Source organism: Thermococcus sp. GR5 (genome assembly GCF_012027535.1).
In the GTDB taxonomy this organism is placed as follows: Archaea; Methanobacteriota_B; Thermococci; order Thermococcales; family Thermococcaceae; genus Thermococcus; species Thermococcus onnurineus.
Genome location: NZ_SNUN01000006.1, coordinates 53,962 through 106,866 on the forward strand (window position 1 = coordinate 53,962; position 52,905 = coordinate 106,866).

Consider the following 52,905-nt stretch of genomic DNA (forward strand, 5'->3'; position numbering starts at 1 on the left):
AATCAAAACCGGCAGGCGGCACGGGCGGGACGTGGTTCTTCTGGTAATAGACGCCGAATGCCTCCGAAAGAAAGGCCTGAAGGTTTACAAAGCCGGGAAGAACGTCAGGATAGTCGAGAAAGTCCCACCGGAGTGCATCACTCTGGCAGTCTAAGCGCGAAGAGGAAAGCTACTCCGAGAGGCACGAGCGTGCTTGTGAAGTTCAGCTCAAAGCTTATGGCGGAGAGATAGCCTCCGAGTAATGGACCTACGACCCAGCCGAGGCTCATCATAGCGTTGAGCAGGCCCATAGCCTGACCCCTCTCCGTCGCCCTGACCTTCGTGGCAACATAGGTCGAGGAGGCGTTTAGGGTCAGTGACCACTTGACGCCCGAAAGGAGGGCCACGACGATCATCAGGTAGAGATTCTTCGCGAAAGCGTAGCCTAGGAAAGCGATGGCGTAGCCGGCTATCGCCAGCAGGTAGAATTTCTTGGCGCCGTAGCGGTCAATCAGCTTCCCGAGGTAGTATCCGCTCACCGCCGCCGCTAAAGAGTCTATTCCAAAAAGTATCCCGACCCACTCGCTCCCAAAGACCTCCTCAAAGTAAACCGAGACCACTGAATAGACCTGACCGGAAGCTATCATTACGAGCAGAACTGTAAAGTAGAAAAGGCCCAGATGGCCCCTCATGAGCCGCTTGAATGCCGCACCCTGGAAGGTTGCCTTCTCGCTTTCCCGCCCTTCCTGGACGAGTATAAGCTTTCTTGGAGCCCTTTTCGGCCTCGGCCTCTCCCTGAGGAGGAGAACTATCGCAGAGGAAAGGACGAGGAGAGCCCCTGCTATGAGGAAGATTCCCCTAATTCCAATGTATTTTATGAGGAAGCCGCCGATGAAGTTGCCCAGCATGTAGCCCGCGTTCTCAATCGAACCGAAGAGCCCGTAGGCTGAACCCACACGGGTCGAGAGCTCCGCTATCAGCGCCGAATGGGCAGGCATAATGGCTGAGCCGAGTGCCCCCTGAAACGTCCTCAGGGTAAGCAGGGCTAACGGAGTTGAAACGACCGCCATGAGGGCATAGAAGGTCCCCGTAGAGAACAGGCCGAAGGATATGAAGGCCTTCCTGTTCCTAGTCCTATCGGAGAGATAGCCAAAGGGATACTGGAAGACTGTCGAGGTCAGGTTGAAGGCGACGCTTAAAAGCCCGACCATCAGCATGCCGCCGCCGAGGAGCTTCATGTAGACGCTGAGATATGGAAACGCCATGCCAAAGGCCGCGTTGGCGATGAACATACTCACCGCTAGCAGGACCACGTTCCTGCGCTTGATCCTTATTCTGCGAATCTTCCCTGCCTTCTCGCGCCTCCCTTGCGTTACGACGAGCTCCCTTCTGCTCATCGCTCGCGCCTATGGGAAGCCTCTTATAAAACTTCCTCCAAGGTGATTTTAGGCTGAGGATTTATTATGGCGCTGAAGCATCTCGATGGTTCTCTCTTCAGAACACGACCTTTGAGAGAACTTGGGAAAAGTGCCAATGTTTATGGAGAGATAAAAGATACAAGAGAGACACCCTAAACCCTCCTCACAGCAACACCATCGGTCGGGAGGACAAGATAGTAGTCGGCCTCCCAGTTGAAGGTACGCTGGTACTCCTCTAAGACTGTCCTAGCAATGCTCAGTGCCCTGTCACTATCGACTATCGCTATGGCCGAACCGCCGAAACCTGTTCCCGTGAGCTTCGCGCCGTAGGCGCCGAGCTGGAGGGATCTACGAACGAAGAAGTCCAACTCTTCACAGCTTACATCATAGCTCCTCGCAAGATCCCAGTGAGAAGCTGTGATAAGCTCTCCCAATGTGTCTACATCCCCCTCCCTGAGTGCATCTCTTGCCTCTAGAACGCGCCGGTTTTCTCTAACGATGTAGCCAAAGAGGCGCCTGTAGAGGGAGGGGATGTTTCTCAGCTCTGCCTCCTCAACCTCCTTGGAAGTTCTCTTACCGAGAAGCCCTAAGGTTTCTTCTGCAACCTTCCTACGCTCCGCGTAGGCTGAGTTGGCCAGCTCCCTCTTGACACCGGTATAGAAGACGATCGCCTGAATGTCCCTCGGGAATTTTATGTATTCGTGCCTCAGCGTATCAGTATCAAGGAAAATGACGTGCCCCCTCTTTCCATGGGTCATGGTGAACTGGTCGAGTATTCCACAGGGGACACCCACAAACTCGTTTTCGGCCTTCTGAGCCAGGAGGGCCATTTCTATGGGGAGTAATCTCAGTTTATATGCCTCGTTGAGAAACGCCAGAACGGCAAGCTCAAGACTCGCTGAAGAACCCAAACCCGAGCCTATAGGCAGGTCTCCATTCAGAATTCCCTTCATGCCGCCTACTTCATGCCCTTCTTCCCGGAGAACCCAGAAGATTCCCTTTATGTAGTCCGCCCAGTCCCCACTCCTTCTGATGTCATCGAGCGAGAACTCCTTGACCTCACGGAATATCTGCGAGTAAACCCAGATCTGCTCGTCCTCCCTGGCATGCAGAACCGTGTGGATGTTTATTGCCATCGGCATGGCGTAGCCAAGGGCGTAGTCAGTGTGCTCACCGATAAGATTCACCCGACCGGGAGAATCAACGCGATACATGATTTCACCCACGAAAATTCGGCGAGAAGATATTTAAGGATAGCGAAGGAAAAAGAAAGGACTTCACCCCATCTGGAGGGCTTGGCCCCTGAGCTCACCACGCTCAAATCTGTATGGGTCATACCACTCGACTGGAAGGCTCGTTCTACCCTTGGTTATCAAATCGGCGACCATCTCCGCAACGGCCGGGGCCATCATGAAGCCGTGGCCGGAAAAGCCGGCGGCAATGTAGTAGTCGTTCAGCTCCCCGATTTTTCCTATGGCAGGGTTGCTATCAGGCGTTTTAGCATAGTAGCCCGCCCATGTTCTGAGTATAAGAAGCTCCCTCAGGGCCGGGATTATCCTGGTGAAGTAGTAGCTCACCTCGCGCATGAACTCATAGGTCGGATTGAGGTCGTAGGTCGGCCCCAGCTCGTAGCCGACGCCTCCAACAACGCCGCCGTGGCTGGTCTGGGTCAGATAAGCGTGGCCGTACTTGAAGGAAATGACCATCGGCTTTATCGCGCCCTTCCTTATTGGCTGCGTTATCACCGCCTGATGTTTGTAAGGCTCTATCGGAATAGGAGTCTTTATTCCGGCCATTGCGTTGATTAGCTTGGCCCACGCGTTGGTGGCGTTAACGACGATGCCCGTCTTGATAACTCCCCTGTTGGTCTTGAGACCCTTTATCTCACCGTTCTCGATGATAAAATCCTTGGCCTCCGTGTACTCAACCAGCTTAGCCCCAAAGCGCTCGGCGTTGAGGGCGAATGCAGCGGTCGAGTAGAAGGGATCGGCCTTTCCATCAGTGGGGTTCCACGATGCCGCTATGACCTCACTTATGTCAAGGAGCGGGACTATCTCCTTCGCCTCTTCTGGAGTTATGAGCCTCGTCGGGACGCCGAAGCGGTTCTGGATGGCTATGTTCCTCTTGAACTCCTCGACCTCATCATCGTCGTAGAGCAAGAATAGATAACCTGTCTGCTCGAAGGAGAAGCCGTACTCTTCACTATAGTGCTTCCAGAGCTCGACGGAGCGCTTCATGACCTGAACGTTGGCCTCGTCGTTGAACTGCTGCCTTATGCCAGTTCCACAACGGAAGGTCGAGCCTGAGCCTACGAAGCGCTTCTCTATGACGGTGACCTCCTCACCGCGTTTAGCTAGCTCGTGGGCAAGGGTCACACCTATTATTCCCCCGCCGATGATAACGATTTCGCTTCTTTCGGGAAGTTCTTTCGTCGGCATAAGCCATCATCCCCCAGCGGCGGTAACCTTCATCTTCACGTTCTTGAGCGGCGGTCTCGCTACCGGCAGGTCAATTTTCGCCATGTCTAGGTTGGCCCTCTGGGAAACCACCACCGCGCCGTTAAAGAGGCAGAAGCGACCTTGGCAGAAGCCCATGGCCAGGTGGGTGAGACGCTTGATTATTTGAAGGTCTGTTATACCACTTCTCACCACATCGTCGACCTTCTTCAGCGAGACGTCGCAGCCACATATCTGGACGTCCTCCAGACTAAAGGCGTCGAACTCTATCTTGTGGATGGTGATAGCCTCAGGCTCGTACTCCCTCAGCTTCTTCTCATAAACACACGGCTGGGCTTCGTAGCCGAACTCTCCAAGGATGTATGCCCCAACGAGTCTGCCTTCAAGGTAGTTGGCATAGTGGGGCTTTATGCTGACGGCGCTTCCAGCGACGTAGATGCCGTCCCTTATTCTGTGCTGGGAGTCGAGAACTGGCATGTAGTAGCCTCTCTTGAAGCGAAGCTTTCCGCCGGCCTGGGTTATCGGGTTTATGTCCGGCCTTCTGCCATCAGAAACTATCACAGCGTCAACCTCGTAAACGTTGCCGTTCATATCTATCAGCTTTTCAACCTTTTCCGTTCCTTCAACGCGCTTCGGGTTTGGGACGACGATGTACTCGATACCCCATCTCTCAAGCTCAGGAACGATGTCCTCCGGCCTGCTCCCGACGACTGCGACTTTTTTGCCGGGAGCGACACCCCAGACGTTCATGACCTCAAGGGCAAAGTCGCGCCTGAAAACGCCCGGAATGTCGTTGTTCTCAAAGAGGAGAATATTGTCAACTGCTCCAACGGCCAAAACAACGCGTCTCGCCATGAGTTCTATAAGCTGATCTCCCTTAACGATGGGAACCAGGAAGTACTCCCCCTTGTCGAAGATTCCCAACGCTATCGTTTTCCTGAAAACGCGAACGTTGTCGTTGAACTGGGCAACGAGTGACTTTATAACCTCCTTTGGTTCACCATCAAAACCTTCCTGTGGGAGGCCCTTGAGCCACATGTCTCCGCCGAGCCAGCCGCGCTCCTCAATGAGGGCGACCGTCAGATGCTCCTGAAGCTCAAGTGCTGCCCCTATTCCGGCGGGGCCAGCACCTATAACGGCCACATCCACGACCTGTCTCGTTACGGGTTTGCTCTCATCTACTTCAACAGTCTCCTGAAAATCACCGTAGTTCTGACGCTCTATCCTCATGCCATCCTTTACAACCGTTTTTCTGCCGTTGATGTTCTTCACGCCGTTGACGACCATCGGAACGGGGCCGAACGTAAAGGCCCCTCTCTTTCTACCCTCGGTGCTCGTGGTGAGCCAGTAGATGCCGTTAGCCAGAAGGGCAACAGTGAGCTTTTCACCCTCATAGGCCTCGAGGGATTTCCCCTCAAAGTAAATCGTGATTCTCTTAGAAGGGTCTTTTTCCGTCAGGTCGAGCGGTCTCATGCTCCCACCTCTGGATTTTCTAAAAGCAGGCGTTCTAAGATGATCACCAATGCTTATAAACGTTAGGCTGACCAAAAATGGTTTACAACATTTGGTTAAATTACACCGGAATCCGCCGATGGGAGCAATTATCCTCCACCCGCCTCAGACCATTAAAAACATCCCGATGACTAAAGGAATGACATATAAACAACACACAAGAAAGAAACGAGCTAACATTATCGTGCGTGAATCTCCACTATGTCCCCATCCTCCAGCACGTGGTCGGCCCCAACCCTCTGGCCCGGGAACTTGACGCTCTTACCCCAGACACGGGCATATCGGAAGTTCTTGGCAAAGTCCTTGTGAATTCTTTCCGCCAGATCCATGACCGTTGAGCCCTTCTTGAGCGGCACCGGGGGATAGGCCGGCTCTTCCCCGGGACTCTTCGTGAAGACCCTTATTATTCCAGCCAGCTCGTACAGCTCGTCCTTGAGCTTGTCGAGGTTTATCTTCCTCCTCGCGGAGATTGGGATGATTTTGAATCTGTCTCCGTAAGCCTGGACGAGCCTCTCGTAGTTCTCTTTGCTTCCAGGGGCGTCGCCCTTGTTAGCAATGATTATAGCCCTCCTCCAGACGAGGCTCTCGTCTAAAGCGTCGGCGAACTCCTCCAGAGTCACGGGCTCCTTAACGGTTATCTCAGCTGAGTGAATCCTCTCCTCGCGGAGCATCTTCATGACTTCACTTATGTCGCCCTTTATGTTCTCCTGACCGTTGATGATTATTCCACCGCTCGCTGTCCTCTTTATCTCGACCCTTGGACGGCGCTTGTTGAGCTTTATTCCCGCCCTCTCGAACTCCCTCAGGAGGATTTCCATCTGCTTTACGGGATCCTGAGAGAGGTCAACGACGATGGCTATAGCATCGGCGTTCCTTATAACACTCAGGAGCTGGGGTCCCATGCCCTTTCCGAGGGCGGCACCCTCGACGAGGCCGGGCACCTCAACGAGCTGTATCTGAACATCCTTGTGATGCATCATTCCAGGGATAGGTTCGACTGTTGTGAAGGCATAATCAGCCACGTCGATATCAACGTTTGTCAGCGCCTTCATGAGGGAGGACTTTCCTACATTCGGAAGGCCAGCCAAGACTATCTGAGCAGCACCCTCCTTCCTCACGCTGAAGGAGTAGCCGCCACCCTTCTTCTGAACCTGCCTCTGCTTTTCAAGCTCCTTCCTCAGCTCAGCCAGCTTTCGCTTTATCTGGAGCCTGAGCTTCTCCGTTCCCTTGTGCTTGGGAACGGTGGAGTACATTTTCTCGAGGGCCCGAATCTTCTCTGGAATCGTCTTGGCGTTCCGGTATTCCTCCTCAGCTGCTAGGTACTCCGCTGTTACGTTGGTTGGCATGGCTGACCCTCCAGAAGCCTCTGGATTAAAGAGCGGATGGCGTTTTATAAAAGTATGGTTCTCTAAAATCGCCAAGTTTATATAATCATCCGAAAATTTTTTAGGGGTGGTGATGCTCATGCGAATGGGTTTGGACGAAATAGACAAAAAGATTCTCGCCATACTCCAAAAGAACAGCAGAACGCCCCTGCGGGAGATCTCCAAGGAGGTCAATCTGGCCGAATCGACCGTTTACGAGAGGATAAAGAAGCTGAAAGAGAAAGGCATCATAAAGAAATTCACCGTCATTCTCGACCCCGATTCTCTCGGCTTCAGGATTCTCGCGTTTATACTCATAAAGTCCAAGGCCGGCAAGTATTCCCACGTCGCCCAGGAGCTTACGCAGTACCCGGAGATAGTCGAAATCTATGAAACCACCGGCGACTACGACATGCTCGTGAAGATAAGGACAAGTGGAAGCGAGGAGCTCAACGAGTTCCTCGACACCATCGGTGAAATCGAGGGCGTTGAGGCGACCCATACCATGGTCGTGCTCAAGGTCCACAAAGAGACGACGGAACTTCCGCTATAATGCCCGTTTTTGTCCACAAAAGCTTATAAGTGTCCCATTTCTATTTCTCTCTGAGCGTTAATATGGGGGTGTTCCTATGAAGGTACTGTTTCTGAGCGCGGATGGTTTCGAGGATCTGGAGCTGATATACCCGCTCCATAGGATAAAAGAGGAAGGCCACGAGGTTTATGTCGCCAGCTTTCAGAGGGGCAAGATAACCGGAAAGCACGGGTACAGTGTTAACGTTGATCTGACTTTTGAGGAGGTTGACCCCAACGAGTTCGATGCCCTCGTTCTTCCAGGTGGGAGGGCCCCGGAGATAGTCAGGCTTAACGAGAAGGCAGTTATGATAACCAGAAGGATGTTCGAGGACGACAAGCCGGTCGCGAGCATATGCCATGGGCCGCAGATACTCATCTCCGCCAAAGTCCTTAAAGGCAGGAGGGGAACCAGCACGATAACCATCAGGGACGACGTGATAAACGCAGGGGCAGAATGGATCGATGCAGAGGTCGTCGTCGACGGCAACTGGGTCAGCTCAAGGCACCCAGGCGACCTGTACGCCTGGATGAGGGAGTTTGTGAAGCTCCTCCACTGAGCTCCAACTTTTCTTGTTAACTTCTCTCCGGCATAAGCCTTATACAGAAAAGTGATGAGATCTTTCACAGGTGTAAGCAATGAAAAGGCAAGGCAGGACTCTCGGTGCACTCCTAGCATTAATCCTCGTGGCAGTTCTTGTGGGTGCGGCGGTGACGTTAGCCTTAGCGCTCCACGGCGACATTGAGATCATCAGAGGTATAATCCCAAAAAAGACCGCCGGAGTACTCGTTGAGTTTGGAAAGTTCAGTGCGTCCTCTCTTGTTGTCAGGGGCACCGTGGGAGATGTATACGTGGTCAAGGCGAACGTGAGCGGCATAGTGGTCAAGAGCAACCTTCCAATAAACGTTAGCTTTGAAAACGGCGTCCTCGAAGTGTACTGCCCGATTAAAGAGGGCATTATCGGCAAAAGGAACATCTGCAACGACTACAAGAACGGCACCGTTGTGGTAGAAGTTGGTGGAGAGCTCGAGTACCTGGGCATAAGAGACGCCGTCGGGGAGTTTCTGGTCTCGGCAGGAGTCAAGAGAATAACCGTAAGGCACGTCGTTGGCGATTTCGACGGCCAGAGCTGGGCGGGGTACACGATCGAGAACTCGGTTGGAGATATAACGCTCCACGCCAGCGATCACGTGAGCATCAACAATGTGGTTGGCGATATCATAGTAATCGTCCCGCCGGACTTTGGTGTGGCCCTAAACGCCGAAGATGTTGTGGGAGACGTTAAGAGCACAACGAGCGGGAACAACGGCACGATAGTCGTTTCGATTTCCAATGTGGTCGGTGATGTGAGCATCAAGGGGTGACTTTTTAAGCCCCTTCCCCTTCTTACAACTGGTGAGGAGAAGTGGTGAAGAAACTGATGCGCTCAAAGGAGAACAGGGTCTTTCTCGGGGTTATTGGAGGGATAGCCGAGCACCTTGAAGTAGACCCGACGCTCCTCAGGATTATCTTTGTTGTCCTGCTGGTATTCAACCCCTTCGCGATGGTTCTGCTCTACTTCCTGCTTGCCCTTGTCCTGCCAGAGGAGGGGGACGAGGAGAAGCCCATCGAGGAGAGGCTCAACGAGCTGGCGGACGAGACTGGAAAGAGGATCAACGAGATCTTCTCAGGGAACGATAATACTAAAGCCCTCGCGGTAATACTGATAGTAATCGGCGCGGCCCTTATAGCAAAGCCCCTCTTCCCATTGATAATCGACCCTGTTGGAGGAACGACGCTCCTCGCCGCTACGCTCCTTGTGATAGGCATAATACTGCTGACGAAGGGTGATTAAGATGAGAACGCTCGGAATAATCTTCGTTTTCCTTGGGTTCGTCCTCCTGCTGAAGCAGTTCAATCCAGCTTTCATAGCCTGGCTCCAGCCCTACGCGGGGGCCATAAAGGATGCCTTCTGGGGCGTTACGCTGATAGCCTTCGGCCTCTACATGCTGACAAAGAGAACCGCGAGGAGGATTGTGCTGATCCTCTACCTCATCTATCTGCTCCTCTATCTGGTGGTCTGAATGGAGCGGTGGAGGATCATAAAGGCCTTCACCCTCGGCCCGCTCATTGAAGCCACTATCCCGAAGCCTGGCAACGTAAACCGCTTTAGGGACTTCGAGGATCTGACCTTTTACCACTTCCTCTTCGCTGAAACTGCCGTTATAGACATCTACTACGAGGCCGTTAAGGTCGGCGAGCTTCTTCGGAAAGGAGCCCTCCTACCGAGTGAGGCAGGAATCGGCGAGCTGATTAGGAGGGCGGTTCAGAACTCGAGGGAAGCACAGAACGCCAATCCCAACTTTGGCATAATAACCCTATCCATTCCGCTGATGATTGCCCTATCAATGGGCAGGAACATGCTCGATGCCAGGGAGAAGGTGAAGCTCCTCATCGAGGAATCCATCGTGAGAGATACCATGGAGCTATACCGTGCGATAAGGATAGCCAACCCGAAAGGCATCCCCAGTGGCGTTAAGTACGATGTCTACAGCGACGATTCCTTCAGGGAGCTCTTCCAGGATGGAATAAACCTAGCAAGGCTCGCTGAGATAAGCTGCGAGAGGGAGCTGATATTCTGCGAGTGGCTTAACCAGTACGAGCTGAGTTACAATACCTTCGCGAGGCTTTACGAGCTCGTCAGGAGGAGACCGCTTGAGGAAGCAGTACAAACGGCTTTTCTGGAGCTTTTGGCGAGCAACCTCGACACGCTCATCATCAGAAAAGCTGGCATAGAAGAGGCAAAGCTCGTCCAGAGAAAGGCGGGGGAAGTCCTGGAAGGTAAGCTTACGCTCGAGGAGTTTGACTCATTTATGAGGGAAAAGAAGGACTTAAGGAACCCCGGAAGCCTGGCAGACGTAATGGCAGTAGCGTTGAGTCTCCTTATCTTAAGGGGCTACCGTTTCACTCCAGAACTCTGAACCGCTTTGCCCCGCCGAGACCAAAGCCCAGAACCTTACTGTCAACAACAACCGCGTCCTTTCCGAGTTCATCGAGGATGCGGAGCTTTAATCCTGAAAGCTCGAGGACTTCCTCCTCACCGCCGAACTCCTCGTTCACCTGCCCTTTTATGAATTCGTAAGCTTCGAAGCCGACGAGAACAACATCGGGCTCGTAGCCGTCGAGCTTTAGCTCGTTGGCCTTCTCCTCAATCAGGCTTAGAACCCTGATCAAATCTCCTCTCATACAACCACCGAAAAAAGTTGGAGAAGGAGCTTAAAAGTCTTCCTCAGAGGCCGAAGGCGCCTTTTATGCCGTTTATTATCATCTGAACGGCCATGGACGTTAGTATGAGACCCATCATCCTCGTCATGACCTTGATTCCGACCCTCCCGAGTTTGGTTTTGATCTTGTTAGCCGAGCACAGGACGAGCCATACCGTGAGACCTATTGCCATTATGCTGGCTATGACCGTCACTTTCTCCGGAAGACTAATGCTCTTGGCGGTGTAAATCATCACCGTCGTTATCGCACCCGGACCGGAGATCAGCGGGATGGCAAGGGGGATTATCGCAACCTCCTCAAGGGTCACCACTTCCTCGTCGAACTCCTCTGTTTCTTCCCGGCTTATCTTGATTGAAGAGAGTCTTCCTGAGAGCATGTCCATGGCCATTCGGAAGAGAAGAATGCCGCCGGCTATGGCGAAGGCATCTATACTAGAGCCGAAGAACCGAAATATCCACTGGCCGATGAGGGCAAAGGTTACGAGCGTTACCACTACCGTTATGGTAGTTTTCCTTGCTATCTCTCTTCTCTCGCTCCATGAAAGGTCGTGAGTGACGCCTAGGAAGACTGGCACCGCTCCAACGGGATTCGTTATCGCAAAGAGGCCACCGTAGAGTATGACAAAGTGCTTGAGGAGCTCTATCACTTTACCACCCTCGGCGGCTGAAAGAAAAGAGGTTAAAAAGCTAACTCTTGATAATCTCGAAAGAGTACGTAAGCTCCGCCCCACTGAGCTTTATGTGGGCCGAGGCGGAGCAGTATTTGTCCTGACTCAGCTCTATCGCGCGTTTGGCTTTCTCCTCACTCACGTCACCGTAAATTTTGTAATGGATGTGAACCTTCTTGTATATTCTCGGGTGCTCCTCCCTTCTTTCACCGCCGATTTCGACTTCCAGGCCCTCAATCGGCTCGCGCATCTTCTGGAGTATCATAACCACATCATAGGCGGTGCAGCCAGCAACGCTCAGAAGGAGAAGCTTCATGGGGCTTATGCCACCCTCACCGAGGATAACGGAGCAGCTATTGTTCTTTATCCTTCCGATGAACTGATAGTCCTTGAACCACTCCACCCGGCCTTTAACTTCGTCCCCCATATTTTTCACCCGTAAAAGTAAACACAATTTCTTTTAAGGCCTTTTCGTAGGCACAAACATGTATATACGGCCCTTTGACCCATGGAAGGCAAAGCTCTGTACATGTCCCTTTAAGTACACGCTGAACGTCTACACCGGCTGCGATCATGCCTGCGTTTACTGCTACATAACGAGCTACATCCCCCATGCCTTTCGTGTGAGGATAAAGGAGGGACTTTTACCGAAGCTTGAGAAAGAACTGAGAAAGTTCAACAGGAGGTACATCATAGCACTCTCCTACTCCTCAGACCCCTATCCAACCATAGAGCGTGAGCTCAGAATAACGAGGAAGGTTCTCGAGCTTTTCAAGAGATACGACGTCCGCTGTTTGCTCCTCACGAAATCGGACGTCTTCGAGCGTGACCTCGATATCCTGAAGGAGATCAAGTGCGCCGTTGGGATAACCGTGACCACCGTAGACGAGAAAAAGGCAAAGCTCCTGGAGCCGAACGCACCCGCACCTAAAGACAGGATTAGAGCCCTCAAAAAGGCTAAGAGTGAGGGAATCCCAGTTTACGCGCGCATAGACCCTATAACCCCGTTTTACACATGGGAGGACTTCGACAAGACCCTTGATGCGCTGAGCTTCGTTGATCACATAACCGTTTCGACGCTCAAGCTGAGGACAGATTCAAAGAGAAGGATGTTTGCGAAGTTTCCGGAGCTCATGGAAAAGCTGTGGCCGCTCTATGAAAAAGGTGAGCGGATAGGAAGATATTACTACCTTCCAAGGGAGCTTAGAATGAAGATCCTTCAAGAGGCGGAGAGAAAAATAACCGAAAAGGGCATTACGTTTGGCTCGTGTCGGGAAGGTTATCGGTCGTATCCGAGCTGCAACGGTTCTCATCTAGTTCCTCTCTGACCTCTGCCTCTATCTCCAGCCTTTCCATCTCCCGCTTTTTGGCACGGTATTCTGCAGCAGCCAGTACAAAAGCCTCGAAAAGCCGCCCCATTTCGGGCAAATGCTCCGCCTGCCACTGGACGCCAATCACAAAGCTCTCCTCTGCCTCAATCGCCTCGATGAGGCCGTCGACGGCGTAGGCAACGGGCTTTATTCCCTCACCAACCCTCTTGATGGCCTGGTGATGGAAGCTGTTGACGCGCAGATAAACCTCGTTGGTGCCCTCTATGCTGAGCTCGTCCTTGAGAATCTCATAGAGCTTCGAGCTCATCTTTATCCTTACTCCGTGAACACGCTGGGTCGGACCGATAATGTTCAGATCCCAGTCATGCTTGATGGCTTTAGGAATCTCCGTTAGATCTTGATACAGAGTTCCACCCAGGGCAACGTTTATAACTTGCATTCCACGTCCGATGCCAAGAATCGGCACACCCTTTTCAATAGCTTTTTTTACGAGGCATATCTCAAATTCGTCCCTTTCAACATCCACATACTTGATGGAACTTGATGGATCCTCACCGTAGAAATGGGGATGAACGTCGGGGCCCTCGATGAGGAGGATTCCGTCGGCGTGCTCCAGAACCTCCTCCGGAGAGGAATCCGCAGTGAAAACCGCAGGAATGCCCCCGGCCTTAATCACCTTCTCCAAGTGCATTTTATCGAGAAAAATGCGATTTCTGGAATGGTCTACCTGACCGATTATACCTATCAGAGGCTTCATAGCGACCACCTAGAAAGAAGTTGAGGAAGGAAGTATAAAAAGGTTTACGGAAAAGGATAGAATCAGCCCTTGATAGCCTTTATTTCCTCTTCTATGACTCCTGCAAGCCTCTTAACGCCCTCATGTATCTTTTCCTCTGGGACATATGTAAAGTTCAAGCGCATGGTGTTCTTGACGTCCCTGTGGGCGAAGAACGCCTCACCCGGAACGTAGGCGACACCCTTGGCAACGGCCTTCTCCATCATGAGCTTGGTGTCGATGCCCTCAGGAAGGGTAACCCAGATGAACATTCCTCCGTCTGGCTTGGTCCACTTAACGCCCTCCGGCATGTACTCCTCGAGGGCCTCAAGCATCGCGTCTCTTCTCGGCTTGTAGAACTCTATAACCCTCGGAATGTGCTCGTCGAGGTAGCCGTCGGCAACGTACTTCCAAGCTATGACCTGTCCGAACGGGTTGGCACAGAGGTCAAGGGCCTGCTTGGCTATCTCCATCTTCCTGATGAAGTGCGGGTGGGCCGCTACCCATCCCAGCCTGAAGCCCGGAGCAAATATCTTCGAGAAGGTGCCGAGATAGATAACCCTTCCCTCGTCGTCGAAGTGCTTAATGGGAGGAATTGGCTCTCCGGAGTAGCGGAGCTCGCTGTACGGGCTGTCCTCAACGATTAGGAAGTCGTACTCTTGGGCCAGCTCTACGAGCCTCTTCCGCCTGTCAAGGCTCATCGTAACACCCATCGGGTTCTGGAACGTCGAGACGGTATAGACGAACTTGACCTTCTTTCCTTCGGTCCTGAGCTTTTCTAACTTCTCCTCAAGGAGATCAATCATCATACCGTTGTCGTCCATGGGAATTGAGACGAATTCAGGCTCGTAGTACTTGAAGGCGTTAAGCGCAGCCAGATAGGTCGGACCCTCAACAACGACTATGTCTCCAGGGTTTATGAAGACCCTTCCAATGATGTCAAGGGCCTGCTGGCTTCCAGCGACCATCATTATCTCGACTTTGCTCGTCGGAATACCGTAGCGCTTTTCCATCCAGTCCGCGAGAGCAAGGCGGAGCGGTGTGAAGCCCTTCGTCGTTCCGTACTGGAGTGCCTTGTCTGCATGAGTGTTAAGTATCTCGGCGGTTATCTTCTTGATTGTCTCCACGGGGAATGTCTCCGGGGCGGGAAGGCCGCCGGCGAGCGAGATAACGTCTGATGTCTCGACGAGCTTGAGGAGCTCTCTAATCTCTGAGGCCTTCATTTCCTGAGCCTTGTCAGAGAAGTATACCTCAAAATCCAGTGAACCAGAACTCAGCTTCCGCATGAGTTTTTCCCCCACTTCCGTTCCCCCCATTTAATGAACACTTTTGAGCGCATCACCAATTCTATACATGTGATGGTAGCGGCGATTGGTTATAAATCTTTCTGCAATGGTCGTTAGAGCCCTTTACTTTTGTAAAGGAGCCTTTTTGAGCGTGTTTGTGAACATCAAAGAACATAAGGCTTCACCAGTGAACATGGAAAGTTCTATAAACCCCTTAGATACAATGTGAGTTTACCGGTAAGGGGTGATAGAGATGGCGGTAGTGAAGGAAGTGCTCGAAATAGCGGAGAAGATCAAGAACATGGAGATTAGGGGAGCCGGGAAGATAGCCCGCTCAGCTGCCTACGCACTCCAGGTTCAGGCCGAGCAGAGCAAAGCGACCAACGTTGACGAATTCTGGAGCGAGATGAAGCAGGCGGCAAAGATTCTCTTCGAGACGAGGCCGACGGCAGTCTCTCTGCCAAATGCGCTCCGTTACGTCATGCACCGCGGAAAGGTGGCCTACGCAGGAGGGGCCGACCTCGACCAGCTAAAGTTCGTCGTCATCAACGCGGCTAAAGAGTTCATCCACAATTCCGAGAACGCCGTTGTGAGGATTGGAGAGTTCGGTGCCAAGCGCATAGAGGACGGCGACGTCATAATGACCCACTGCCACAGCAAGGCAGCTATAAGCGTCATGAAGACCGCCTGGGAGCAGGGCAAGGACATAAAGGTCATCGTCACGGAGACGAGGCCCAAGTGGCAGGGCAAGATAACGGCTAAGGAGCTTGCCAGCTACGGCATTCCGGTTATATACGTCGTTGATTCCGCGGCGAGACACTACATGAAGATGACGGACAAGGTCGTCATGGGCGCGGACAGCATCACCGTGAACGGTGCGGTTATAAACAAGATTGGAACGGCTCTTATAGCGCTGACTGCCAAGGAGCACAGGGTATGGACGATGATAGCGGCCGAGACCTACAAGTTCCACCCGGAGACCATGCTCGGCCAGTTGGTTGAGATTGAAATGCGTGACCCATATGAGGTCATTCCAAAGGAAGAACTGGAAACCTGGCCAAAGAACATCGAGGTCTGGAACCCAGCCTTCGATGTTACCCCGCCTGAATACGTGGATGTCATAATAACCGAGCGCGGAGTTATTCCACCGAGCGCGGCAATCGACATCCTCAAGGAGGAGTTCGGCTGGGCCCTCAAGTACACCGAGCCCTGGGAGGACTGAGGCTTTTTTCCTTGTCTCTTTCTCTGCCCTTTCGATTGTGAAAAATGAAAGGCCTTAACCCTCGATGCTTCCCGCGGTGAATGCTTCTGCGTAGGCCTTTACAACTTCCTCGTCGCCCATTATCATAAGGACTCTCACCAAATCCATCCCCCTAACTTCAACGAACTCAATGTACAGATGATTGTCTCTAACGAAAAAAGCTGAATACATGGGTTTTAGCACCTCTGTTTCTAAGATTCCCACATGCTCCTTTTCTTTGAAGCCGGCGGATTTGATTTTCTTAAGGGTGGCCTTTAAAATTTCCTCGGGCTTACAGGTACAGGTTCCGTTGAACCAAGTGGAAACGAACCGTCCTCCACCAGTGCTGTTGAACCAGTAAGGGTTCTCCAAGAGCTCACCTGCCTCGATTTTCCAGCTTCCGTTGGATATCGGTATCGTGTAAACTGCTACTCTCACTGAACCCGCGGAGACAGCGGTCTCTTTTCGTTTATCCACCCTTTTCAAATCGCTCCAAGAGTTCCCGTCGTTTTTGACTCTCCACCGAAGGAATAGACCATAGCCAGCTTTCCCTTCCGCTTCCAGCACTGCCTTTCCTGTAGCCTTGGTGATGTAGCACGGTGGGCTTATCCCCAGTTCCTCAGCCCAGTCTTCGATCACGTAAAAGCCCTTATCTCCATGGGGCCACGGGGTAAAGCTCTCCTCGTACTCTACAACTGACCCGTTTGGTAGATAACGGTGAACAGTTACCACAGGCATCGAGGGCCAGTAGGATACGTTCGAAGTTAGGAGGCAATTCTTTGAACCTTCATCCTGTTCTGTCTCTCGGATGGGCATTTTGGAATACAACACCACCGCAAGAAAAAGTAAAATAATGGAAAGTATGAGCAGTTTTGTGATAGTTCTACCGTTCAACTGTATCACCCCCGGATAATGGTTCTGGCCCGCTTATGCATGTTGGGTATATTACGTATAAATCCGCGTTTTGCCAGTTCCCTACCAAAATCCAGTCCACGCTTAATGCCTCATAATTTCTTGCTCCCGTGTGGACTTGTAGGTATTCGTACCCGTTGCTGTAAATTCGGTATCCTGTAAAGGACATTACATGAGGCCATGTTATCCATTTACCACTTTCCTCTAAATACGCCTGAAATGTTCTAAATAATCCTGGTCTGTTGTTGTCAACCCCATACTTCAATTTGCCAAACAACCAGGAGGGATCTGGATTCTCGTACCAATAAACTTGATATGAGCAATGTGGAGGATCAGCCAGTTCCCCTTCCCAGTAGCGGCGAATGGCGTCTTGGTAAAATGCTTCAAGACCAGGCCCAATGTCATCGGGAGCAGTGTTCCCATAGTAATCAGTGTGCATAAGGTCATGGAGGATATCTATTATGGCCTCCCGATACCAGTCAGTACGATATTGAGGCTCGTAATAACCCACAACCATAGAACCTGCGATTGGAGCGCATCCGTCGTCATCTCCCCAGGGATCCGGGGCTGGCCCAAGGTTTGAATCTGTATCTGATGCTCCTCCTGGATCTGTATCGGTCCATGCTGGAACGCCGTAGATTATCTTCTCAGACGTTATTGTTGCCAGTGGAGTAATCGGGTATTTCGGTGTTGTAAGTACTATGGATTCTATTGATTTCCACTCTTTTTGGTTCTTGGTGGCCTCAACTTCCAGTGAGAGAGTGTATCTGCTTGGCTTTTTGTATTCTCCTCCTTTCATGTCTACTACTTTGTCTCCTGCCAGCAGGCCGTAGCTTAGCCCTCCAAGGTAGGCAAAGCGGTAGTTTTTCGCTCCTTTCCTCGCGGCGAGTTCTCTTATCAGGTCGCTTGGAGTCTTCTCTCCAAAGCCGGCCTCCAGAATTGCTGGTGGTAAATTCCTGTTGGCTGATACTATGATGTAGCCGATGGTTTTTCCATTCTTGACCATTCTGAACTCATAAGCGGCTAATCTACCATCGGGGAAGTAGAGGGGGGTTGGGTTGGTTGGGATTGCTCCGTTGAATTCCGGGAACTTGTGGAGTTCCCTAAGTGCGAGTGCTTTGACTGTGGCTAAGGGCACTGCTTCGGGCTTGTCAAATGGGACTGCCGTCACGACCCCCCCTAACAAGAAAAGTCCGATGAGTAACACCACAGGGGCCTTCCAGTTCATAATCTGCACCTCGAATAGGGGGTCGCGTTACAAAATATGCCGTTAGATTATTTAACTCTTTCTATCATCAGAAGTGAAAACTTGGCTAGAACTAAGTTATATTGGTATAAATCCCAAGTCGTTGCACATACATAAACCTATGCGATGCGGATCGATGACCCTTAAAACCCAAACTGATCTGGTTTATCGACTGCTGGTTTATCGACTGCCGGCATGCCTCTATAGGGGGGTTAATACTGAACGAATACACGCAAGGGTTTAAAACGCCTAACCCTTTTATACTTCGGAGACAAAAAACTGAGAAGGTGATGAGGATGAAAGCGTACCTTGCTGAGAACGTCAGGGGCATCTACGCCTTTGACGAGAGCGGTAATCTCATCGACCAGAAGGTCTTCTCGGGAAAGCCAGAAGTGAGCCTTGACAGGCTTTTAAAGGGCGAGTCGAGCGACGAGCTCCTTTCGTTCCTCAAAGAGCTTGAAAGCAGGGGCTACGACGAGTTCGTGGTCGAGGACTCGGAGCTGAGCAGGGCTTTAAAGGAGCTCGGATACAATGTTACTGCTGAGTTCCCGAACATAGCCGGTGAGAAACTTCGTTCAATCCCGGAAGAGTTTTTGGGCGAGAACTGGTTCGACGAGTACTTCAGCGTCGGTGTGGCCCTGACAAGGCTCCGCATACAGGAGCAGAGCGGTGCGAGAGATAAGATGATAATCCAGGCCATCGAGGCGCTTGATGACATTGACAAAGTCATCAATCTCCTAGTCTCCCGCCTCAGGGAGTGGTACAGCCTCCACTTCCCGGAGCTGGACGAGATTCTGCCCAAGCATCAGCAGTACGTTGCCTTCGTCAAGGCCATAGGACCGAGGGAAAACGTCACCGAGGAGAAGCTCAGGGAGCTTGGCCTTCCCGATGGAAAGATCGAAAAGATAGTCAAGGCCGCCGAGAGCTCCATGGGCGCCCCGCTCGGCAAGTTCGATAGTGACATAATCCAGAAGCTCGCCAGCGAGATAAGCGACCTCTACAAGCTAAGGGAGCAGATAGAGGACTACCTCGAGACTGCCATGGACGAAGTAGCGCCAAACCTCAAGGCCCTCGTTGGTGCGAAGCTCGGTGCCAGGCTGCTCAGCCTCGCTGGAGGCCTCAAGGAGCTCGCCATGATGCCGGCATCGACCATACAGGTTCTCGGTGCCGAGAAGGCGCTCTTCAGGCACCTCAGAACTGGTGCCAAGCCGCCGAAGCACGGTGTCATATTCCAGTACCCGGCCATAAACCGCTCACCGTGGTGGCAGAGGGGTAAGATAGCAAGGGCTCTCGCCGGCAAGCTCGCCATAGCTGCCAGAGTCGATTACTTCTCCGGCGAATATATCGCTGAAGAGCTCAAGCAGGAGCTGGAGCAGAGAATAAAGGAAATCAAGGAGAAGTACCCGAACCCGCCCAAGAGGAAGGCCAAGCCAGAGAAGAAAAAGAAGGAGAAGAAGTTCAAGAAGAAGGGCAAGGAGAAGTTCAGGGGCAGGGAAAAGAAGAAAGGAAAAGGCGAGGGTAAAAAGGGTGGAAAGAAGAAAAAGAAAGCCAAGAGGTGATTTGAATGAAGATTAAAAAGCACAAGTTCCCGGGCGTTTACGTCTTCATTGATGAGGACGGGAGCGAGAAGATAGCCACCAAGAACCTCGTCCCCGGCCAGAAGGTCTACGGCGAGAGGCTGATCAAGTTTGAAGGCGAGGAGTACAGGGTCTGGAACCCGAGGAGATCAAAGCTCGGCGCGGCCATACTCAATGGCCTCAAGCACTTCCCGATTAAGCCGGGCTCAACCGTGCTCTACCTCGGTGTGGCGAGCGGAACTACTGCATCCCACGTCAGCGACATAGTCGGCTGGGAGGGCAAGGTCTTTGGAGTGGAGTTCTCGCCGCGCGTTCTCAGGGAGCTCGTTCCGATAGTCGAGGAGAGAAGGAACATAGTCCCCATACTCGGCGATGCAACGAAGCCAGAAGGTTATCGCGCGCTGGTTCCCAAGGTGGACGTCATCTTCGAGGACGTCGCCCAGCCTACGCAGGCGAAGATACTCATCGACAACGCAAAGGTCTTCCTCAAGAGCGGCGGCTACGGAATGATATCCGTCAAGAGCAGGAGCATTGACGTCACCAAGGAACCGGAGCAGGTCTTCAGGGAGGTCGAGAAGGAGCTTGCAACCTACTTCGAGGTCGTCGAGAGGCTTTCGCTTGAGCCCTACGAGAAGGACCACGCGCTCTTCGTGGTCAGGAAACCTTGAGATTTCCTTTTTTGACAAAACTTTTCAACTTCTGTTCTCTGGAGGCAGGAGAGCCATACACTCAACTTTCTCGTCAATCGTCGAAAAAGCCTTTCACTTTCACCGAAAGACTTTTATAACTCCCGTCTCAACCTTAGGCGGAGTTACGTTCAACTTTTGTAGGTGATGCCCCATGAGAAAGCTCCTGAAGCCCGTCAAGGACGTCGGTATCGTCGGCTACGGTGCCTACGTTCCAAGGTATAGAATCAAAGCCGAAGAGATAGGAAGGGTCTGGGGAGTTTCGAGCTTCCCGATCGAGGAGAAAGCCGTTCCAGGTCTTGACGAGGATGCACTCACAATTGGAATTGAGGCAGCGAGAAATGCCCTCAAAAGGGCGAGGATAGATCCAAAGCTCATCAGGGCGGTGTGGTTTGGAAGTGAGAGCAAGCCCTATGCGGTCAAGCCAACCGGAACTGTCATAGCCGAGGCAATCGGTGCGACTCCTGACGTTAGCACCGCTGACTTCGAGTTCGCCTGTAAGGCTGGAACTGAGGCTCTCCAGACTGCCATCGGCTTCGTCGGCTCCGGCATGGCAGATTACGCTATGGCCATCGGCGCCGACACGGCCCAGGGAAGGCCCGGCGACCACCTCGAGTTCACCGCCGGCGCTGGAGGTGCCGCTTTCATAGTTGGCGAGAAGAGCAGCGAGACCGTTGCGTATTTTGAGGGAAGCTACTCCTACGTCACCGACACTCCGGACTTCTGGAGGCGCCAGCACGAGCACTATCCGAGGCACGGAAACAGGTTCACCGGAGAGCCGGCTTACTTCCACCACATAATCAACGCCGCCAAGACCCTGATGGAGGAGCTCGGTTTAACCGTTAACGACTTTGACTATGCTGTTTTCCACCAGCCAAACGTCAAATTCCCGCTTACCGTCGCGAAGATACTTGGAATTCCGAAGGAGAAAGTCCTCCCGGGACTGCTCACTGGAATAATCGGAAATACATACAGCGGCGCCACGATGGTCGGTGTTTCTGCCGTTCTCGACATCGCCAAGCCTGGCGACAGGATTCTGTGGGTATCCTTTGGTTCTGGAGCCGGAAGCGACGCCTTCAGCATCGTTGTACAGGACGCCATAGAAGAAAAGCGCGACCTCGCGCCGAAGACCATGGACTACGTGAACAGGAAGAAGTACATCGACTATGCCCTCTACGCAAAGGCGAGAAGGAAGTATATAATGTGAGGTGGTTGAGATGGAAAAGGCCGTCATAATCGGTGCCGGAATGACTCCCGTTGGGGAACACTGGAAGCTTGCCCTTCGCGATCTGGCCGTTGAGGCGATCCTCAAGGCCATGGAGGACGCTGGAATCGACAGTGTTGATTCCCTCTACGTTGCAAATATGATTTCAGGACCGCTCGTCGAGCAGGAAAACCTTGGTGCGCTCATAGCCGACTGGGCTGGCCTGGGCAACATCCCAGCTGTTAAAATCGAGGCAGCATGTGCCTCCGGCGGTGCTGCAGTACAGGAAGGAGTTAAGGCAGTTCTAAGCGGTCTCGAGGACGTAGTTGTCGTCGTCGGCGTTGAGAAGATGACCGACGCTTGGCCAAGCGATACCACCAGATATCTCGCCTACGCCGCTGACGCCGAGTGGGAGCTCTTCCATGGGGCCAGCTTCGTCGCCCTTAACGCGCTCATCATGCGCTATTACATGAAGACTTACGGCTACACCGAGGAGGATCTGGCCTTATTCGCAGTTAATGCTCACGCCAACGGTGCTAAGAACCCTTACGCAATGTTCAAGAAACCAATAAAGGTTGAGACTGTCCTCAAGAGTCCTTATGTGGCGGACCCGCTCAAGCTCTTTGACGCGTCCCCTGTCTGCGACGGTGCCGCGGCCCTGATAATCACCACGCCTGATAAAGCGAAGGAGCTAGGTGTTCCTAAGGAGAAGTGGGTCGAGGTTGCCGGAATAGGAAGGGCCATCGATACCATAAATCTTGCCAACAGGGAGGATCTGCTCGACCTCAAAGCTGCAAGGGTAGCCGCCCAGAGGGCATACAAGATGGCGGGCGTCGAGCCAAAGGACATAGACTTCTTCGAGGTTCACGATGCATTCACGGTTATGGCCGCTTTAAGCTTGGAAGCCCTCGGAGCCGCAGAGCGTGGTAAGGGTGCCCAGCTCGCAAAGGAGGGCCAGATAGCCATCGACGCAGATTATCCAATACAAACAATGGGTGGGCTAAAGGCCAGGGGACACCCAGTCGGAGCGACCGGCGTTTACCAGACGGTCGAAGCGGTTCTCCAGCTGCGCGGAGAAGCGCCGACTCAGGTGCCTGACGCCGAGATAGGCCTGACCCAGAACATAGGTGGAACAGGTTCGAACATAACTGTTAACATCCTGAGGAGGGTCTGAAATGGCGAGGCCAATGCAGGTTTCGAGGCACTGGAGGCACTTCCGTGAGAAGTACAGACTCATCGGCAGTAAGTGTGAGAACGGCCACGTTCACTTCCCGAAGAGGAGCATCTGTCCAGTCTGCGGCTCGAGGAACATCGAGGAGATTGAGCTCAGCGGCAAGGGTAAGGTCCTAAGCTGGACCATCGTTAGGAACCCGCCGAGCGGCTTCGAGTACTACAAACCCTATCCGCTCGCCCTTATCGAGCTCGAGGAGGGGATAACAGTTCTCGCCCAGCTGACAGACGTCGATCCCGAGGAGATTGACTTCGGCATGGAGGTCGAGGTCGTCACCAAGAAGATAAGGGAGTTCGAGGAGGACGGAATAATCCTCTACGGCTACAAGTTCAGGCCGCCGATTAAGTGAGGAGCACCTTTTTTCACCATTTTTCCCAAACGATCCTTGACATTGATATATGGTGACGTCATTATCCAGACAAAGCCAACCAAACAAAAGAAATCTGGAACAGGATCAACTCTTCTCAATCCTCATCTTATCCCCGCTCTCGAACTCCAGCTCAAGTTTGCCTTTCTCCATCTTCACCTTCACACCATCAACAACGGCCTCTAGCTTTCCATCCTTGGCCTCGACGCCGAGCATCTCGGCTATCTCTCCAACGCTCCTCAGCGAGCCGTTCATCGTGGTTTCGAGCTTCTCCCCACCGCTCTCTATCGTAACCTTCAGCTTCCCCCTTCCTTCCCGTATAAAACTCTCCTCGTTCAAGTTTCTCACCCTCTCAGGGTTTGGCGGACGTATGCAGGGCATTCAATCCACCCAATAGTTTTAGCTTTCTCTCTTCCCTTTATCATCCTTTCGAATGTCCTTCACCATTCGAACCCATATCCCGCTCTGCTCTACCCTTCTAAAGCCGCAGTCCTCGTAGAATTTCATGGCCTTCTCGTTCTTCTCGCCCACCCAGAGCTCTATCCTGTCGTTGTACCTGCTCAAGTATTCGAGGCACTTTTCCATCAGCTTGTGCCCGATTCCGTGCCCCTGAAAGCGCTTGTCAACGACGAACTCGTGGATAGCTCCAACGGTCCTCCCCTCGTACTTGCTGTACCAGTCATTGTCACAGACGATAAAGCCGGCTATCTCGTCGCCGACTTTGGCAACAAAGAAGCCGTCCTTGGCTTTGTTCCAGCACCAGCGAAGGTAACGCTTGGCGTAACTCTCACCCTCACCACCGTACTCTCGCATACCCTCGTAGCCGCTCATGTATATCTCTATCAGCCTCTCAAGGGTCTCCTGATCGAGCTTTTGCAGCTTCTCTATCCTTACCTTACTCATCAATATAAGCTCATCGAGGGGTTTAAAAAGGATAGCTCCGAGCTTTAGGTGGAGTCAGAAGGTGATTGAAATGGCGAAGGCTAAGCCGAAGTACTGCGAGATATGCGGCGCGCCCATAAGGGGTCCAGGTCACAGGATAAGGCTCGAAGGAGCCGAGGTTCTCGTCTGCGACCGCTGTTATGAGAAGTATGGAAGGAAAAAGGCAGGCTTCAGCATAATGCCCACGGGCAGGCAGCCAGTCAGGAGGACCTACTCACGGCCAAAACCCAAGCCGGCTCCCAAGCCGAGGACGGAAAGACCTCTTTACACAGAGGAGATAGTCGAGGACTTCGCTGAGAGGGTTTACAGGGCCATACAGCGCTCGGGCAAGAGCTACGAGGAGCTTTCGCATGAAATTGGCCTTTCGATGAAGGACCTGCGCGCGATAGCCCACGGCTACCGTGAGCCCACGATAAAGGAAGCGAAGAAGCTCGAGAAGTACTTCAAGATAACACTCATCGAGAGAGTTGAAGAAGAAGTTAAAGAGAAGGTCACAATTCCAAAGGACTACGAACCGACACTTGGTGATATAGCCAACATCAAGATTCGGAAGAGGAAAAAGTGAGGACTTAGAACTCCTCCAGATCTTCCTCCCTCTTCTTCTTGAGCTTCTCAGCCTTCGTTCTCTTCGGCGGGTGGAAGCCTTTGAGCTTCTCGAAGGTTCCCCACATACGAATTAACTCCTCCCAGACCTCTGTATCGGGGGGAATAACCAGAATGTGAGCAGGTGGATGAATATCCATCAGCCTGCCTATCGCCTTAGCTGGAGGCAAATCTATCTGCGCTATCACGTGGGCCCTGAACTTTTTCCTCGGCTTCTCACCGCTTATCTTCTCAAACGCCCAATCAGAGAGTACGGGAGGTATTATCCTCGGATCCCCCCTTATCTTCATGCCGCCGTAGCGGACGAGGTCGGCCAGTGCTATGCTGGCCTTCTGAAAGTTGTCAGTCCTTACCAATACCATCGTGTTTCTCATATTCTCACCAATTCGTCCTTGTTGTGAGCCTTTTTAAGCCTTCTCAATTTTTAGTTACCGAAGTTTTAAAAAATTCGAGTGAGGAAAAGTGCAGAAAACAACCGGAGGAATGATGATGTTCCTGAAGAGGAGGCACCTGGAGATTCTCAGGGAGATGAAATAATCTAGATACTCAAACTGGCTGTCGAGACCGGCCAGATTCCAGAGGAATGGATGAAGCTCCTCAGGGAGAGGCAACTCGCCGACGAGAACAGTGTCAACGACCTCAGCAGAGAACTTCTCCAGATATACCGCGAGAGCCACCCGATAGTCTACCTCACACCCGAGATAGTCTCCTTCCTGAGAGGGATGCCCAAGATTGGAACACTCGACGAGCTGGTGAACTACAAGAACTCGAAGCTCTACGAGGACAACCTCGTCAATGCACTGCAGGCCACGAGACTGCTCCTGATTTCGCCGGCAACGGAGAGTGGTAGAGCCTTCACCACAACACCGGCTGACAAGCTCGCACTCAGGGCCGCAAGCATGATTCCCGTCTTCGCCGGGACTATAATCCTGAGGAAAGAAGATTTTGAAGCTCTCAAGGCCGGAAAGAGGAGTGAGGGCAGCGATGCCCAGGCTTCACCGATTAGAAAGGAATCACCGAATTCGGTAAGACCGTCATGGAGACCTACGAGGCCATGGGAAGGGTTGAGGAGAAGGTACTGCCCATTTACCTGCTTGCAGACGAGCTCAAAGTTCTCAAGGCGATAGCAGAGATAGAGAAGAAGCACGAGGCCAACCCAGAGATACTGCCCACCTACACCGAGATCGAGAAGCTTGCCAAGGTCGATGATCTCGGAGCCATACTTCACCTGCTCGAATCAAAGGAACTCCTCGAGAGAAAATTCATGAAGAACAAAGACACCTACTGGTTAACCGGGTGGGGCAGAGAAGCCAAGGAGTTCGGCGTTGTAGATACAGGAAGGACGAGATCGACGTCATTAAGAAGTACCTAAGCCTCAGCGATGAGGAGATAAAGAAAGTCCTAACAATGCTGAGGGCACTTGGATTCCTCGGCGAGAATAGCCTCACAGAGGCTGGAAAGGTGCTCGTCGAGGCTTACCTATGAACCAGTATTCTTTTACTTTTAACACTTGAACGACCTAAACCTTTAAAAACTCCTTGCGTTCATTTATAAAGGGTTTTTAAACCCACCATCTGGAGGTGTAAGCCTTGGTCGACATGAGCAATGTAAAGCTCAGGATTGAGAATATTGTCGCTTCTGTGGACTTATTCACTCAACTCAACCTTGAGAAGGTCATCGAAATATGCCCCAATTCCAAGTACAATCCCGAAGAGTTCCCTGGAATAATATGCCGCTTCGAGGAGCCGAAGGTGGCCCTGCTAATATTCAGCTCCGGCAAGCTCGTCGTCACCGGTGCCAAGAGCGTCGAGGACATCGAGAGGGCTGTCAACAAGCTCATCCAGATGCTCAAGCGTATAGGTGCCAAGTTCCAGCGCGCGCCGCAGATAGACATCCAGAACATGGTCTTCAGCGGCGATATAGGAATGGAGTTCAACCTCGATGCCGTCGCTCTGAGCCTGCCCAACTGTGAGTACGAGCCCGAGCAGTTCCCGGGCGTTATCTACCGCGTTAAGGAGCCAAGAGCCGTTATACTGCTCTTCTCCTCAGGAAAGATAGTCTGCTCTGGAGCCAAGAGCGAGCACGACGCCTGGGAGGCTGTTAGGAAGCTCCTCAGGGAGCTTGAGAAGTACGGGCTCATCGAGGAAGACGAAGAGGAAGAGTGGTAAGCCCTTGGAGGACGCGGGCCTTGCCCGCCTATGAAGTTTTGTACTCTCCCATTTTCCGTGAACACAGGCCAAAAGAGTACCATCCCGAAAATCCGAGCAGACTTGAGTACGCAATCGAGGGACTTAAAGAGCACAACCTATGGATCAACGTGAGGGAGCCGGAGGACACGACCATAACCGAACTTCTTAAAGTTCACGGACGCGAACACGTTGAACTCATTAGAAAACTGAGCACAGGTTTTGACTACCTCGATCCCGATACCTACGTTTCCCCTGGAACCTGGGAGGCGGCTTTGAAGGCGTTAGGGGCTTCAAAAGAGGTCGCTCTATCCGCCATGGAGAAGAAAGGCCTTTATCTTGCCCTAGTTAGACCGCCCGGGCACCACGCAGGCAAAGACGGCAGGGCCTTCAACGCCCCTTCTTTAGGCTTCTGCATATTCAACAACGCTGCATTCGCCGCATACACTCTGAAGGAACTCAAAGGAAAGGTCGTTATCGTAGACTTCGATGCCCACCACGGCAACGGCACTCAGGAGATATTCTGGAACGACCCGAACATAATCCACATAGACCTCCACGAGCGCGACATCTATCCATGGAGCGGTTACGAGCACGACATCGGCGGCAGAGATGCAAAAGGAACAAAAATAAACATACCCATGCCGCATTACTCTACTGATGACGACTACATCTTCGCCTGGAGAGAGGTCGTACTGCCGATCCTTGAGGAAATCAAACCGGAGGTCGTTTTAGTATCCGCAGGCTTTGATGGCTTTCGCGGCGAGTACCTCACGATGCTCAGACTAACGGAAAGGTTCTTCCGCTATGCGGGCTCAACGCTGTCCAGGTACTCCCTCGCTGTAATCCTCGAGGGTGGCTACAACGTTGGGCTGAAGAAAGGTCTGCCTGCCTTCATAGAGGGCTATTTAAACGAGAAAGACGTCGAAGAAATCGCCCATCCAGGCTACGAAGCAATAAAAACTGTGGAGAGTGTGGTAGAAATACAGAGGGAGTGGTGGGGGATTTAAGAAAAACAGGGGCATCAGAGCCCCAGCATCTCTTTTGCCGCCTGGACTCCAAGGTCGAAGGCCTTCATGTTGACCTCAACGGCTTTCGGCGGGACGCTTACGCGAATGACTTCCTTGACGTGCTCGGCGTCGAGCGGAAAGCCCGGTGTCTGGGTCAGTGCGCCGATGAGGACGACATTCGTGGTGATGACGTTGCCGGCCTTCATGGCGAGCTCTTCGGCGTCGAAAGCCATGAACTTAGCCTCAAAGTCCTCCTCGACGACCTTCTTTATCTCCTCGAGACTCGGGTACTTGGCGAGGCCCATGGAGACCTGAACCGGCGGAATCGGCCTCGCGTTAGTGAAGACCAGGCCACCCTTCTTGAGGTAGTTGATATAGCGGAGAGCCTCAACCGGCTCGAAGCTTAGGATAACATCGGCCTTTCCTTCAGGAACCATTGCGCCATAAACGTCCTCGCCGAAGCGGACGTAAGCGATAACGCTACCGAAGCGCTGGCTCATGCCGTGAACCTCACCAACTCTCACTTTGTAGCCGGCGTGGAGGGCGGCCCAACCAAGAAGGTTGGCGGCAGTGAGGATACCCTGGCCGCCAACTCCGGTGATAACGATGTTGTACTCCCTCATAGCTCTCCCTCCCTGACCTTCTCAAAGGCATCGAACGGACAGACCTGCGCACATCCGCCACAGCCCCAGCACATGAGCGGATCGACCTTGGCCTTGCCGCTCTCAGCATCCCAGTAGATCGCAGGACAGCCGTAGGCGTTGATACATATCTTACAGCCGGTACACTTCTCCTCGTTGACCTGGTATAGCGGCCACTTGATTCCGGCCCTTCTGAGCTCGCCGATCCTGTGGAGGGCGCAGACCCTTCTCGAAACAACGACGCTCACACCCTCAACCTGGAGGGCCTTCTTGATGGTCTCGGTGGTGGCCTTTATGTCGTAGGGGTCAACGACCGCAACAAAGTCTGCACCGAGTGCCCTGGCGACCTCTTCGATCTTGATCTGCTTACCCGGTCCGTGCGGGGTGTCGCCCGTTCCCGGGTTCGGCTGGTCGCCGGTCATTGCCGTGACGAGGTTGTCCACGACAACTATGACGACGTTGGAGCGGTTGTAGATGGCGTTCGCCAGAGCCGGAAGTCCCGTGTGGAAGAAGGTCGAGTCTCCAATGGTTGCCACGATGACCTTCTTCTCTTTGCCCTCCTTGTGCTCATCCTCAGCGACAGAGCCGTTGAGGGCTATGCTGAGACCGTGGGCAACTCCGATCGAACCGCCCATCGCGACGGTTGTATCGACGGCCTTGAGCGGCGGGAGAACACCGAGGGTGTAACAGCCGATGTCGCTCGGGAATATCGCCCTAGGCGTCGCGGCCTTCTTTATGGCGTAGAAGGTGTTCCTGTGAGGACAGGCAGGACAGAGGCTCGGCGGCCTCGGCGGGACCATCTCACTAACTTTTTTGTACTTCTCGTCAAGCTCGGCGAAGTCTATGGGCGTCTCAAGGCCGAGGAACTTCGCTATGGCCTCGACGGCCCTTCTCGTGGTCATCTCGTAAATCCTCGGGACGAGATCCTTGCCGTGAATCGGGATGGTGAGGCCCTTGTCGTAGGCCCAGGTCTTGACTTGCTCCTCAACGACGGGCTCGAGCTCTTCAACGATGAGAACCTTCTCGAGGCCGTCAATGAACTTCTCGAGCAGGCCGTAGGGGACAGGGAAGGGCGTTCCAAGCTTGAGGATTTTGACGTCTTCGATGCCGAGCCAGGCAAGGGCTTCTTTAACGTAGGCGTAGCTCAGACCGGGAGCGATGATACCGACCTTGGCGTCTTCCTTACCCTCTATCCAGTTGAATGGGCAGTTGTTAAGCTCCTCGCGGATCTTCTCGATCTTCTCTAGTATCTGCGGGTGGAAGCGTCTGGCGTTGGCTGGAACATCGACGAATCTGCTCGGATCCTTCTTAAACTCACCGAACTTCCTCTTACCGGTCTTTATTTCCTCTGGAAGCTCGCCGAGAACGACATCTCCCCTCGCGTGGGAGCTCCTAGTGGTGGTTCTGAGGATAACGAAATGCTTAAACTTCTCGCTCAGCTCGAAGGCGTACTTCGTCATCTCCTTGGCTTCATGAGGTGAAATCGGCTCTAGAACCGGGACGTTGGCGAACTTAGCGTAAACACGGGTATCCTGCTCGTTCTGGCTGCTCCACATGCTTGGGTCGTCCGCCACCATTATGACGAAGCCGCCCTCGACACCCATTCCGACGGCGCTCATGAAGGTGTCAGCAGCGACGTTTAAACCAACGTGCTTCATTGCCGTCATAGCCCTCAATCCGGCCCAGGCGGCGCTCAAAGCGGTCTCAAAGGCAACCTTCTCGTTGGTCGAGTACTCCATGTAAACACCGGCCTTTTTAGCAACCATAGCCATAGTGTCGGTGAGCTCTGAGCTCGGCGTTCCAGGATATGCCGCGAAAACCGCTATGTTGGCCTCAAGCGCTCCTCTGGCTATGGCCTGGTTACCGAGGAGGATAACCTTCTCCCCGGGCTTGTCCCACAACACTATGTCGGTAACCTTCGCCATCCAAAATCACCTCATTTTCCTTCCTTCAAAACTCCAACGTCCTTCGCGAACTCGACAAGGGCATAAGCGGCAGAAGCAACATCTTCCGGCCTCTCGTAGCTTGGAATGCCTGCCTTTTCGAGAACCTCCTTGGCGGGCTCGCTTATGTAGCCGGCCATGAAGAGTCCAAGAACGGGCTTGCCGTTGTTGACCTCTTTAACCGCCCTGACGACGCCTTCAGCGTGCTCGGTTGGCGTCATTCCTGCGAAGGTTGGGACGACGCATATCGCTATGAGCATGTCAACGTTCGGATCCTCGAGGAGGAGCTTCGCAGTCTTATAGTAGTCCTCGCCTCTCGCGCTCGCTATCATGTCAACAGGGTTCTTCACCGCTGCCATCGGCGGGAGGAAGGAGCGGAGTCCCTCCATCGTCTTCTCCTCGAGGTTTGCAAGCTTGAGGCCGCGCTTGTCAATTTCATCCGCAGTGAGGACTCCTGGCCCGCCGGCGTTGGTCATTATCGCGACGCGCTTACCCTTCGGCAATGGCTGGGTGAAAGCCCTCGCCATGCTTAGCATGTCATCTATAGTATCAGCCACGATGATGCCGCTCTGCTTGAATGCGGCCTCGTATATCTTGTATGAACCAGCAAGAGAACCCGTGTGGCTTGAGGCTGCCCTGGCTCCACTCTCACTCTTTCCAGCCTTGAGGACTATGACCGGCTTCTTCTTGGTAACGCGCTTTGCGACCTCCATGAACTTCCTTCCATCCTTGATGCCCTCGATGTAGAGTGCTATGGCCTTGCTCTCCGGGTCGTTCGCCAAATACTCCATGAACTCGGCGAAGTCAACATCGGCCATGTTGCCTATGCTGACGAACTTGGAGAACCCTATGCCCTCCTTGATGGTCTTGTAGATGATTCCAGCTCCCAGAGCTCCGCTCTGGCTGATGAAGGCGATGTCCCCCTTCTTGGCGTTGGCTACGAAGGTGGCGTTCATGTCGTTGTGGGTGTTCATTATGCCGACGCAGTTCGGTCCGACGATCCTCATGCCGTACCGGTGGGCTATCTCGACAAGCTCGCGCTCCTCCCTCTTGCCCTCCTCGCCAACCTCGCCGAAGCCCGCTGTTATGAGGATTATCCCCTTGACGCCCTTTTCGCCGCAGTCGATTATCGTCTGCTTCACGAACCTCTTCGGGACGACGACAACCGCGAGCTCAACCTCATCTGGGATGTCCTTGACGTTTTTGTAGGCTTTGACGCCCTGAACGACCTCATCCTTGACGTTAACCGGGTAAACCTTGCCGTCCTTGTAATCTTTGAGGTTCTTGAAGACCTCGTAGCCTAACTTGAGGGGGTCATTAGAAGCTCCAATAACAGCTATGGCCTTGGGTTTAAAGAAGTAATCAAACGTCATCACATCACCGAGCTAGACTCGGCGGAATTCTATATAAGCTTTCCTAAAAAGGACAGTGAGGCAGATATGGGCATGGAAGAGAATAAATAAAGCCCCAATGGGCTAAAAAGACCATCATTGCCCACTTCCAGAGAAGTCGAAAGATTTAAGTAAGTTCTGGTTATTATATCCGTCGGAGGTGATGACATGGTGAAGGTGAGGTTTTTGGGCCACGCTGCTTTCGAGATCGTCGGAAGCAAAAGGATTCTGATAGATCCCTTCCTGACCGGCAATCCTGCAGCTGCCGCAAAGCCGGAAGAGCTCGAAGCAGACCTGATTTTAATAACCCACGCCCACGGTGACCACATTGGTGACGCCGTAGGGATAGCCAAAAGAACTGGTGCCAAGATAGTCGCCATGTACGACATAGCCAATTACCTCGTCGAGAACAACCCTGGTATAACAACTATCGGAATGAACTATGGTCCGACCGAGGTTGATGGGATCAAGATAGTCCAAGTCCCAGCCTGGCACTCCAGCAGCGATGGTAAGTACAGTATCGGAAACGCCTGCGGCTACGTAATCGAGCTCGATGGAGTCAAGATATATCACGCCGGCGACACCTTCGTGTTCAAGGACATGGAACTCCTCAACGAACTCTACGGGCCGATTGACCTGGCTTTACTCCCGATAGGTGGTCACTTCACAATGGGACCGAAGGAGGCCGCAAAGGCTGTGGAGCTTCTTAAGCCGAGGAAAGTCGTTCCGATGCACTACAACACCTGGCCACCGATCGCCGCGGACCCGGAAGAGTTCAAGAAGCTCGTCGGAGACAAGGCGGAGGTCATCATCCTCAAACCGGGCGAGATCCTGGAACTTTGAAAAACCTTTTAAGGAGCTTTCCCCACTCTTTTTTCAGGTGATAAAATGGTTAAAAGGGCCATTGCCTTGGTGCTCATCCTGTTCATGGTTTCATCCCTCACACTGCCCCTCTCCGCCGCTCAAGAGGAGACCCCAAAATACGACCTGATAATCGTGAGGAATGATGATCTGATAGATTACATCGTGGCGTGGCCCTACGCCAAAATGCTCGGTGTCCCTATTCTGCCTGTCGATCCGAAGGAACTCGATCCTGGAACGCTGGCCCAGCTCCAGTCCTACGCTCAGTTCGGCTGGAGCCATGTACTTATCATAGGAGACTCTCAGGCCGTAAGCAACGAGGTTCAGGACGAACTGCTGAACATAGGCTTTGTGGTCGAAAGGATAGGTGGGGCCGTTAGAACAGAAACCGCCGCAAAGCTGGCCCTCCATTTCTACCCCAACGGCGCGGAGACCGTTGTTGTCGCAAGCTCCAGTGATTACGGTTCGGCTCTGGCGGCGGCAAGATGGGCAATGAACTATGGCGATCCTCTGCTCCTCACACAGGAGGACGCTCTGTCAGACTCAACGGCCAACGCAATACAGAAACTCAACCCAGATCTTGTCATCCTGATCGGTGCAGGAATGTCAAAGGATGTCCAGAAGAAGATAGAGTCCCTGGGCTACGAGACCTACTGGGTGAAGGAGAACATAGAGATAACCGTGCCCAAACCTGAAGAAGGAACTAACTGGGTCATGGTCATCGCTGCGGTGATGTTGTCTCTGGCAGTCGCAGTGCCGGTTTCGCTCTACTACGCCAAGAAGCGCTGGGCGGCAAACAAGGTGCCTATCGAGGTTCTCACCGAGAAAGAGCGTATAGTTGTCAGGGCAATCCTTGAGAGGGGCGGGATTGTCAAGCAGGAAGAGCTTCCGGAGCTTACCGGCTACTCAAGGCCAACGATAAGCAGAATCATCCAGGAACTCGAGAAGAAGGAGCTCGTCACAAGAGAAAAGGTCGGGAAGACGTTCATCGTCAAGCTAACGAAAGAGATAGTAATCAGAGACTAACGGTCAGCAAGCCCGAACCGCTCATCACGGTTCAGACCCTTAATCTTTTCTTCATCCCAGAAAAAGGGAAGAATCAGGCCTTTCTGAAGAGATGGCCGTGCGCTTTGTTGATGTGCCTCACATAGTCCTTGCTCTTGCGGAAGACCATCCCGCACCTGGGGCAGCGGAAGTAGAGCTCTCCGTCCCTGTCCTTGAACTTGATGGCCTTCAACACCGCCATCTCCTCCACCCCCGTCGCTGGTAGGAGATTGAATTTTTAAGCTTTATGTCAGATCCATATCCTGTTGCCCTTCACCTTGAGGTAGCCCAGCGTTTGGAGCTCCTTCAGGAAGTCTTCTATCGCTTCTTCATCAAAGTATATGTTTAGTCTCTCGTGCTTCCCCTCGACCACTATGGGTTCTCTCTCAAGGAGGGTGTCAATGAGCTCGTTCTTCCTTCTGTGCTTTTCAGCGAGATCGAGGATGACGTCAGTCAGGACGGAGCGGGCTATACCGTCGAACATCGCCTCAACGATGCTCTCCTCAGTTGCATAGTCCTCAGCTATCTCGAGTGCAGCCTCAACGAGCTCCCTGTCAACTTCCATGACCTCAACGTAGTAGTGCTTCTCAAGTGTGAACTCTGTCACCATGCTCGTCTCGAAGCGCTCCTCGAGCTCCTCGAGGTACTCGTCAACCTCCTCTATCGGAAAGCGCAGCTCGACCCTCAGGCCATCCAGCAGAGGTTTCTCCATGAGGACGAGCCTCCCATCCTCCTCAACGACCGCACCGGTCTCGATTAGTGATGTGACTATGAGCAGCTTACCCAGGTCAGACTCGTCAAAGAGCTCCTCAAGGGCCTTCCCCTGGTTGACCTCCCAGTTGGCCATGATGTCGTCAAAGGCAGCCCTCAGCTCCTCGAGGCTCTCTTCAAGGGGCTCTATACCCTCCGCCTTCTCAACGAGCTCGGCATAGGTGCCGCTTATGACGATGTAGTGTGCTATCTCGGGCGAAACCTCTTCCTTGGTCCTGTTCATTATCCCAGCCCTGCTCAGCTCCCTCGAGAGGGCGTTCATATCGTCTTTGCTAAGAACCTCGAACCTCAACCGTCTCACCGATTAAAGAGAAAGAAGGAAAGGTTATTAACCTTTAGGCCTCGGCAAGGGCCGAGAGGAGCGCCTTCAGGGGCTTGTTGTGGAGGGACGAGAGAACTTCCTTAAGTTCTCCCTCCATACCCTTCTGATAGGAGGTGTAGAGGTACAGCGCGTAGGCCATGAGCTTCGGGTCGCCCTCGTTCATCCTCTCGACGGCTTCCGCCAGGATAGGATTGGTTAGAAGCTCATCGGCGAGGCTCCTCAAGGCTTCCCTGTCCCCTTCCTCAATGGCCTTCCTAAGCGGACGGTAGAAGAGGGACAAAACAAGTCTGGCGAGCCTCTCCCTCTCCTCTAGCTCATCCATTGGTGTCTTTGGCTCCTCCCGCTTGCTCCACAGCAGGTATATGAGCGGGAAAACTATGGCCGTTAAAGCAACAAAGAGATACGGCAGGAGCGGGATATTGATCTCTCCGGGGAGGCGGTTCCTGATGCTCATGAGGGCGAGGAATCCCACAAGCATCCAGACGCCCATGAGCAGGAGATAGTAGATTGAGTAGTCTTTTCTCCGGAACGCCCTGTACTTGGACGGTGCGCCTATCTCATCAAGGTAGCGAAGTCTGTTCTCCACGAGTTCTATCTCAGCCTCGAGGCGCTTTATGCGCTTATCAAGTTCCTCCAGAACTTTCTCATTTTCCATTAATCCTCACCCAGCAGAAGGCGAGCTATCTTCTCGCTGATTACACCCAGTATTGCCTCGCCGTTCTCCCTTGTCGCAGATCCGGGATCGTCGTTGACTCCATCCGGAAACAGTTCCCTCCCTATGTCCTTCCTGATGACCCTAACCCTGCTCGTCCTTTTCTCGCCGACTGCTTTGTCCATCTTCACGAGTTCCGGCCTTATGGCGAGCATCACCGACGTTTCGTCCTGGCCTGCATGGCCCTGGCTGGAGCATATGCTGAGTATGTCCTCCCTGAAGTCGATCCACCAGTTTATGAGCCATATCTCGGCGTTCGGATAGCTCTCCGCAACTTCCTCGGCCGCCTCAACGAGAGGGTAAACGTTGCCCCCATGGCCGTTCATGAGGACTACCCTCTTGAAGCCCTCCTCGACGAACTCCGAGATGACCTCCCTAACGTAGGCTTTGAAGGCATCGGCTCTAACGTTGATGGTCCCGGGATAAACGTTCAGGACGAATGTATGGCCGTACCATATCGGCGGCGCTATTAGAACGTCCTTCCCCGCGTTTCTCACTCTCTCCTCCACGCGCCTGCAGAGCTCTAGAGGGGCAAAAACGTCAGTACCAAGAGGCAGGTGCCTGCCGTGGGCTTCCACACTCCCAACGGGAATAAGAACCGTATCTATTGATTTCTTAGCTTCCTCAAAATCAGGCCAGGTGAGTTCTTCCATCCTCATAATTATCCCCTTACCCCATAAGGAGTGCATCCTCATAAGCCTTTTCTATCTCTGCAGCGACCTTTTTCCACGAGTAACGCTCCTCCACAGCTTTCCTTCCGTTGCTTCCGAACCACTTCGCGAGTTCCTCGTCGTTGAGGAGCTTTTGAATTGCATCCCTAAGCGAAAGCTCGTTGCCTGGTGGAACGAGGAGTCCACTTCTACTCTCCTTAATTATCTCGGGGATTCCCCCAACGTCCGTCGCGACAACGGGGATGCCCGACGCCATCGCTTCGAGAATTACTATACCGAAAGCCTCCGCCGTAATGGATGGAAGGACAAAGACATCCGCCATGCCGAAGAGCTTCGGAAGGAGAGAGCTCTCCACATAGCCAAGGAAGCGCACCCTGTCCTCCATCTTCAGGAACTTAGCCTGCGCCTTCAGGAAGGGAAGCATCTCACCCGAGCCAACCAAGATGAGTGTCGCGTCCTCTATCTTCGAGAAGGCATTGATGAGAACTTGAGGTCCCTTGCGGTAGCTCATCCTGCTGACATACAGGACAACCTTTCCCTCAATACCGAGTTCTGACTTGAGGCGGTCTCTTTCCTTATTACTCAAGGGTTTGAAGATCTCATCGTCTACCCCGTTCGGGATGACCCTCACAGGAACATCCGTGAAGTGGTTGATGAACGCCTCTGCAGCCTTGCTGACAGCTATTATTTCGTGGGGATAGCGGAGATATCTGCTAAAGAGAGGGATAGTCAGTCCGAGAGCTTCCCAGAGCCGCGATTCGTAGGAGAAAGATATGCTGTGGGTTGTCAGCAGGGTCGCCTTCCCGAGGGTTCTACCGGCTTTAACAGCCTTGAGCGCAAGGGGTGTAAAGGCGTGGTGGGAGTGCACGACATCGTAATCCTCCAAAAATTCACCCAGCCCTTCACTCGATGCGAGGGAGTAGCTCATGTTGATCCCAAGTATAGGGCTTACCCTCCCCGGAACCTTAACGAGTTCGATGCCAAGGCTTTCGAGTTCCTCCTCCTTCCCGGTCTCGAGATCGTTGGTAACAATGGCCACTTCATGACCGCGCTCTCCGAGGTGAATTGCAAGGTGGTGCATGTGGCTGGCGACGCCGCCGACCTTGGGGTAGTACCAGTCACTGACGAGGGCGATCTTCATTCACACCACCGTCCCGAGCAGGTGTGTGATGAGCAAAGCGACCACTCCAGCATCCATGAGCCTGTAGTTGTCCTTGAACCCGTAAACGGCCACTCCCAGTGCCCCGAGGGCGAAGTTGAAGGAAGCGAGCAGGAGCACCAGTGAAAGGGCCGAGAAGACCACCACGAGGGTCTCTGAGGCTTCCCTGCCGAGGACTATTGGCGTGGTTTTCAAGCCTGCCCTGAGGTCGCTCTCGTAGTCCTCAAGGTGGTTTCTCAGCTCCAAGGCAAAGGAGTAAAGGAGCACCGCGACGGCTATGGTTATCTCCCCCCGCGTGAGGATACCATCGAAGTAAGCCCCGTAGAGGAAGGGCAGCACCCCGAAGAATATTCCGTGGGAGAGCACGTCGATTATCGGACGGGCCTTGAGCCTCGGTGGGGCTGAGTAAATCGTTGCAAGGGCAACCATTGTAACGTATATCCAGAACTCGCCTCTGCCAAGGGTGCTGGCGAGGAAAATTCCCACGAGAATAATCAATGTGGCGGATATGACTCCAGCACGGAAGCTCAGCTCACCGCTGGCTACCGGATTCTTATCCCACTTGGCCGGGTTGAGGGAATCGGTATCGGCATCGAAACAGTTGTTTATCGCGAAGGCATATGCAACATACAGGATAAGCGAGACAACCAGTATGAACGCATCATAAACATCGGGATTACGGGAAAAACTCATCGCCAGGCCAAGGAGGCCAATGCCAATGAACGCTCTTCCATCGGGGATTCTGGTGTTTTTGAAGGCTGCCTTGAGCACGGGTTAATCACCTCCAAAAAGGTATTGAAGTAAGGAGGAGGGTCAGACCTTCTCCAGAAGCTCCCTCACGTACTTTGGCATCTGAAAGAGGGTTTCGTGCCTCTCAGGGTCGTAGTAGTAGAGCTTAAGCTCCTTAGCGCGCTGAAGGTCAACCTTTCTGAAGTTAATATCTCCCTTGACTCCGACGAGGAAGCTCCATGGAGATGCGTAGCCTATGACAGGGAAACTGAAGTAGTGGACTTCGTCGAAGACCTTCCCCATATCCCTGTAGGCGTCGAGCAGCTCGTTGGTGAATAGGTACACGCTGCCCGCCTGGGTGATATACAGACCGTTATCGTTGAGCTTCTCGTATGCGTTTCTGAAGAATCCCTCGCTGAAGAGCATCTTTGCCGGTCCAACAGGGTCCGTTGAGTCAACGATGATGACGTCAAACTTCTCGTCCGTGTTTTTGAGGTACTCAACGCCGTCGCTGACTATCAATTCCGCCCTCGGATCCTCGAAGGCGCCCCTCGCGACGTTCATGTAGATCCTGGAGACCTCTATGACCATCTCGTCTATCTCGACCATGATGGCCTTTTCTACAGTTTTGTGCCTCAGCACTTCCCTCAGCGTTCCTCCGTCGCCGCCACCTATGATGAGCACCCTTCTCGGATTAGGGTGAGCGAGCATGACGGGGTGGACGAGGGGCTCGTGGTAGCTTTCCTCACCCATCTCGACGAGCTGAACCGTCCCGTCAAGGACAAGGAGTTTGCCGAAACCTTCGGTTTCGTAGAGCTCAAGCCTCTGATACTTAGTCTGGGTCTCAAAGAGCCTCTCCTTAACCCTGAAGCCCACTCCGTAGCCCCTTGGATACCACTCGATGAATGCATTCTCCTGCTCGTTAAATCCCATAAGTTCCACCTCTAAAAGCTGAAGAAGGGAAAGGGCTTAAAAACTAAACCCTCAGTAGGGGAACATTACGACAGCGGCTATGGCCGCAGCCGGCTTGTCCCTGATGGTTATTTCGGCCGAGGCGACCTTGAACTCCTTCAGCTTCCAGCCTCTGACACGAAAGCCCTCCTCGACCATCTTCCTAACCATTTCCTCGGCCTCTTCCTTGGTGCAGTATCCGGCATACTCGTAGATTAGTCCGCCTGCATTGCCCTCACTGATGCCAATGCCAAGAGCGGCGCTGATGGTCATCCCGGGCTCGTCGCTCTCGATGTGCGCATAGACTGTCGGCAGGAGCATTCCTATTGGGACGTCGTGGACTTGGTCGATCCACTCGATGTGAGCGGGTATGACGCTACTCAGCTTAACGAGGTTGACATTGCCTATGCCCAGCTTGAGGAGGGCGTTATCGAAAGCGTTAAGTTTAGTCCCACCTTCTGCGGTGGCGGCACCTATAAAGGCTCTTTTCGGGGTCGTCCAGCTCATCCCAACTTCCTCCTTTCCTTTCTCACGGATTAGACGGTTATACATCAAAGCAAGGATTCGCTCACTCGCTACTCTGTAGGGGACTTAAAAACGTTTCGCTATATTGGAAAGAACGTCAAAAAATCTTTCTCTTGGGAAAACATTGGGGGACAAGATTTGGGGCATCAATCGACTGTTTCCTGCGGTTTTGCTAGGTAGTGATTCACCACTCTGCCCAGAGTGGCAGAGGTGAATATTCCAAGGACGCTTGCTAGAGAGGCCATGGCGTACATGTGTTCGCTTAAAACGCCCGAGACGTAACCGATTTCACCTACAAGAAGGCCAAGGACCCCGAAGCTCGCTATTCCAGCGCCCCTGACAATGGACGTTGGAACATCCTTGTGTCTAACTACGGCTGCCGATAGGATAAGCCTGGCGACGTAGACCACAGCGAAAAACTCCAGTACAAGGAGGGAAAGCTCTGTCTCAAAGTTCAGACCACGCCAGGCAAAGAATATTGGGGCAAAGATACCGTAAGTGACGCCGCTGACTATGGTGGTAAGCCTGTCGTATTGTTTGGTTCCAACGAGGTCGCTGTGCATCATGAGGCCTGCCAAGAACCCACCTATGCTGAAGTGCATACCAATCTCTTCGCTAATGAACGCTAGTGATGTTGAAAACACCATGAACAGTCCAAATACGGCCTCGTCACTCTTAAGCCTCCTCAGGAACCTTATGATGTACACTTTCTGCTTTATGCCTATGATGTAGTTGATGTACATAATGCCTCCAATAAAGACCGCATCCTTGAGGATACTGGTCACAATGGGAGTATAGTTCCCGGGGTTTTCATGTATTCTAACCATTATATAGACTATGAAGAGACTCATGACTTCACTTATGACCGCGTATGAGAGGGCAACGTGAAGGAAATCCTCACCAAAGAAGCGCTTGAGACGGAGCACTATTGGAGCGGACGCTATTGACAGTATCGCCGCTACAATGATGTTGTCCGAACTTATCATCCAGTTCGTGAAGGGCAGGGTCACCACAAACATTGCAATATAAGTGAGCACATAGAGGGGAAGGGTTATTCTGCCGGCGTAGTGGAGCTCCTCCGGCGTCACTTCAAGGCCAGCCGAAATCATCAGGAAAAAGAGACCAAGCTCGGCCATCAGAAGCATCTGATCTCTCGGCATCTCCAGCAGAATGGCGCTGAGTATCATACCCGCGGTTATTTCACCGAGGAAGCCAGGATAGCCCAGTCTCTCGAAGCCTTCAGCTAGAAGCCTCGCAAAGGCTATGATTACAAAGACGTACCCTATGATTTCCATGTTGGTTTCTTATGATGACAGGGGTTAATAATGTTTCTGATGGGCAAGGCTTTTATCAATTAAATGAGAGCTCCAATTATGAGGCACTACGAGATAGTTCGAATAAAGGAGAGAGGAAAGGTTGAGATACCCCTCGATTACGCCTACGAGCTCGGTCTTGTCGAAGGTGCCTACTTCCTCCTGGAGATTGACACGGATCTCAATGAGGTGCACATAGAAAGGATAGCCCTACCAGGGAAGAAGCTTGTGGAAGTTGAACTTATTGTAGATGACAAGCCAGGCGTTCTGGCGAAGATAAGCGGCCTCTTCGGGAAGCACGGAGCAAACATACTCTTCAGCGAGTCCGAGGAGCTTGAAGGCATAGAGCTGGCTGGGATAGTTGCGGTCATAGACGTGAGCGGGATGAGTGGCACGCTGGAAGAACTGAGAGGAGAACTTGAGGCGCTGAAAGAAGTTAAGGAAGTAGTTCTACGCCCCCTGGAGTAAGACCGATGCCAGAATTGCCAGTATAAAAACCGCCGTGAGGACGTTCACTTCCTCCCCTATTTCCCCGAAGCCGACGTGAGCTCTCTTCTTGAAGATATCCGCTGCCTTCAGGAGGAAGAACAGAACCATGGCCAGGACTACATATATGATGTCCTTTGGATCAAAGACGGCTCCTAAATACAGCCCAGAGCCTAAGGTGATGAAGGCGAGGAAGATGGAAGAAAACTTCCAGACAGCCTTAATGTCCTCAGAGGTGCCCCTTAGCAGGTAGTAGTTGAGCTTTGTGAAGGAAATCAGCGTGCCGACGCTTCCGGCGTAGAGGACATACTTCCATGCCCCATCGAGGCCAGAAGAGATCAAACCCTTCGCGTAGGAGCCTATGAAGGGAGAAACGCCGCCTATGGCCAGACTGAGCATGACCACGGAAAGCGCCATGATTGGCACGTTTCTGTAGCCGAACTTCCCTAGCTCCCGAGTTTTTCTTCCTAGAGCACCAACGCTCAGGAAAAGGCCACCCTTGAAGAGTGAATGAGCGAGCGCATAGTATGCCGCCCCGAGGAAGTTGAGACTCGCTATCCCGAGAAGCACATAGCCCATCTGGGAAACTGTGTGGTAAGCGAGCAGCCTCTTCGCGTCCCTTTGTAAGAGCGCCATAGTTATGCCAAAGAAAATGGACACGACTGCCGTACCCATGGCGAGGGTCCTTAAGGTCCCTCCTACAGGAAGGGCTAAGAACATGAGAATCAAGCCGTAGGCAGGAGCTTTAACCACCGCCCCCGAGAGAACCGCGCTGACCGGAGTGGGAGCACTCGAATGGGCATCCGGAAGCCATGAGTGGAGCGGAAAGATGCCTGCCTTCAGGAGCAGCGAGGCGAAGGCTATCCCAACGGCCGCGTTCAACTCTTTTGAGGGGACAGCGTTCTCGGATATAAGGATCAGGTTTAGATAGCCCGTCTCCATGTATATCAGCCCTATAGCGAAGACGAAGAAGTATGAAGCCAGAAGCGAGAGCATGAGGTACTTGAAGGCAGCTCTCCTAGAGTTCGGCTCGCCCGAGAAGGTTATGAGCGCGAAGGCCGAGACAGATGCAATCTCCATGTAGATGTAGAAGTTAAAGAGGTCTCCCGCTATGAACGCTCCCAGAAGGCCGGCGTGGAGAAGCAGTAGCAAAGCTAAAGCCTTGGGTGTTTTCTTGTCCCTGAAGTCGAAGTAAGATATTGAGTAAAGTGCCACAAAGGCAAAGAGTATGAGCTCCCCTACGATGAACGGCAGGTTCAGTTCGCTTATTCCCACCTCTATGCCGCTTATCCGGTTCCAGCCGCCAACTATCTCTCCCTTCGGGATGCCCATGAAGAGAACCGTGGCAGGGAGGATGGCACCGAGCAGGAAGGAAACCTGTATTATATGCCTTTTCACCCTCAGCGTGTCCAACAGGACGATGAAGAAGGCAAAGAGGAGCGGAAACGCCACCACAAGCGAAATCACTGCCCATCCCTCCGCATGCGCATTATAATCGCCAAGGCCAGGGAAGTTATCGCGACATCAACTACAAGGGTGGTGAGCATAAGCGTCGCTGGGAGCGGATCAACAGGGTCCGTGGGCATTATGGGAACGTCCTTTCCCGGCGAATATGCCAGTCCCACGAAGAAGAGAACCAGACCAAGGGAGACGACGTTAATGGAGAGCACTAGCTTTATCGGCTCCTTTTTGGCCATCAGGCCGTAGGTCCCGATGAGCATGATTACTACTCCAGCCTGTTCCGGGCTAATCACTTTCAACCCACCTCAGCAGGATGTAGAATACGAACGTGAACGCCGCACCGACCTCAAGGCCGACGATGACGTTGAACGGAAGGATTATCCCGCCCTCCGTGGGCAGGAAGTTGGCATAGAACGCCCCAAACGCAAGTCCAGTTATTCCCAAGAGTACGAGCATCGCCCCGGCGGAGCTCTCTATGAGGCTTGCCCAGTTGAATTTGAACTTCTTCCGGACTTTTTTATAGCCATGGGAAGTGATAAGAAGTATTACCGCCACCGCGAGGATTACACCACCCTGGAAGCCTCCTCCCGGGCTGAGATGGCCGTAGAGCATGAGGTAAGCCGCGTAGGTTACGAGGAAGGGGCTGACGAGCTTCGTGGTCGTCCTCACGACGATGCTCATCTTCACTTCTTCTTCCCTCCAATGAGCAAGTAAAAGCCAATGACGGCGGTGAAGAGCAGACTCGCCTCTCCGAGGCTGTCATAGGCCCTCCAGCCAGCTAAGATGGCCGAGACCAGGTTGGGTATCCCTATTTCATCCCAGTTCTCAACGTAGTAGGCATAACTTCCGCCAAAGGAGTGGGAGTAGTCCAGGCTAAGGAGGACGACGGCCAGTGCGAGAGTTATCAGGAGAGCGACCTTCCTCACCTCGTCACCTCCTCTATCGTAAAGAGGAATATCCCTATGACTATCGCGCCGACAACTATGGCTGAGAGGGCAACGTCGGGGGCTCTGAGCTCGAATAAAGCCAAGATGAAGAGCAGGCTGAGGAGGGAGTACTTAACAACTGCACTAACCAAGTTCTTTTCCTCAACAACGGCCACCGCGAGTATTATCATGGCCACAAAGACGACATCAAGGATTGTCCCAAGCATACATGTCCACCACTACTTTGGGCTTTACACCGTACTTATAGGCCCCACGCGCTATGGCATGGGAGACCATGGGGTTTATCATCGCTATCAGGAAGGCCAGCACAAGAAACTTCAGTCTCACCAGGACCGGAGCGTCCATCATGAGGACGAGCGCTAAGATTATGCTCATCGCGCCACCAGTATCGCACTTCGTTGCCGCGTGGAGGCGGGTGTAAACGTCGGGAAAGCGAAGTATACCCAAAGCGCCAAAGAGCATAACCGCCCCACCGAACAAAAGGAGTATCGTCTCAATCATGAACGGCCCTCCTCTCCAGATATTTGGCCAGAATTAACCCCCCAACGGCGTTCACCATGAGCAGGACTATGGCGAGGTCTATTAGATAGTACTCCTTCCGGATGACCGATACAATGGCTATTATCATCACAACCTTCGTCGTTATCGTGTTGAGCCCCACTATCCTGTCAGGCAGGGTCGGTCCTCTAACCACGCGGTAGGTTATCAATATCGCCGTGAAGACCAGCAGGTAGAAGGTACTCACCAGAAGACTTTCTTGAGCCATTCCTCGATATCCCCCTTTATCTTCTCCCCGGCCTTCTCACGGTTGAGCGTTTCGAGGTCTATCCAGTGGACGTAGAGGTAAGTTTCCCCGAGTTTCTTGCTGACGTCAAGGGTTAGAGTTCCCGGCGTCAGGGTTATGGAGTTCGCCAAGATAGTAACGCCCGTATCGGAGTGCAGATCAGTCTTTATCTTGACTATGCCCGGATGGATGTCTAAGAAGATCACGTTTTTAGCCACCTTGAGGTTGCTTTCTATGAGCCTGAAGGCCATTATGATGAGGTACTGAGGAAGGTAGAGAAAGGTGAAATAGAGAAGTTTCTCCAAAACGTGGCCGGTCCGCCTTATGTCCTCGGTCAGCATGTCCCTCATGAACAAGGCAATTATCAGGGTAACCGTTGCACCCAGAAAGAGATTCCTCGGCTCGAGGTTAGCAGAGATGACCACCCAGAATGCCAGCAGGGCGGCCCAGGTGAGGACTATCCGCTCCCAGACCGGGAGCTTCGACGCCTCAAACCTCTCATGGAGAATCCTTTCTCGGAGGTTCTCGAGCCTCTCTTTGAGGTAGAAGGGGATGCGGCTCATGTTGTAATCTATAGCACGGGAAGTTATAATGTTTTTGTAGATGCAAAGAGAATGCCCAGAAATGTGAAATCCGTTCGGAGAACTCCCCAAAAATAGGGAATTTTTACGCTCAGAGCCCTTCTCGACCGGCCATGAGAGGGTTCCGTCATGGAAAGGTTTAAATCTCGAGCGGTTTTAGAGGAATTTGGTGGTGCTCATGATTGAGGTCGGTGAATACAAGGTCAAGGAGGGCCTTTACTACACGAAGGACCACGAGTGGGTCCAGGTTCTTGAGGACGGTACTGTTCTCGTCGGAATAAGCGACTACGCCCAGAAGGAGCTCGGTGACCTTGCCTACGTCGAGCTTCCTGAGGTCGGTAAAGAGGTCAGCAAGGGCGACGTTCTCTGTGAGCTCGAGAGCGTCAAGGCCGTTTCTGAGGTCTACGCTCCGGTCAGTGGCGAGATTGTCGAGGTCAACGAGGAGCTTGAGGACAGCCCCGAGGTTCTTAACGAGGATCCCTACGAGAACTGGATAGCCAAGCTCAAGCCGAGCAACCTCGACGAGGAGCTCAAGGAGCTCATGGACGCCGAGACTTACGCGGAGTATCTCAAGTCCCTTTGATTGCACTCAACTTTTCTCTCCCTTTCGCTTCGGAACGCTTAAGTATCTTACAGCCCTATTCCCTTCGGTGGTTCCCCATGAAGGTTCTGAAGGAATGGGACGTTAAGGTTAGACTCGTGAAGACGAAACGCGGTGCTGTTCTTCACATGATAGAGCTCGAGCCTGGGCATTTCTACCTCGAACAGAACCCGCTGAAGGACTCCAAGTACGGCGTTGCCTACCGGAAGATTAAGGAGAACTTCCCCGAGTTCTACATGTTCTGGGAGATAAAGAACAACCGCTACACGGGCAAGCTCCTCGCTGGAGCGTTCTTGGAGAAGAAAGAAATAGACGAGTTCGTTACACTCCTGGCAAAGAGTGAGGACTTCAAGAAGTTCGAGGAGATACTGGAGGAAATCGAGGAGATGGAGGAGTGAGCTCAGCCTTCGGTTTTCATCATCTTTTCGCTGCACGAATCGCAGTTTCAGATACCCTAGAGGTCTTCATCGCTCGTTTCATCCTCTTTTCAAGGGGTTAAAAGGCTGACGGCTCGGCCAGTATGCCCTTCATCATGGCATGCCCGATTCAGCCACTCCGGAGCTCGTCATCGCCGGGAGTTTTATTCGTCGGGAAATTGATAAAGGTGCCGCAAATTCTAGGGCAGAAGCATGAGATAGTAGTCGTAAGAGGAAAGTTGAGAAGAACAGAAAAAAGAGCTCAGGCATTCTCTCTCTGTTCTTCCCTCTTCTTCGTCAGATACTCATGGATGGCTTTGGCAGCCCTCCTCCCGTCACCCATGGCAAGGATAACCGTTGCTTCGCCCCTTATCGCATCGCCACCGGCGAAGACCCCTGGAATGCTCGTCATGAGGTTCTCGTCGACGACTATCTTACCGCGCTCGACCTTCAGGCCAGGCGTGTTGACGATGAGCCTGTTTGGATGCTTGCCTATGGCTATGATGACCGTGTCTGTCTCGATGGTGACGTACTCGCCGGTGCCAACTATCTTCCTCTTACCTCTGCTATCGCGCTCATCGAGCGGCCTCATCTTCTCGAACTTAACCGCCTTGAGGTTGCCCTTGCCGTCGCCTATGAACTCGACCGGGTTGAGGAAGAACTCGAACTTGATGCCCTCCTCCTTGGCGTGCTCAACCTCCTCGACACGGGCACTTACATCCTCGGGACCGCGCCTGTAGGCGATGATGACCTCGGCGCCGAAGCGCCTCGCGCTCCTCGCTGCGTCCATTCCGGTGTTTCCGGCACCAATGACTATAACGCGCTTGCCGACTTTGACGGGCGTGTCGTACTCCAGGAACTTATAGGCCTTCATGAGGTTGACCCTGGTCAGGAACTCGTTGGCCGAGTAGATGCCGTTGAGGTTAATTCCTGGAGCGTTGATGAACCTCGGCGTTCCAGCTCCGGAGCCAATAAAGACGGCGTCGTACTCCTCGAGCAACTCTTCCATGGTGACGGTCTTTCCGACGATGTGGTCAGTCAGGATTTTCACACCGAGCTTCTTGAGCTTTTCAATCTCGCTCTGGACTATCTCCTTAGGCAGCCTAAACTCTGGAATGCCGTACATAAGGACTCCGCCGGCCTCGTGGAGAGCCTCGTAGATTGTGACGTCGTAGCCGAGCTTGGCCAGCTCGCCAGCGGCGGTAAGTCCGGCCGGACCGGCTCCGATGATTGCAACTTTCTGGCCCTTCTTCTTTATCTTGGGCACTATCTCAAAGAGAAGCTCCTCGTCTATGCCGTGCTCCCTCGCGTAGTCGGCGACAAACCTCTCGAGCTTGCCGATGTTTATCTTGTCACCAACTTTGCCCATAACACAGTTCATCTCACACTGATCCTCCTGAGGGCAGACACGACCGGTGGTTGCCGGCAGAGAGTTGCAGGCCCAGATGACGTTGAGAGCCTCCTTAACGGCCTTGTCAGGGTTGTCACGGTACTCAACGAGCTTGCTTATGAATCCTGGAATGTCGATGTGAACAGGACATCCCTTGATACAGGGTGCATAGTTGTATGGACACTGAAGGCAGCGCTCGGCCTCCTTAACGGCCAGCTCGAAGGTATAACCAAGATTGACTTCTTTGAATGAATTTATCCTTTCCCCAACCGGGATCTCGGGAGTCGGAACGCGTTCCTTAATGAGCTTTCTCTTAAGGGCCATCACTGCCCACCTCCCTGGAGGGCTTTCATGTACTCCTGCATGGCCTTCGCCTCCAGGTCAGTATAGTAACCGCTCCTCGCTATGAGCTCGTCCCACGCGACCTGGTAGGCGTCAAACTCTGGACCGTCTATGCAGGCAAACTTAACCTCGCCGCCAACGGTGACGCGGCAGGCTCCGCACATTCCGGTTCCGTCGACCATGATTGGGTGAAGGTCAACCTCCATTGGGACTCCAAACTCCTTGACGACGTTGAAAACCGCTCTCTGGTCGCCCGCCGGGCCGACCATGAAGACCAGGTCAAAGCCCTCCTTCTCCAGCATCTCATGAACCTTCTCAGTGAGCCTCTTGGTAACGTTCCTCATGTTCGCCGGGAAGTCTAGATTTGGATCTATTGGAACGGATTCAACTATGTGTCTTGAAACTGCCCCCTCAAGCTCCTCTTTTAGAACTACCATCGGTTCAAAGGTAACGTTAAGGGTCGTAACATCGTTTCCAAGTTCCTGCCACGCCTTGGCTATCGGGAAGACCTCCACTATTCCGGTGTAGGCCCCAATTGCGAGGATCTTCCCAAACTTCTTCATTGGAACGGGGTTTCCGAGAGGCCCGGCAATGTTGAGTATCTCGTCGCCTTCCTTGAGCTCAGCGGCCATTCTCATGGTGGTCCTTCCCCTGGTGAAGACCACGAGAACTATCCAGCCCTCTTCGCGATCCCACATGACAGGGGTGAGAGGGATTCTCTCTCCGTTCTCGAAGGCCCTAATGATTACGAACTGCCCCGGTTGAACCTTTCTGGCTACATGGGGGGCGTGAACTTTATACCAGGTGTTGCGCATGGCAATCTCCTTTTTCTCTAGGATTTTATACACAATGAACACCTCCGTACACGTGGTCAAACTTGGGCATCTAAAGGTTTGCAATATAAAGTGTTTATAAATATGTTGTCAACCAAAGGTTTAGTTATCGGAAGGATCCTCGGGTGCGTAGGGAAAAGATTAAAAAACGTTCTGCAAAGAGAGGTTAGGAGGACAACTATGGTACGGCTCGTTTATTACCTCTCAACCCTGCTGACGGCTGTGGCCCTCTTCTGGCCGGTCATATACGGCAACGTCCCGGCGCTGAGAGTACTTCCAGGAAACCCCCTGGTTCAGGCCATCGCAGGGCTCGTGATATTTGGGGGATTGGCCTATCTGACCTTTGAGGAAGAGAGCCCGAAGAACAATGAAGAAGGACTCACAGCTTTCTAAGGAATGTTATGTATCCCGTGTGTGCCAGCATCGTTGTTTTTGGTCTCATGCACTCCTTCTTGACCTCGTGCTCCCTGACAAGGACCTCTACAACCCTCGGTTTGTAGAAGTGATCCCTGTACTCCTGAAGGGCCTGGAAGAAGCGATGAACCTGGTTCATGCACGGCGTGTAGGCGACAAAGTAACCCCCGGGCCTGAGGACTTCAACGGCATGCGGGAGAACATTCTCGGGCTGTGGAAGGTCAAGGACAATGTGGTCGGCGTAGTCCTCATCGATGCCCTCGTAAATGTTCTTGAGCTTTATCGTGACCCTGTCAGAGAAACCGGCCAGCTCAACGTTCTTCTGAGCTATCCTGGCGAAGTCTTCCCTTACCTCATAGCTGATAACCTTGCCGGCCGGGCCGACGATGTTCGCTAGGAAAATCGTCAGCGCTCCACTGCCAACGCCGGCCTCTATAACCGTATCTCCCGGTGAGATTCCAGCGTAGGCGATGATTATTCCCGCGTCCTTGGGATGCACTATCTGGGGCCCTCGTTTCATTTTGGCTATTATGTCGTTGATGTCTGGCTTCAGTATCTTGAACTCCTCACCCTTGTGGCTGGTCAGGGTGTCTCCATAGCTCTTATTGAGAAGCTCCCCAAGGTTGATTATACCCAAATCCGTGTGGAACTCCCTATTCGAGACCGTTACGAGGTACCTCTTCCCCCTCCTGTCTATCAGCAGTACCTTATCCCCCTCCCGAATCAAATGCCTCACCGCCCTTCTTTACTATCAGGCCATCTTTTGATATGTAGAAAACCATCGAGGCCATCTCCTCGAGCATCGCTACGTGCTCCCTGCTTAAAATGTCGACGTTGATGAAATGGATTCCAACCCACTCCTCCAGAGGGATGGTGCTGATGCTCGTGAGTATTGCTTTCACAGCCTCATCTCCCCCAAAGTGGACGTAGAGGGCAATCCCAAAGGTTACGAAGTACTCCGGCTTGGTGGGGAAGTGCGTCATCTTGTTAATGACCGTGTGGTAGTTCTTCAGGAAGCTGTGAGAGTCATAGACGGGCACAACTTCTTCTATCACCTCGCCGTAACTGGCTGAGCCCGGACCGATCTTGACAATCTTAATTTCCTTGATGAGCTCGATTATCTTTGAGTATCCCTTACCGGACACCTTACGGGTGTATTTCCGGAACATAAGATCACCAATGCCAAAGAAGTCACCTATAACAACCCCACCCCTCTCAACAAGTGCCGGAATCAGGAAACTCCACGAGAACTCCTCTACAGGATATGTTGATGGATACCCCACAAGAATAATGTCTCCTCTGTTGGCCTTACCAAAGAGATATTTCTCAAAGACGGAAGTGTCCATAGGGCTCACCAAAAGGGTTTTTAACCGCTCCTCTTTTAAACCTTTTAGGTGGAAGGGATGAGAAAGTTCGTAGTGTGGCCCAACGAGCTCGATGCAAGGCTTAGCAGGCGATACGGGCGGACCATTGGAAAGGAATTTGCCGTTGATGGGCCAACGATTCAGGAAATCGTTGATGCAGTCGAAAGCCTCGGGATGAAAGTTGTCGAATTGGATGAGAACAAGCTGAATCCAAGGTTAGCCGGCCTCGACGAGGAGTACAGAAGGCGTGGCATGGTCAGGATAGAGAGCAAGCACCCCAAGGGCAAGAGCCTGAAGATGATAGGTCAGAAGATCAGGGAAATCAGAAAAACCCGGGCTAAGGCCAAAGACAAGAAGTCCAAATCCAAGAGGAAAAAGAGGTAATCACTCCTCCTCTTCCATTTCTACGACTATTGCAGTGGTAGTATCGATGACGCCGTCGATGTTGTGTATGTCGTGGAGTATCCTTCTGGTCAGCTCGCCGAGGTCTTTGGCCTCTATATGAACTATGGCATCATAGGGGCCCGTAACTGCGTCGGCCTTGGTAACTCCAGGAATCTGCTTGAGGGCCTCTATGACGCTCTCGACTTTTCCAATCTCAACTGTCAATAAAACGTACGACCTAACCATTTTTCACCACCGCGGAAAGACTTTACGTTTTTATTTAGCCGACCATCTCATTTAAGCTTTTCGTAGGGGCCGAGTGATAGGCTCTCCCGCTAAAACCAAAAACCTATAAAGCGCCCCGCCGATTTTTTCTGGTTGACCATGAGGGTTGAAGAGCTTCCCGTTGACAAGAGGATAAAAAGGATCATCCTGGAAAGGGGCATAGAGGAGCTCTATCCTCCCCAGGCGGAAGCCCTGAGGAGTGGAGTGCTGGAAGGGAAAAACCTAGTCCTGGCCATTCCAACGGCCAGCGGAAAGACCCTCGTTTCCGAGATAGTGATGGTTAACAAACTCCTGCGTGAGGGGGGCAAAGCAGTCTATCTCGTTCCCCTTAAGGCCCTGGCCGAGGAGAAGTACCGTGAATTTAAGGAGTGGGAAGTCCTCGGTCTCCGCGTTGCCGCCACAACCGGCGATTACGACTCCACAGATGAGTGGCTCGGGAGGTATGACATAATCGTCGCGACTGCCGAAAAGTTTGATTCGCTTTTGAGGCACGGCTCGAGCTGGATTAAAGACGTTAAACTCGTCGTGGCGGATGAAGTCCATCTCATCGGTTCTTACGACAGGGGAGCGACGCTTGAGATGATTCTAAGCCATATGCTTGGCAGGGCTCAGATTCTGGCCCTGAGCGCCACCGTCGGAAACGCTGAAGAACTGGCCGAATGGCTCAACGCCGAGCTCGTCGTGAGCAACTGGCGGCCGGTCCAGCTCAGAAAGGGCGTTTTTGCACAGGGTGAGCTCTTCTGGGAGGACGGAAAGATAGATAGGTATCCAGCCAACTGGGACTCGTTGGCTATTGACGCCGTCAAAAGAGGTAAGCAGGCCCTCATTTTCGTCAACACAAGGCGTTCCGCTGAGAAGGAAGCTGTGAGCCTGGCCCCAAAGATAGCGAGGCTTCTGACTAAGCCGGAACAAAGAGGGCTCAAAGAGCTTGCGGATTCCCTTGAGAGCAATCCCACCAACGAGAAGCTCAAGAAGGCTTTGAGGGGTGGTGTAGCCTTTCACCACGCCGGCTTGAGCAGAACTGAAAGGACGATGATAGAAGATGCCTTCCGTGAAGGTCTGATTAAGGTAATTACGGCGACTCCGACGCTCTCCGCAGGATTAAACCTTCCAGCTTTCCGCGTTATCATAAGAGACACTAAGCGCTACTCCAACTTCGGCTGGGTTGACATCCCAGTTCTCGAGATACAGCAGATGATGGGGCGCGCGGGAAGGCCAAAGTACGACAAGGTTGGAGAGGCTATAATCGTTGCGAGAACCGAGGATCCAAAGAAGCTGATGGACAGATACGTCTTCGGAAAGCCTGAAAAGCTGTTCTCCATGCTCGCCAATGAGTCCGCCTTCAGAGGACAAATTCTAGCCCTAATAACAAACTTCGGAGTGGAAAACTTCCGAGAACTCATAAACTTCCTAGAAAAGACCTTCTACTTCTACCAGAGAAGCGACACCTCCCATCTAGAGTGGAAGGCCAAGGAGATAGTCTACTTCCTCATTGAGAACGAGTTCATAGACATGGACATTGAGGATCGCTTCATAGCCCTTCCCTTCGGCAGGAGGACTTCCCAGCTCTACATAGACCCGCTCACTGCCAAGAAGTTCAAGGACGCCTTCCCGAAGCTCGAAAAGAACCCCAATCCCTTCGGAATCTTCCAGCTCATAGCTTCAACACCCGATATGGGCACGCTGAACGCACGCAGGAAGGAAATGGAGGACTATCTTGACCTGGCCTACGAGATGGAAGAGAAGCTCTACGTCAA

The 52,905-nt window shown here is 52.7% G+C and carries 68 protein-coding genes (2 of these 68 cut by a window edge); 28 read left to right on the forward strand and 40 right to left on the reverse strand.

Annotated features, from left to right (window positions below):
- Positions 1-154 carry the 3' end of an RNA 2'-phosphotransferase gene (locus E3E33_RS06970; protein WP_167711354.1) on the forward strand. Its footprint begins 389 nt before the window's first position, so only the last 154 of its 543 coding nucleotides appear in the window; the start codon falls outside the window, past its left edge; the stop codon is at positions 152-154.
- Here E3E33_RS06970 and E3E33_RS06975 read toward each other — a convergent pair.
- The 5 genes from E3E33_RS06975 to E3E33_RS06995 all read right to left on the reverse strand — a co-directional run bounded on the left by E3E33_RS06975 (position 138) and on the right by E3E33_RS06995 (position 6,711).
- Positions 138-1,376: an MFS transporter gene (locus E3E33_RS06975; protein ID WP_167711353.1), complete on the reverse strand. Its 1,239-nt coding sequence runs from the start codon at positions 1,374-1,376 to the stop codon at positions 138-140. The genes E3E33_RS06970 and E3E33_RS06975 overlap by 17 nt on opposite strands.
- Positions 1,377-1,549: 173 nt before the next feature.
- A complete protein-coding gene (locus E3E33_RS06980) occupies positions 1,550-2,611 on the reverse strand; it encodes a galactokinase (RefSeq protein WP_167711352.1) in 1,062 nt (353 codons plus the stop codon).
- 63 nt (positions 2,612-2,674) lie between these two features.
- A complete protein-coding gene (locus E3E33_RS06985) occupies positions 2,675-3,835 on the reverse strand; it encodes an FAD-binding oxidoreductase (protein ID WP_167711351.1) in 1,161 nt (386 codons plus the stop codon).
- A gap of 6 nt (positions 3,836-3,841) precedes the next feature.
- Positions 3,842-5,326, reverse strand: coding sequence for an FAD-dependent oxidoreductase (locus tag E3E33_RS06990; RefSeq protein ID WP_167711350.1), 1,485 nt, complete (start codon positions 5,324-5,326; stop codon positions 3,842-3,844).
- Between the two features lie 218 nt (positions 5,327-5,544).
- Positions 5,545-6,711 carry a GTP-binding protein gene (locus E3E33_RS06995; RefSeq protein ID WP_012572243.1) on the reverse strand — a complete coding sequence of 389 codons (1,167 nt, stop codon included), beginning with the start codon at positions 6,709-6,711 and terminating at the stop codon, positions 5,545-5,547.
- Between the two features lie 118 nt (positions 6,712-6,829).
- Here E3E33_RS06995 and E3E33_RS07000 point away from each other — a divergent pair, with 118 nt between their 5' ends.
- The 6 genes from E3E33_RS07000 (at position 6,830) to E3E33_RS07025 (ending at position 10,260) form a co-directional block, all read left to right on the forward strand.
- Entirely contained in the window at positions 6,830-7,282 is a 453-nt protein-coding gene (locus E3E33_RS07000) for an Lrp/AsnC family transcriptional regulator (RefSeq protein ID WP_167711395.1), read from the forward strand.
- Positions 7,283-7,358: 76 nt separating this feature from the next.
- The gene (gene pfpI, locus E3E33_RS07005) at positions 7,359-7,859 is read left to right on the forward strand and encodes a deglycase PfpI (RefSeq protein ID WP_167711349.1); all 501 of its coding nucleotides are present in this window, start codon (positions 7,359-7,361) and stop codon (positions 7,857-7,859) included.
- Positions 7,860-7,938: 79 nt separating this feature from the next.
- Positions 7,939-8,664: a hypothetical protein gene (locus E3E33_RS07010; RefSeq protein WP_167711348.1), complete on the forward strand. Its 726-nt coding sequence runs from the start codon at positions 7,939-7,941 to the stop codon at positions 8,662-8,664.
- 44 nt (positions 8,665-8,708) lie between these two features.
- The gene (locus tag E3E33_RS07015) at positions 8,709-9,134 is read left to right on the forward strand and encodes a PspC domain-containing protein (RefSeq protein ID WP_238516382.1); all 426 of its coding nucleotides are present in this window, start codon (positions 8,709-8,711) and stop codon (positions 9,132-9,134) included.
- A gap of 1 nt (position 9,135) precedes the next feature.
- Positions 9,136-9,363 carry a hypothetical protein gene (locus E3E33_RS07020; RefSeq protein ID WP_012572248.1) on the forward strand — a complete coding sequence of 76 codons (228 nt, stop codon included), beginning with the start codon at positions 9,136-9,138 and terminating at the stop codon, positions 9,361-9,363.
- On the forward strand, positions 9,364-10,260 hold the full coding sequence (locus E3E33_RS07025) for a triphosphoribosyl-dephospho-CoA synthase (protein ID WP_167711347.1): 897 nt from the start codon (positions 9,364-9,366) through the stop codon (positions 10,258-10,260).
- Here E3E33_RS07025 and E3E33_RS07030 read toward each other — a convergent pair.
- From E3E33_RS07030 to E3E33_RS07040, 3 genes are read right to left on the reverse strand one after another with little or no spacing between them, the layout of a single operon-like run.
- Positions 10,244-10,525: a family 4A encapsulin nanocompartment shell protein gene (locus tag E3E33_RS07030; protein WP_012572250.1), complete on the reverse strand. Its 282-nt coding sequence runs from the start codon at positions 10,523-10,525 to the stop codon at positions 10,244-10,246. The two genes, E3E33_RS07025 and E3E33_RS07030, sit on opposite strands and share 17 nt — an antisense overlap.
- Positions 10,526-10,568: 43 nt before the next feature.
- Entirely contained in the window at positions 10,569-11,210 is a 642-nt protein-coding gene (snatA, locus tag E3E33_RS07035; protein WP_012572251.1) for a neutral amino acid NAAT transporter SnatA, read from the reverse strand.
- A 40-nt stretch (positions 11,211-11,250) separates the two neighbouring features.
- Positions 11,251-11,658 (reverse strand): OsmC family protein, encoded by a 408-nt coding sequence (locus E3E33_RS07040; protein ID WP_167711346.1) that lies wholly within the window; start codon positions 11,656-11,658, stop codon positions 11,251-11,253.
- Between the two features lie 58 nt (positions 11,659-11,716).
- Between E3E33_RS07040 and E3E33_RS07045 the strand changes: the two genes are divergently transcribed.
- Entirely contained in the window at positions 11,717-12,559 is an 843-nt protein-coding gene (locus tag E3E33_RS07045) for a radical SAM protein (RefSeq protein WP_167711345.1), read from the forward strand.
- Here the strand turns inward: E3E33_RS07045 and E3E33_RS07050 are convergent.
- Together E3E33_RS07050 and E3E33_RS07055 are read right to left on the reverse strand one after the other, a co-directional pair.
- Positions 12,486-13,319 carry a gamma-glutamyl-gamma-aminobutyrate hydrolase family protein gene (locus E3E33_RS07050; protein ID WP_167711344.1) on the reverse strand — a complete coding sequence of 278 codons (834 nt, stop codon included), beginning with the start codon at positions 13,317-13,319 and terminating at the stop codon, positions 12,486-12,488. The genes E3E33_RS07045 and E3E33_RS07050 overlap by 74 nt on opposite strands.
- 62 nt (positions 13,320-13,381) lie before the next feature.
- Positions 13,382-14,638: a PLP-dependent aminotransferase family protein gene (locus tag E3E33_RS07055; RefSeq protein WP_167711343.1), complete on the reverse strand. Its 1,257-nt coding sequence runs from the start codon at positions 14,636-14,638 to the stop codon at positions 13,382-13,384.
- Positions 14,639-14,876: 238 nt separating this feature from the next.
- Between E3E33_RS07055 and E3E33_RS07060 the strand changes: the two genes are divergently transcribed.
- The gene (locus E3E33_RS07060; protein ID WP_012572257.1) at positions 14,877-15,845 is read left to right on the forward strand and encodes a ribose 1,5-bisphosphate isomerase; all 969 of its coding nucleotides are present in this window, start codon (positions 14,877-14,879) and stop codon (positions 15,843-15,845) included.
- Positions 15,846-15,899: 54 nt separating this feature from the next.
- Here E3E33_RS07060 and E3E33_RS07065 read toward each other — a convergent pair whose 3' ends face one another.
- Both E3E33_RS07065 and E3E33_RS07070 read right to left on the reverse strand, forming a co-directional pair.
- Positions 15,900-16,757 (reverse strand): hypothetical protein, encoded by an 858-nt coding sequence (locus E3E33_RS07065; protein ID WP_167711342.1) that lies wholly within the window; start codon positions 16,755-16,757, stop codon positions 15,900-15,902.
- Entirely contained in the window at positions 16,747-18,003 is a 1,257-nt protein-coding gene (locus E3E33_RS07070; protein WP_167711341.1) for a hypothetical protein, read from the reverse strand. The genes E3E33_RS07065 and E3E33_RS07070 overlap by 11 nt, the downstream gene beginning before the upstream one ends.
- Positions 18,004-18,317: 314 nt before the next feature.
- Here E3E33_RS07070 and E3E33_RS07075 point away from each other — a divergent pair, with 314 nt between their 5' ends.
- The 5 genes from E3E33_RS07075 (at position 18,318) to E3E33_RS07095 (ending at position 23,068) form a co-directional block, all read left to right on the forward strand.
- Entirely contained in the window at positions 18,318-19,580 is a 1,263-nt protein-coding gene (locus E3E33_RS07075) for a hypothetical protein (protein WP_012572260.1), read from the forward strand.
- 5 nt (positions 19,581-19,585) lie between these two features.
- A complete protein-coding gene (locus E3E33_RS07080; RefSeq protein WP_167711340.1) occupies positions 19,586-20,266 on the forward strand; it encodes a fibrillarin-like rRNA/tRNA 2'-O-methyltransferase in 681 nt (226 codons plus the stop codon).
- 172 nt (positions 20,267-20,438) lie between these two features.
- Positions 20,439-21,491 (forward strand): hydroxymethylglutaryl-CoA synthase, encoded by a 1,053-nt coding sequence (locus tag E3E33_RS07085; RefSeq protein WP_167711339.1) that lies wholly within the window; start codon positions 20,439-20,441, stop codon positions 21,489-21,491.
- A 10-nt stretch (positions 21,492-21,501) separates the two neighbouring features.
- Entirely contained in the window at positions 21,502-22,662 is a 1,161-nt protein-coding gene (locus E3E33_RS07090) for a thiolase domain-containing protein (protein ID WP_012572263.1), read from the forward strand.
- Position 22,663: 1 nt separating this feature from the next.
- Positions 22,664-23,068: a Zn-ribbon domain-containing OB-fold protein gene (locus E3E33_RS07095; protein ID WP_012572264.1), complete on the forward strand. Its 405-nt coding sequence runs from the start codon at positions 22,664-22,666 to the stop codon at positions 23,066-23,068.
- A 105-nt stretch (positions 23,069-23,173) separates the two neighbouring features.
- Here the strand turns inward: E3E33_RS07095 and E3E33_RS07100 are convergent, their stop codons facing one another.
- Both E3E33_RS07100 and E3E33_RS07105 read right to left on the reverse strand, forming a co-directional pair.
- On the reverse strand, positions 23,174-23,467 hold the full coding sequence (locus E3E33_RS07100; RefSeq protein WP_167711338.1) for a hypothetical protein: 294 nt from the start codon (positions 23,465-23,467) through the stop codon (positions 23,174-23,176).
- 18 nt (positions 23,468-23,485) lie between these two features.
- Complete coding sequence (locus tag E3E33_RS07105; RefSeq protein WP_012572266.1) at positions 23,486-23,989, reverse strand: GNAT family N-acetyltransferase; 504 nt, start codon at positions 23,987-23,989, stop codon at positions 23,486-23,488.
- Positions 23,990-24,059: 70 nt separating this feature from the next.
- Here E3E33_RS07105 and E3E33_RS07110 point away from each other — a divergent pair, with 70 nt between their 5' ends.
- Positions 24,060-24,593 (forward strand): multiprotein bridging factor aMBF1, encoded by a 534-nt coding sequence (locus tag E3E33_RS07110; protein ID WP_012572267.1) that lies wholly within the window; start codon positions 24,060-24,062, stop codon positions 24,591-24,593.
- A 4-nt stretch (positions 24,594-24,597) separates the two neighbouring features.
- On the opposite strand, the gene E3E33_RS07115 is transcribed toward E3E33_RS07110, so the two are convergent.
- Complete coding sequence (locus tag E3E33_RS07115) at positions 24,598-25,005, reverse strand: DUF356 domain-containing protein (RefSeq protein ID WP_012572268.1); 408 nt, start codon at positions 25,003-25,005, stop codon at positions 24,598-24,600.
- Between the two features lie 213 nt (positions 25,006-25,218).
- Between E3E33_RS07115 and E3E33_RS07120 the strand changes: the two genes are divergently transcribed.
- From E3E33_RS07120 to E3E33_RS07130, 5 genes are all read left to right on the forward strand, one after another.
- The gene (locus E3E33_RS07120) at positions 25,219-25,758 is read left to right on the forward strand and encodes a DUF505 family protein (protein WP_255452930.1); all 540 of its coding nucleotides are present in this window, start codon (positions 25,219-25,221) and stop codon (positions 25,756-25,758) included.
- Positions 25,686-26,003 carry a DUF505 family protein gene (locus tag E3E33_RS11090; protein WP_255452929.1) on the forward strand — a complete coding sequence of 106 codons (318 nt, stop codon included), beginning with the start codon at positions 25,686-25,688 and terminating at the stop codon, positions 26,001-26,003. The genes E3E33_RS07120 and E3E33_RS11090 overlap by 73 nt, the downstream gene beginning before the upstream one ends.
- Complete coding sequence (locus E3E33_RS10985) at positions 25,928-26,116, forward strand: DUF505 family protein (RefSeq protein WP_342764293.1); 189 nt, start codon at positions 25,928-25,930, stop codon at positions 26,114-26,116. Before E3E33_RS11090 ends, E3E33_RS10985 begins: the two co-directional genes overlap by 76 nt.
- Positions 26,117-26,220: 104 nt before the next feature.
- On the forward strand, positions 26,221-26,799 hold the full coding sequence (locus tag E3E33_RS07125) for a TATA-box-binding protein (RefSeq protein ID WP_012572271.1): 579 nt from the start codon (positions 26,221-26,223) through the stop codon (positions 26,797-26,799).
- Positions 26,800-26,819: 20 nt separating this feature from the next.
- The gene (locus E3E33_RS07130; RefSeq protein ID WP_167711337.1) at positions 26,820-27,827 is read left to right on the forward strand and encodes a histone deacetylase family protein; all 1,008 of its coding nucleotides are present in this window, start codon (positions 26,820-26,822) and stop codon (positions 27,825-27,827) included.
- 14 nt (positions 27,828-27,841) lie between these two features.
- Here E3E33_RS07130 and E3E33_RS07135 read toward each other — a convergent pair whose 3' ends face one another.
- The 3 genes from E3E33_RS07135 to acs are packed head-to-tail and all read right to left on the reverse strand — an operon-like array spanning position 27,842 to position 31,784.
- Positions 27,842-28,450 carry an indolepyruvate oxidoreductase subunit beta gene (locus E3E33_RS07135; protein ID WP_012572273.1) on the reverse strand — a complete coding sequence of 203 codons (609 nt, stop codon included), beginning with the start codon at positions 28,448-28,450 and terminating at the stop codon, positions 27,842-27,844.
- On the reverse strand, positions 28,447-30,393 hold the full coding sequence (iorA, locus tag E3E33_RS07140; RefSeq protein ID WP_012572274.1) for an indolepyruvate ferredoxin oxidoreductase subunit alpha: 1,947 nt from the start codon (positions 30,391-30,393) through the stop codon (positions 28,447-28,449). Before iorA ends, E3E33_RS07135 begins: the two co-directional genes overlap by 4 nt.
- Positions 30,394-30,404: 11 nt before the next feature.
- Positions 30,405-31,784 carry an acetate--CoA ligase alpha subunit gene (gene acs, locus E3E33_RS07145; protein ID WP_167711336.1) on the reverse strand — a complete coding sequence of 460 codons (1,380 nt, stop codon included), beginning with the start codon at positions 31,782-31,784 and terminating at the stop codon, positions 30,405-30,407.
- Positions 31,785-31,970: 186 nt separating this feature from the next.
- On the opposite strand from acs, the gene E3E33_RS07150 reads away from it, so the two are divergent.
- Both E3E33_RS07150 and E3E33_RS07155 read left to right on the forward strand, forming a co-directional pair.
- A complete protein-coding gene (locus E3E33_RS07150; RefSeq protein WP_167711335.1) occupies positions 31,971-32,645 on the forward strand; it encodes a metal-dependent hydrolase in 675 nt (224 codons plus the stop codon).
- Between the two features lie 45 nt (positions 32,646-32,690).
- Entirely contained in the window at positions 32,691-33,689 is a 999-nt protein-coding gene (locus E3E33_RS07155) for a cell wall-binding repeat-containing protein (RefSeq protein ID WP_012572277.1), read from the forward strand.
- Positions 33,690-33,762: 73 nt separating this feature from the next.
- Here E3E33_RS07155 and E3E33_RS07160 read toward each other — a convergent pair whose 3' ends face one another.
- The 9 genes from E3E33_RS07160 to E3E33_RS07200 all read right to left on the reverse strand — a co-directional run bounded on the left by E3E33_RS07160 (position 33,763) and on the right by E3E33_RS07200 (position 40,842).
- Positions 33,763-33,909, reverse strand: coding sequence for a C2H2-type zinc finger protein (locus tag E3E33_RS07160; protein ID WP_012572278.1), 147 nt, complete (start codon positions 33,907-33,909; stop codon positions 33,763-33,765).
- Positions 33,910-33,957: 48 nt separating this feature from the next.
- Positions 33,958-34,770 (reverse strand): hypothetical protein, encoded by an 813-nt coding sequence (locus tag E3E33_RS07165; protein ID WP_167711394.1) that lies wholly within the window; start codon positions 34,768-34,770, stop codon positions 33,958-33,960.
- Positions 34,771-34,813: 43 nt separating this feature from the next.
- Positions 34,814-35,455 (reverse strand): membrane protein, encoded by a 642-nt coding sequence (locus E3E33_RS07170; protein ID WP_012572280.1) that lies wholly within the window; start codon positions 35,453-35,455, stop codon positions 34,814-34,816.
- Positions 35,455-36,171, reverse strand: a complete 717-nt coding sequence (locus E3E33_RS07175; RefSeq protein WP_167711334.1) for a creatininase family protein — start codon at positions 36,169-36,171, stop codon at positions 35,455-35,457. The genes E3E33_RS07170 and E3E33_RS07175 overlap by 1 nt, the downstream gene beginning before the upstream one ends.
- A 10-nt stretch (positions 36,172-36,181) precedes the next feature.
- On the reverse strand, positions 36,182-37,324 hold the full coding sequence (locus E3E33_RS07180; RefSeq protein ID WP_012572282.1) for a glycosyltransferase family 4 protein: 1,143 nt from the start codon (positions 37,322-37,324) through the stop codon (positions 36,182-36,184).
- Positions 37,325-38,113, reverse strand: a complete 789-nt coding sequence (locus E3E33_RS07185; RefSeq protein ID WP_167711333.1) for a UbiA family prenyltransferase — start codon at positions 38,111-38,113, stop codon at positions 37,325-37,327. It abuts the gene before it with no gap.
- Positions 38,114-38,155: 42 nt separating this feature from the next.
- On the reverse strand, positions 38,156-39,004 hold the full coding sequence (gene speE, locus E3E33_RS07190) for a polyamine aminopropyltransferase (protein WP_012572284.1): 849 nt from the start codon (positions 39,002-39,004) through the stop codon (positions 38,156-38,158).
- A gap of 51 nt (positions 39,005-39,055) precedes the next feature.
- Positions 39,056-39,529: a pyruvoyl-dependent arginine decarboxylase gene (locus tag E3E33_RS07195; RefSeq protein WP_167711332.1), complete on the reverse strand. Its 474-nt coding sequence runs from the start codon at positions 39,527-39,529 to the stop codon at positions 39,056-39,058.
- 164 nt (positions 39,530-39,693) lie between these two features.
- Positions 39,694-40,842 carry a cation:proton antiporter gene (locus tag E3E33_RS07200; RefSeq protein ID WP_012572286.1) on the reverse strand — a complete coding sequence of 383 codons (1,149 nt, stop codon included), beginning with the start codon at positions 40,840-40,842 and terminating at the stop codon, positions 39,694-39,696.
- A 78-nt stretch (positions 40,843-40,920) separates the two neighbouring features.
- Here E3E33_RS07200 and E3E33_RS07205 point away from each other — a divergent pair, with 78 nt between their 5' ends.
- Complete coding sequence (locus E3E33_RS07205) at positions 40,921-41,328, forward strand: ACT domain-containing protein (protein WP_012572287.1); 408 nt, start codon at positions 40,921-40,923, stop codon at positions 41,326-41,328.
- Here the strand turns inward: E3E33_RS07205 and E3E33_RS07210 are convergent.
- Genes E3E33_RS07210 through E3E33_RS07245 form a run of 8 tightly spaced genes read right to left on the reverse strand, consistent with a single transcriptional unit; the run spans position 41,311 to position 45,101 of the window.
- Positions 41,311-42,813: a proton-conducting transporter membrane subunit gene (locus E3E33_RS07210; RefSeq protein ID WP_012572288.1), complete on the reverse strand. Its 1,503-nt coding sequence runs from the start codon at positions 42,811-42,813 to the stop codon at positions 41,311-41,313. The genes E3E33_RS07205 and E3E33_RS07210 overlap by 18 nt on opposite strands.
- Positions 42,810-43,100, reverse strand: a complete 291-nt coding sequence (locus tag E3E33_RS07215) for a cation:proton antiporter subunit C (RefSeq protein WP_048055085.1) — start codon at positions 43,098-43,100, stop codon at positions 42,810-42,812. The genes E3E33_RS07210 and E3E33_RS07215 overlap by 4 nt, the downstream gene beginning before the upstream one ends.
- The gene (locus E3E33_RS07220; protein WP_012572290.1) at positions 43,093-43,494 is read right to left on the reverse strand and encodes a Na(+)/H(+) antiporter subunit B; all 402 of its coding nucleotides are present in this window, start codon (positions 43,492-43,494) and stop codon (positions 43,093-43,095) included. Before E3E33_RS07220 ends, E3E33_RS07215 begins: the two co-directional genes overlap by 8 nt.
- On the reverse strand, positions 43,491-43,733 hold the full coding sequence (locus tag E3E33_RS07225; RefSeq protein WP_012572291.1) for a hypothetical protein: 243 nt from the start codon (positions 43,731-43,733) through the stop codon (positions 43,491-43,493). The genes E3E33_RS07220 and E3E33_RS07225 overlap by 4 nt, the downstream gene beginning before the upstream one ends.
- Positions 43,730-43,960, reverse strand: a complete 231-nt coding sequence (locus tag E3E33_RS07230; protein ID WP_012572292.1) for a hydrogenase subunit MbhD domain-containing protein — start codon at positions 43,958-43,960, stop codon at positions 43,730-43,732. Before E3E33_RS07230 ends, E3E33_RS07225 begins: the two co-directional genes overlap by 4 nt.
- Positions 43,941-44,255, reverse strand: coding sequence for a monovalent cation/H(+) antiporter subunit G (gene mnhG, locus E3E33_RS07235; RefSeq protein WP_167711331.1), 315 nt, complete (start codon positions 44,253-44,255; stop codon positions 43,941-43,943). The genes E3E33_RS07230 and mnhG overlap by 20 nt, the downstream gene beginning before the upstream one ends.
- Positions 44,248-44,520, reverse strand: coding sequence for a monovalent cation/H+ antiporter complex subunit F (locus tag E3E33_RS07240; RefSeq protein WP_012572294.1), 273 nt, complete (start codon positions 44,518-44,520; stop codon positions 44,248-44,250). The genes mnhG and E3E33_RS07240 overlap by 8 nt, the downstream gene beginning before the upstream one ends.
- Entirely contained in the window at positions 44,496-45,101 is a 606-nt protein-coding gene (locus tag E3E33_RS07245; RefSeq protein ID WP_167711330.1) for a monovalent cation/H+ antiporter subunit E, read from the reverse strand. Before E3E33_RS07245 ends, E3E33_RS07240 begins: the two co-directional genes overlap by 25 nt.
- A gap of 196 nt (positions 45,102-45,297) precedes the next feature.
- Between E3E33_RS07245 and gcvH the strand changes: the two genes are divergently transcribed.
- On the forward strand, positions 45,298-45,702 hold the full coding sequence (gene gcvH, locus E3E33_RS07250) for a glycine cleavage system protein GcvH (protein ID WP_167711393.1): 405 nt from the start codon (positions 45,298-45,300) through the stop codon (positions 45,700-45,702).
- A 77-nt stretch (positions 45,703-45,779) separates the two neighbouring features.
- Positions 45,780-46,118 (forward strand): hypothetical protein, encoded by a 339-nt coding sequence (locus E3E33_RS07255; protein WP_167711329.1) that lies wholly within the window; start codon positions 45,780-45,782, stop codon positions 46,116-46,118.
- A gap of 280 nt (positions 46,119-46,398) precedes the next feature.
- Here the strand turns inward: E3E33_RS07255 and gltA are convergent, their stop codons facing one another.
- Positions 46,399-47,850: an NADPH-dependent glutamate synthase gene (gene gltA, locus E3E33_RS07260; RefSeq protein WP_167711328.1), complete on the reverse strand. Its 1,452-nt coding sequence runs from the start codon at positions 47,848-47,850 to the stop codon at positions 46,399-46,401.
- A complete protein-coding gene (locus tag E3E33_RS07265) occupies positions 47,850-48,716 on the reverse strand; it encodes a sulfide/dihydroorotate dehydrogenase-like FAD/NAD-binding protein (protein ID WP_167711327.1) in 867 nt (288 codons plus the stop codon). Before E3E33_RS07265 ends, gltA begins: the two co-directional genes overlap by 1 nt.
- Before the next feature lie 165 nt (positions 48,717-48,881).
- On the opposite strand from E3E33_RS07265, the gene E3E33_RS07270 reads away from it, so the two are divergent.
- On the forward strand, positions 48,882-49,094 hold the full coding sequence (locus E3E33_RS07270) for a hypothetical protein (protein ID WP_012572300.1): 213 nt from the start codon (positions 48,882-48,884) through the stop codon (positions 49,092-49,094).
- Here the strand turns inward: E3E33_RS07270 and E3E33_RS07275 are convergent.
- Positions 49,081-49,842 carry a tRNA (adenine-N1)-methyltransferase gene (locus E3E33_RS07275; RefSeq protein ID WP_012572301.1) on the reverse strand — a complete coding sequence of 254 codons (762 nt, stop codon included), beginning with the start codon at positions 49,840-49,842 and terminating at the stop codon, positions 49,081-49,083. The two genes, E3E33_RS07270 and E3E33_RS07275, sit on opposite strands and share 14 nt — an antisense overlap.
- Positions 49,823-50,461 (reverse strand): DUF257 family protein, encoded by a 639-nt coding sequence (locus E3E33_RS07280; RefSeq protein WP_167711392.1) that lies wholly within the window; start codon positions 50,459-50,461, stop codon positions 49,823-49,825. The genes E3E33_RS07275 and E3E33_RS07280 overlap by 20 nt, the downstream gene beginning before the upstream one ends.
- Before the next feature lie 57 nt (positions 50,462-50,518).
- On the opposite strand from E3E33_RS07280, the gene E3E33_RS07285 reads away from it, so the two are divergent.
- Positions 50,519-50,863, forward strand: a complete 345-nt coding sequence (locus E3E33_RS07285; protein WP_012572303.1) for a signal recognition particle protein Srp19 — start codon at positions 50,519-50,521, stop codon at positions 50,861-50,863.
- On the opposite strand, the gene E3E33_RS07290 is transcribed toward E3E33_RS07285, so the two are convergent.
- On the reverse strand, positions 50,864-51,109 hold the full coding sequence (locus tag E3E33_RS07290) for an Lrp/AsnC family transcriptional regulator (protein WP_012572304.1): 246 nt from the start codon (positions 51,107-51,109) through the stop codon (positions 50,864-50,866).
- A gap of 138 nt (positions 51,110-51,247) precedes the next feature.
- Between E3E33_RS07290 and E3E33_RS07295 the strand changes: the two genes are divergently transcribed.
- On the forward strand, positions 51,248-52,905 hold the 5' portion of the coding sequence (locus tag E3E33_RS07295) for an ATP-dependent DNA helicase (RefSeq protein ID WP_167711326.1). 523 nt of this gene lie beyond the right edge of the window; only the first 1,658 of its 2,181 coding nucleotides appear in the window; it begins with the start codon at positions 51,248-51,250; its stop codon lies off the right edge, out of view.

What these genes read in the sequence shown, in the direction of transcription:
- E3E33_RS07040 (WP_167711346.1), bottom strand. Translation starts at nt 11,658, where the DNA reads ATGGGGGACGAAGTTAAAGGCCGGGTGGAGTGGTTCAAGGACTATCAG.
- E3E33_RS06980 (WP_167711352.1), bottom strand. Translation starts at nt 2,611, where the DNA reads ATGTATCGCGTTGATTCTCCCGGTCGGGTGAATCTTATCGGTGAGCAC.
- E3E33_RS06995 (WP_012572243.1), bottom strand. Translation starts at nt 6,711, where the DNA reads ATGCCAACCAACGTAACAGCGGAGTACCTAGCAGCTGAGGAGGAATAC.
- E3E33_RS07030 (WP_012572250.1), bottom strand. Translation starts at nt 10,525, where the DNA reads ATGAGAGGAGATTTGATCAGGGTTCTAAGCCTGATTGAGGAGAAGGCC.
- E3E33_RS07050 (WP_167711344.1), bottom strand. Translation starts at nt 13,319, where the DNA reads ATGAAGCCTCTGATAGGTATAATCGGTCAGGTAGACCATTCCAGAAAT.
- E3E33_RS07205 (WP_012572287.1), top strand. Translation starts at nt 40,921, where the DNA reads ATGAGGCACTACGAGATAGTTCGAATAAAGGAGAGAGGAAAGGTTGAG.
- mnhG (WP_167711331.1), bottom strand. Translation starts at nt 44,255, where the DNA reads ATGATTGAGACGATACTCCTTTTGTTCGGTGGGGCGGTTATGCTCTTT.
- E3E33_RS07120 (WP_255452930.1), top strand. Translation starts at nt 25,219, where the DNA reads ATGAAGCTCCTCAGGGAGAGGCAACTCGCCGACGAGAACAGTGTCAAC.
- E3E33_RS07155 (WP_012572277.1), top strand. Translation starts at nt 32,691, where the DNA reads ATGGTTAAAAGGGCCATTGCCTTGGTGCTCATCCTGTTCATGGTTTCA.
- E3E33_RS07230 (WP_012572292.1), bottom strand. Translation starts at nt 43,960, where the DNA reads ATGCTTGGGACAATCCTTGATGTCGTCTTTGTGGCCATGATAATACTC.
- E3E33_RS07060 (WP_012572257.1), top strand. Translation starts at nt 14,877, where the DNA reads ATGGCGGTAGTGAAGGAAGTGCTCGAAATAGCGGAGAAGATCAAGAAC.
- E3E33_RS07240 (WP_012572294.1), bottom strand. Translation starts at nt 44,520, where the DNA reads ATGGCTCAAGAAAGTCTTCTGGTGAGTACCTTCTACCTGCTGGTCTTC.
- E3E33_RS11090 (WP_255452929.1), top strand. Translation starts at nt 25,686, where the DNA reads ATGGGAAGGGTTGAGGAGAAGGTACTGCCCATTTACCTGCTTGCAGAC.
- E3E33_RS07175 (WP_167711334.1), bottom strand. Translation starts at nt 36,171, where the DNA reads ATGAGGATGGAAGAACTCACCTGGCCTGATTTTGAGGAAGCTAAGAAA.
- E3E33_RS07070 (WP_167711341.1), bottom strand. Translation starts at nt 18,003, where the DNA reads ATGAACTGGAAGGCCCCTGTGGTGTTACTCATCGGACTTTTCTTGTTA.
- E3E33_RS07020 (WP_012572248.1), top strand. Translation starts at nt 9,136, where the DNA reads ATGAGAACGCTCGGAATAATCTTCGTTTTCCTTGGGTTCGTCCTCCTG.
- speE (WP_012572284.1), bottom strand. Translation starts at nt 39,004, where the DNA reads ATGGGATTTAACGAGCAGGAGAATGCATTCATCGAGTGGTATCCAAGG.
- E3E33_RS07135 (WP_012572273.1), bottom strand. Translation starts at nt 28,450, where the DNA reads ATGAGGGAGTACAACATCGTTATCACCGGAGTTGGCGGCCAGGGTATC.
- gcvH (WP_167711393.1), top strand. Translation starts at nt 45,298, where the DNA reads ATGATTGAGGTCGGTGAATACAAGGTCAAGGAGGGCCTTTACTACACG.
- E3E33_RS07290 (WP_012572304.1), bottom strand. Translation starts at nt 51,109, where the DNA reads ATGGTTAGGTCGTACGTTTTATTGACAGTTGAGATTGGAAAAGTCGAG.
- E3E33_RS07160 (WP_012572278.1), bottom strand. Translation starts at nt 33,909, where the DNA reads ATGGCGGTGTTGAAGGCCATCAAGTTCAAGGACAGGGACGGAGAGCTC.
- E3E33_RS07180 (WP_012572282.1), bottom strand. Translation starts at nt 37,324, where the DNA reads ATGAAGATCGCCCTCGTCAGTGACTGGTACTACCCCAAGGTCGGCGGC.
- E3E33_RS06975 (WP_167711353.1), bottom strand. Translation starts at nt 1,376, where the DNA reads ATGAGCAGAAGGGAGCTCGTCGTAACGCAAGGGAGGCGCGAGAAGGCA.
- E3E33_RS07110 (WP_012572267.1), top strand. Translation starts at nt 24,060, where the DNA reads ATGGCGAAGGCTAAGCCGAAGTACTGCGAGATATGCGGCGCGCCCATA.
- E3E33_RS07195 (WP_167711332.1), bottom strand. Translation starts at nt 39,529, where the DNA reads ATGAGCTGGACGACCCCGAAAAGAGCCTTTATAGGTGCCGCCACCGCA.
- E3E33_RS07000 (WP_167711395.1), top strand. Translation starts at nt 6,830, where the DNA reads ATGCGAATGGGTTTGGACGAAATAGACAAAAAGATTCTCGCCATACTC.
- E3E33_RS07095 (WP_012572264.1), top strand. Translation starts at nt 22,664, where the DNA reads ATGGCGAGGCCAATGCAGGTTTCGAGGCACTGGAGGCACTTCCGTGAG.
- E3E33_RS07255 (WP_167711329.1), top strand. Translation starts at nt 45,780, where the DNA reads ATGAAGGTTCTGAAGGAATGGGACGTTAAGGTTAGACTCGTGAAGACG.
- E3E33_RS07150 (WP_167711335.1), top strand. Translation starts at nt 31,971, where the DNA reads ATGGTGAAGGTGAGGTTTTTGGGCCACGCTGCTTTCGAGATCGTCGGA.
- gltA (WP_167711328.1), bottom strand. Translation starts at nt 47,850, where the DNA reads ATGGCCCTTAAGAGAAAGCTCATTAAGGAACGCGTTCCGACTCCCGAG.
- E3E33_RS07045 (WP_167711345.1), top strand. Translation starts at nt 11,717, where the DNA reads ATGTATATACGGCCCTTTGACCCATGGAAGGCAAAGCTCTGTACATGT.
- iorA (WP_012572274.1), bottom strand. Translation starts at nt 30,393, where the DNA reads ATGGCGAAGGTTACCGACATAGTGTTGTGGGACAAGCCCGGGGAGAAG.
- pfpI (WP_167711349.1), top strand. Translation starts at nt 7,359, where the DNA reads ATGAAGGTACTGTTTCTGAGCGCGGATGGTTTCGAGGATCTGGAGCTG.
- E3E33_RS07280 (WP_167711392.1), bottom strand. Translation starts at nt 50,461, where the DNA reads ATGGACACTTCCGTCTTTGAGAAATATCTCTTTGGTAAGGCCAACAGA.
- acs (WP_167711336.1), bottom strand. Translation starts at nt 31,784, where the DNA reads ATGACGTTTGATTACTTCTTTAAACCCAAGGCCATAGCTGTTATTGGA.
- E3E33_RS07090 (WP_012572263.1), top strand. Translation starts at nt 21,502, where the DNA reads ATGGAAAAGGCCGTCATAATCGGTGCCGGAATGACTCCCGTTGGGGAA.
- E3E33_RS07270 (WP_012572300.1), top strand. Translation starts at nt 48,882, where the DNA reads ATGGTACGGCTCGTTTATTACCTCTCAACCCTGCTGACGGCTGTGGCC.
- E3E33_RS07010 (WP_167711348.1), top strand. Translation starts at nt 7,939, where the DNA reads ATGAAAAGGCAAGGCAGGACTCTCGGTGCACTCCTAGCATTAATCCTC.
- E3E33_RS07075 (WP_012572260.1), top strand. Translation starts at nt 18,318, where the DNA reads ATGAAAGCGTACCTTGCTGAGAACGTCAGGGGCATCTACGCCTTTGAC.
- E3E33_RS07245 (WP_167711330.1), bottom strand. Translation starts at nt 45,101, where the DNA reads ATGAGCCGCATCCCCTTCTACCTCAAAGAGAGGCTCGAGAACCTCCGA.
- E3E33_RS07025 (WP_167711347.1), top strand. Translation starts at nt 9,364, where the DNA reads ATGGAGCGGTGGAGGATCATAAAGGCCTTCACCCTCGGCCCGCTCATT.
- E3E33_RS07105 (WP_012572266.1), bottom strand. Translation starts at nt 23,989, where the DNA reads ATGAGTAAGGTAAGGATAGAGAAGCTGCAAAAGCTCGATCAGGAGACC.
- E3E33_RS07100 (WP_167711338.1), bottom strand. Translation starts at nt 23,467, where the DNA reads ATGCCCTGCATACGTCCGCCAAACCCTGAGAGGGTGAGAAACTTGAAC.
- E3E33_RS07170 (WP_012572280.1), bottom strand. Translation starts at nt 35,455, where the DNA reads ATGGAAAATGAGAAAGTTCTGGAGGAACTTGATAAGCGCATAAAGCGC.
- E3E33_RS07200 (WP_012572286.1), bottom strand. Translation starts at nt 40,842, where the DNA reads ATGGAAATCATAGGGTACGTCTTTGTAATCATAGCCTTTGCGAGGCTT.
- E3E33_RS07080 (WP_167711340.1), top strand. Translation starts at nt 19,586, where the DNA reads ATGAAGATTAAAAAGCACAAGTTCCCGGGCGTTTACGTCTTCATTGAT.
- E3E33_RS07115 (WP_012572268.1), bottom strand. Translation starts at nt 25,005, where the DNA reads ATGAGAAACACGATGGTATTGGTAAGGACTGACAACTTTCAGAAGGCC.
- E3E33_RS06985 (WP_167711351.1), bottom strand. Translation starts at nt 3,835, where the DNA reads ATGCCGACGAAAGAACTTCCCGAAAGAAGCGAAATCGTTATCATCGGC.
- E3E33_RS07085 (WP_167711339.1), top strand. Translation starts at nt 20,439, where the DNA reads ATGAGAAAGCTCCTGAAGCCCGTCAAGGACGTCGGTATCGTCGGCTAC.
- E3E33_RS07285 (WP_012572303.1), top strand. Translation starts at nt 50,519, where the DNA reads ATGAGAAAGTTCGTAGTGTGGCCCAACGAGCTCGATGCAAGGCTTAGC.
- E3E33_RS06990 (WP_167711350.1), bottom strand. Translation starts at nt 5,326, where the DNA reads ATGAGACCGCTCGACCTGACGGAAAAAGACCCTTCTAAGAGAATCACG.